The 56,302-nt window shown below is 68.1% G+C and carries 60 protein-coding genes and 1 tRNA gene (2 of these 61 cut by a window edge); 24 read left to right on the top strand and 37 right to left on the bottom strand.

All coding sequences use genetic code 11. From position 1 onward, the window contains the following. On the bottom strand, positions 1-362 hold the 5' portion of the coding sequence (locus tag BJQ94_RS16065) for a PTS glucose/sucrose transporter subunit IIB (RefSeq protein ID WP_345893452.1). It extends 205 nt beyond the left edge of the window; the window shows 362 of its 567 coding nt (coding positions 1-362); its start codon is at positions 360-362; its stop codon lies off the left edge, out of view. Here BJQ94_RS16065 and BJQ94_RS16070 point away from each other — a divergent pair. The 3 genes from BJQ94_RS16070 (at position 252) to BJQ94_RS16080 (ending at position 3,289) form a co-directional block, all read left to right on the top strand. Next, entirely contained in the window at positions 252-1,001 is a 750-nt protein-coding gene (locus BJQ94_RS16070) for a GntR family transcriptional regulator (RefSeq protein WP_265397897.1), read from the top strand. The genes BJQ94_RS16065 and BJQ94_RS16070 overlap by 111 nt on opposite strands. Before the next feature lie 151 nt (positions 1,002-1,152). Continuing rightward, positions 1,153-2,397, top strand: a complete 1,245-nt coding sequence (locus BJQ94_RS16075; protein WP_265397896.1) for a PTS transporter subunit EIIC — start codon at positions 1,153-1,155, stop codon at positions 2,395-2,397. Positions 2,398-2,503: 106 nt separating this feature from the next. Further along, a complete protein-coding gene (locus tag BJQ94_RS16080) occupies positions 2,504-3,289 on the top strand; it encodes a glucosamine-6-phosphate deaminase (protein ID WP_265397895.1) in 786 nt (261 codons plus the stop codon). A gap of 24 nt (positions 3,290-3,313) precedes the next feature. Here BJQ94_RS16080 and BJQ94_RS16085 read toward each other — a convergent pair whose 3' ends face one another. After that, positions 3,314-3,943, bottom strand: a complete 630-nt coding sequence (locus BJQ94_RS16085) for a hypothetical protein (protein WP_265397894.1) — start codon at positions 3,941-3,943, stop codon at positions 3,314-3,316. Between the two features lie 68 nt (positions 3,944-4,011). On the opposite strand from BJQ94_RS16085, the gene BJQ94_RS16090 reads away from it, so the two are divergent. The 14 genes from BJQ94_RS16090 to BJQ94_RS16155 all read left to right on the top strand — a co-directional run bounded on the left by BJQ94_RS16090 (position 4,012) and on the right by BJQ94_RS16155 (position 17,624). Then, on the top strand, positions 4,012-4,452 hold the full coding sequence (locus BJQ94_RS16090; RefSeq protein ID WP_265397893.1) for an Lrp/AsnC family transcriptional regulator: 441 nt from the start codon (positions 4,012-4,014) through the stop codon (positions 4,450-4,452). Positions 4,453-4,508: 56 nt separating this feature from the next. Continuing rightward, positions 4,509-5,258 carry an ABC transporter permease gene (locus tag BJQ94_RS16095; RefSeq protein ID WP_265397892.1) on the top strand — a complete coding sequence of 250 codons (750 nt, stop codon included), beginning with the start codon at positions 4,509-4,511 and terminating at the stop codon, positions 5,256-5,258. 9 nt (positions 5,259-5,267) lie between these two features. After that, entirely contained in the window at positions 5,268-6,017 is a 750-nt protein-coding gene (locus BJQ94_RS16100; RefSeq protein ID WP_265397891.1) for an AzlC family ABC transporter permease, read from the top strand. After that, entirely contained in the window at positions 6,014-6,325 is a 312-nt protein-coding gene (locus BJQ94_RS16105) for an AzlD domain-containing protein (protein WP_265397890.1), read from the top strand. The genes BJQ94_RS16100 and BJQ94_RS16105 overlap by 4 nt, the downstream gene beginning before the upstream one ends. Before the next feature lie 166 nt (positions 6,326-6,491). Then, complete coding sequence (locus BJQ94_RS16110) at positions 6,492-7,373, top strand: transketolase (RefSeq protein WP_265397889.1); 882 nt, start codon at positions 6,492-6,494, stop codon at positions 7,371-7,373. After that, positions 7,370-8,338, top strand: a complete 969-nt coding sequence (locus tag BJQ94_RS16115) for a transketolase C-terminal domain-containing protein (RefSeq protein ID WP_265397888.1) — start codon at positions 7,370-7,372, stop codon at positions 8,336-8,338. Before BJQ94_RS16110 ends, BJQ94_RS16115 begins: the two co-directional genes overlap by 4 nt. Next, positions 8,331-9,851 (top strand): FGGY family carbohydrate kinase, encoded by a 1,521-nt coding sequence (locus tag BJQ94_RS16120; RefSeq protein WP_265397887.1) that lies wholly within the window; start codon positions 8,331-8,333, stop codon positions 9,849-9,851. The genes BJQ94_RS16115 and BJQ94_RS16120 overlap by 8 nt, the downstream gene beginning before the upstream one ends. Positions 9,852-9,959: 108 nt before the next feature. Further along, a complete protein-coding gene (locus tag BJQ94_RS16125; protein WP_265397886.1) occupies positions 9,960-10,607 on the top strand; it encodes a DUF2291 domain-containing protein in 648 nt (215 codons plus the stop codon). Then, positions 10,604-12,172: a sugar ABC transporter ATP-binding protein gene (locus tag BJQ94_RS16130; RefSeq protein WP_265397885.1), complete on the top strand. Its 1,569-nt coding sequence runs from the start codon at positions 10,604-10,606 to the stop codon at positions 12,170-12,172. The genes BJQ94_RS16125 and BJQ94_RS16130 overlap by 4 nt, the downstream gene beginning before the upstream one ends. Then, a complete protein-coding gene (locus BJQ94_RS16135; RefSeq protein ID WP_265397884.1) occupies positions 12,169-13,299 on the top strand; it encodes an ABC transporter permease in 1,131 nt (376 codons plus the stop codon). The genes BJQ94_RS16130 and BJQ94_RS16135 overlap by 4 nt, the downstream gene beginning before the upstream one ends. Positions 13,300-13,366: 67 nt before the next feature. After that, a complete protein-coding gene (locus BJQ94_RS16140) occupies positions 13,367-14,350 on the top strand; it encodes a D-ribose ABC transporter substrate-binding protein (RefSeq protein ID WP_265397883.1) in 984 nt (327 codons plus the stop codon). A 112-nt stretch (positions 14,351-14,462) separates the two neighbouring features. Then, complete coding sequence (locus tag BJQ94_RS16145; protein ID WP_265397882.1) at positions 14,463-15,446, top strand: TIM barrel protein; 984 nt, start codon at positions 14,463-14,465, stop codon at positions 15,444-15,446. 28 nt (positions 15,447-15,474) lie between these two features. After that, complete coding sequence (locus BJQ94_RS16150; RefSeq protein WP_265397881.1) at positions 15,475-16,461, top strand: sugar-binding transcriptional regulator; 987 nt, start codon at positions 15,475-15,477, stop codon at positions 16,459-16,461. 119 nt (positions 16,462-16,580) lie between these two features. After that, positions 16,581-17,624, top strand: a complete 1,044-nt coding sequence (locus BJQ94_RS16155) for an NAD(P)-dependent alcohol dehydrogenase (protein WP_265397880.1) — start codon at positions 16,581-16,583, stop codon at positions 17,622-17,624. 55 nt (positions 17,625-17,679) lie between these two features. Here BJQ94_RS16155 and BJQ94_RS16160 read toward each other — a convergent pair whose 3' ends face one another. Continuing rightward, positions 17,680-18,108 (bottom strand): RbsD/FucU domain-containing protein, encoded by a 429-nt coding sequence (locus tag BJQ94_RS16160; RefSeq protein WP_265397879.1) that lies wholly within the window; start codon positions 18,106-18,108, stop codon positions 17,680-17,682. A 317-nt stretch (positions 18,109-18,425) separates the two neighbouring features. On the opposite strand from BJQ94_RS16160, the gene BJQ94_RS16165 reads away from it, so the two are divergent. Further along, positions 18,426-18,635 (top strand): sigma factor-like helix-turn-helix DNA-binding protein, encoded by a 210-nt coding sequence (locus tag BJQ94_RS16165; protein WP_265397878.1) that lies wholly within the window; start codon positions 18,426-18,428, stop codon positions 18,633-18,635. A 34-nt stretch (positions 18,636-18,669) separates the two neighbouring features. Here the strand turns inward: BJQ94_RS16165 and BJQ94_RS16170 are convergent, their stop codons facing one another. From BJQ94_RS16170 to BJQ94_RS16220, 11 genes are all read right to left on the bottom strand, one after another. Beyond that, complete coding sequence (locus BJQ94_RS16170; protein ID WP_265397877.1) at positions 18,670-19,365, bottom strand: GntR family transcriptional regulator; 696 nt, start codon at positions 19,363-19,365, stop codon at positions 18,670-18,672. After that, positions 19,365-20,453 (bottom strand): mannonate dehydratase, encoded by a 1,089-nt coding sequence (gene uxuA, locus BJQ94_RS16175; protein WP_265397876.1) that lies wholly within the window; start codon positions 20,451-20,453, stop codon positions 19,365-19,367. The genes BJQ94_RS16170 and uxuA overlap by 1 nt, the downstream gene beginning before the upstream one ends. Before the next feature lie 5 nt (positions 20,454-20,458). Further along, positions 20,459-22,117 carry a mannitol dehydrogenase family protein gene (locus tag BJQ94_RS16180; RefSeq protein ID WP_265397875.1) on the bottom strand — a complete coding sequence of 553 codons (1,659 nt, stop codon included), beginning with the start codon at positions 22,115-22,117 and terminating at the stop codon, positions 20,459-20,461. Between the two features lie 152 nt (positions 22,118-22,269). Continuing rightward, complete coding sequence (locus BJQ94_RS16185) at positions 22,270-23,382, bottom strand: tocopherol cyclase family protein (protein WP_265397874.1); 1,113 nt, start codon at positions 23,380-23,382, stop codon at positions 22,270-22,272. A gap of 12 nt (positions 23,383-23,394) precedes the next feature. Beyond that, positions 23,395-23,964, bottom strand: coding sequence for an MBL fold metallo-hydrolase (locus tag BJQ94_RS16190; protein WP_265397873.1), 570 nt, complete (start codon positions 23,962-23,964; stop codon positions 23,395-23,397). 39 nt (positions 23,965-24,003) lie between these two features. Beyond that, on the bottom strand, positions 24,004-25,566 hold the full coding sequence (locus BJQ94_RS16195; protein WP_265397872.1) for a glycoside hydrolase family 1 protein: 1,563 nt from the start codon (positions 25,564-25,566) through the stop codon (positions 24,004-24,006). Next, positions 25,563-27,491: a beta-glucoside-specific PTS transporter subunit IIABC gene (locus BJQ94_RS16200; RefSeq protein ID WP_265397871.1), complete on the bottom strand. Its 1,929-nt coding sequence runs from the start codon at positions 27,489-27,491 to the stop codon at positions 25,563-25,565. Before BJQ94_RS16200 ends, BJQ94_RS16195 begins: the two co-directional genes overlap by 4 nt. Before the next feature lie 114 nt (positions 27,492-27,605). After that, positions 27,606-28,430, bottom strand: coding sequence for a PRD domain-containing protein (locus tag BJQ94_RS16205; RefSeq protein ID WP_265397870.1), 825 nt, complete (start codon positions 28,428-28,430; stop codon positions 27,606-27,608). Between the two features lie 163 nt (positions 28,431-28,593). Next, positions 28,594-28,956 carry a hypothetical protein gene (locus BJQ94_RS16210; RefSeq protein ID WP_265397869.1) on the bottom strand — a complete coding sequence of 121 codons (363 nt, stop codon included), beginning with the start codon at positions 28,954-28,956 and terminating at the stop codon, positions 28,594-28,596. 40 nt (positions 28,957-28,996) lie between these two features. Further along, positions 28,997-29,608, bottom strand: coding sequence for a class I SAM-dependent methyltransferase (locus BJQ94_RS16215; protein WP_265397868.1), 612 nt, complete (start codon positions 29,606-29,608; stop codon positions 28,997-28,999). 38 nt (positions 29,609-29,646) lie between these two features. Then, on the bottom strand, positions 29,647-30,195 hold the full coding sequence (locus tag BJQ94_RS16220; protein ID WP_265397867.1) for a TetR/AcrR family transcriptional regulator: 549 nt from the start codon (positions 30,193-30,195) through the stop codon (positions 29,647-29,649). 84 nt (positions 30,196-30,279) lie between these two features. Between BJQ94_RS16220 and BJQ94_RS16225 the strand changes: the two genes are divergently transcribed. After that, entirely contained in the window at positions 30,280-31,203 is a 924-nt protein-coding gene (locus BJQ94_RS16225) for a 2-dehydropantoate 2-reductase N-terminal domain-containing protein (RefSeq protein ID WP_265397866.1), read from the top strand. A gap of 15 nt (positions 31,204-31,218) precedes the next feature. On the opposite strand, the gene BJQ94_RS16230 is transcribed toward BJQ94_RS16225, so the two are convergent. Together BJQ94_RS16230 and BJQ94_RS16235 are read right to left on the bottom strand one after the other, a co-directional pair. Further along, positions 31,219-31,680: an SRPBCC domain-containing protein gene (locus BJQ94_RS16230; RefSeq protein ID WP_265397865.1), complete on the bottom strand. Its 462-nt coding sequence runs from the start codon at positions 31,678-31,680 to the stop codon at positions 31,219-31,221. Between the two features lie 311 nt (positions 31,681-31,991). Then, positions 31,992-32,081: transfer RNA gene (locus BJQ94_RS16235), tRNA-Ser, on the bottom strand. Between the two features lie 143 nt (positions 32,082-32,224). On the opposite strand from BJQ94_RS16235, the gene BJQ94_RS16240 reads away from it, so the two are divergent. Together BJQ94_RS16240 and radA are read left to right on the top strand one after the other, a co-directional pair. Beyond that, on the top strand, positions 32,225-33,007 hold the full coding sequence (locus BJQ94_RS16240) for an SGNH/GDSL hydrolase family protein (RefSeq protein ID WP_265397864.1): 783 nt from the start codon (positions 32,225-32,227) through the stop codon (positions 33,005-33,007). A gap of 33 nt (positions 33,008-33,040) precedes the next feature. Further along, entirely contained in the window at positions 33,041-34,405 is a 1,365-nt protein-coding gene (gene radA / locus BJQ94_RS16245; RefSeq protein WP_265397863.1) for a DNA repair protein RadA, read from the top strand. Positions 34,406-34,448: 43 nt separating this feature from the next. Here radA and BJQ94_RS16250 read toward each other — a convergent pair whose 3' ends face one another. The 4 genes from BJQ94_RS16250 to BJQ94_RS16265 form a co-directional block, all read right to left on the bottom strand. Then, positions 34,449-34,868, bottom strand: coding sequence for a dehydrogenase (locus BJQ94_RS16250; RefSeq protein WP_265397862.1), 420 nt, complete (start codon positions 34,866-34,868; stop codon positions 34,449-34,451). 61 nt (positions 34,869-34,929) lie between these two features. After that, on the bottom strand, positions 34,930-35,547 hold the full coding sequence (locus BJQ94_RS16255; RefSeq protein ID WP_265397861.1) for a hypothetical protein: 618 nt from the start codon (positions 35,545-35,547) through the stop codon (positions 34,930-34,932). 108 nt (positions 35,548-35,655) lie between these two features. After that, the gene (locus tag BJQ94_RS16260; RefSeq protein WP_265397860.1) at positions 35,656-36,168 is read right to left on the bottom strand and encodes an amino-acid N-acetyltransferase; all 513 of its coding nucleotides are present in this window, start codon (positions 36,166-36,168) and stop codon (positions 35,656-35,658) included. A gap of 123 nt (positions 36,169-36,291) precedes the next feature. After that, positions 36,292-38,817, bottom strand: a complete 2,526-nt coding sequence (locus BJQ94_RS16265; RefSeq protein WP_265397859.1) for an ATP-dependent Clp protease ATP-binding subunit — start codon at positions 38,815-38,817, stop codon at positions 36,292-36,294. A 331-nt stretch (positions 38,818-39,148) separates the two neighbouring features. Here BJQ94_RS16265 and BJQ94_RS16270 point away from each other — a divergent pair, with 331 nt between their 5' ends. Next, a complete protein-coding gene (locus BJQ94_RS16270; RefSeq protein ID WP_265397858.1) occupies positions 39,149-40,711 on the top strand; it encodes a hypothetical protein in 1,563 nt (520 codons plus the stop codon). A gap of 24 nt (positions 40,712-40,735) precedes the next feature. Further along, a complete protein-coding gene (locus BJQ94_RS16275) occupies positions 40,736-41,719 on the top strand; it encodes a pirin family protein (RefSeq protein WP_265397857.1) in 984 nt (327 codons plus the stop codon). Positions 41,720-41,764: 45 nt separating this feature from the next. On the opposite strand, the gene cls is transcribed toward BJQ94_RS16275, so the two are convergent. The 16 genes from cls to tilS form a co-directional block, all read right to left on the bottom strand. After that, positions 41,765-43,234 (bottom strand): cardiolipin synthase, encoded by a 1,470-nt coding sequence (cls, locus tag BJQ94_RS16280; protein WP_265397905.1) that lies wholly within the window; start codon positions 43,232-43,234, stop codon positions 41,765-41,767. Beyond that, entirely contained in the window at positions 43,231-43,407 is a 177-nt protein-coding gene (locus tag BJQ94_RS16285) for a hypothetical protein (protein ID WP_265397856.1), read from the bottom strand. Before BJQ94_RS16285 ends, cls begins: the two co-directional genes overlap by 4 nt. Positions 43,408-43,518: 111 nt before the next feature. Further along, entirely contained in the window at positions 43,519-43,668 is a 150-nt protein-coding gene (locus BJQ94_RS16290; protein WP_265397855.1) for a hypothetical protein, read from the bottom strand. Between the two features lie 5 nt (positions 43,669-43,673). Continuing rightward, complete coding sequence (lysS, locus tag BJQ94_RS16295) at positions 43,674-45,212, bottom strand: lysine--tRNA ligase (RefSeq protein WP_265397854.1); 1,539 nt, start codon at positions 45,210-45,212, stop codon at positions 43,674-43,676. A 58-nt stretch (positions 45,213-45,270) separates the two neighbouring features. Next, entirely contained in the window at positions 45,271-46,152 is an 882-nt protein-coding gene (panC, locus tag BJQ94_RS16300) for a pantoate--beta-alanine ligase (RefSeq protein ID WP_265397853.1), read from the bottom strand. After that, complete coding sequence (locus tag BJQ94_RS16305) at positions 46,149-46,943, bottom strand: DUF2520 domain-containing protein (RefSeq protein WP_275875514.1); 795 nt, start codon at positions 46,941-46,943, stop codon at positions 46,149-46,151. Before BJQ94_RS16305 ends, panC begins: the two co-directional genes overlap by 4 nt. Continuing rightward, a complete protein-coding gene (locus tag BJQ94_RS16310; RefSeq protein ID WP_265398555.1) occupies positions 46,940-48,592 on the bottom strand; it encodes a PH domain-containing protein in 1,653 nt (550 codons plus the stop codon). Before BJQ94_RS16310 ends, BJQ94_RS16305 begins: the two co-directional genes overlap by 4 nt. Next, positions 48,589-49,146 (bottom strand): PH domain-containing protein, encoded by a 558-nt coding sequence (locus BJQ94_RS16315; protein WP_265398554.1) that lies wholly within the window; start codon positions 49,144-49,146, stop codon positions 48,589-48,591. The genes BJQ94_RS16310 and BJQ94_RS16315 overlap by 4 nt, the downstream gene beginning before the upstream one ends. Continuing rightward, positions 49,139-49,630: a DUF3180 domain-containing protein gene (locus BJQ94_RS16320; RefSeq protein WP_265398553.1), complete on the bottom strand. Its 492-nt coding sequence runs from the start codon at positions 49,628-49,630 to the stop codon at positions 49,139-49,141. Before BJQ94_RS16320 ends, BJQ94_RS16315 begins: the two co-directional genes overlap by 8 nt. Then, positions 49,627-50,154 (bottom strand): 2-amino-4-hydroxy-6-hydroxymethyldihydropteridine diphosphokinase, encoded by a 528-nt coding sequence (gene folK / locus BJQ94_RS16325; protein WP_265398552.1) that lies wholly within the window; start codon positions 50,152-50,154, stop codon positions 49,627-49,629. Before folK ends, BJQ94_RS16320 begins: the two co-directional genes overlap by 4 nt. Further along, a complete protein-coding gene (gene folB, locus BJQ94_RS16330; protein WP_265398551.1) occupies positions 50,151-50,531 on the bottom strand; it encodes a dihydroneopterin aldolase in 381 nt (126 codons plus the stop codon). Before folB ends, folK begins: the two co-directional genes overlap by 4 nt. Continuing rightward, complete coding sequence (gene folP, locus BJQ94_RS16335) at positions 50,528-51,352, bottom strand: dihydropteroate synthase (RefSeq protein ID WP_345893453.1); 825 nt, start codon at positions 51,350-51,352, stop codon at positions 50,528-50,530. The genes folB and folP overlap by 4 nt, the downstream gene beginning before the upstream one ends. Next, complete coding sequence (folE, locus tag BJQ94_RS16340; protein ID WP_265398550.1) at positions 51,349-51,918, bottom strand: GTP cyclohydrolase I FolE; 570 nt, start codon at positions 51,916-51,918, stop codon at positions 51,349-51,351. The genes folP and folE overlap by 4 nt, the downstream gene beginning before the upstream one ends. Before the next feature lie 10 nt (positions 51,919-51,928). After that, entirely contained in the window at positions 51,929-53,935 is a 2,007-nt protein-coding gene (gene ftsH / locus BJQ94_RS16345; RefSeq protein ID WP_265398549.1) for an ATP-dependent zinc metalloprotease FtsH, read from the bottom strand. Positions 53,936-54,021: 86 nt separating this feature from the next. Continuing rightward, positions 54,022-54,582 carry a hypoxanthine phosphoribosyltransferase gene (gene hpt / locus BJQ94_RS16350; protein WP_265398548.1) on the bottom strand — a complete coding sequence of 187 codons (561 nt, stop codon included), beginning with the start codon at positions 54,580-54,582 and terminating at the stop codon, positions 54,022-54,024. Continuing rightward, a complete protein-coding gene (gene tilS, locus BJQ94_RS16355; RefSeq protein ID WP_265398547.1) occupies positions 54,569-55,600 on the bottom strand; it encodes a tRNA lysidine(34) synthetase TilS in 1,032 nt (343 codons plus the stop codon). Before tilS ends, hpt begins: the two co-directional genes overlap by 14 nt. A 45-nt stretch (positions 55,601-55,645) precedes the next feature. On the opposite strand from tilS, the gene BJQ94_RS16360 reads away from it, so the two are divergent. Then, a complete protein-coding gene (locus BJQ94_RS16360) occupies positions 55,646-56,137 on the top strand; it encodes an inorganic diphosphatase (protein WP_265398546.1) in 492 nt (163 codons plus the stop codon). Positions 56,138-56,216: 79 nt separating this feature from the next. Here the strand turns inward: BJQ94_RS16360 and BJQ94_RS16365 are convergent, their stop codons facing one another. Beyond that, on the bottom strand, positions 56,217-56,302 hold the 3' portion of the coding sequence (locus BJQ94_RS16365) for an NlpC/P60 family protein (RefSeq protein WP_265398545.1). 1,306 nt of this gene lie beyond the right edge of the window; only the last 86 of its 1,392 coding nucleotides appear in the window; its start codon lies off the right edge, out of view; the stop codon is at positions 56,217-56,219.

The raw sequence follows: 56,302 nt of genomic DNA on the forward strand, positions 1-56,302 counted from the left end.
GCCAGGATCTGTTCTGCCTTGCTTGCCATCGTCTTCTCCTCGTGTGGTGCGTGGCGCCGCGGCGCCGGGAACGGTCGGGAAGGAGCATCTCGTGGACCGAGAAGCCCGTGCGATGCGACTCTTGACAAACGAACCGCCGCACCTTCATTATCGAAGTAATTGGACCGTACCAGTACGGACCACAAAGCGGAAGTGGTCTGGTTGCCCCGCAATCGGATCGTCGCTGACAGGCCAACACGGAAGGTGGCGGAGTGGTGACACAGCTTGACGACAACCCGGTTCTCGCCGGCGGCGCCGTGCCCAAGCACGCCCAGTTGCGCTCCATCCTGCTCGAGCGCGTGGAAACCACACTGGCCCCGCACGCCGCGATCCCGCCGGAGCGGAAGCTCATGACGAAGTACGGCGTGAGCCGCTCGACGGTGCGCGAGGCGATCCGCCAACTCGTCGAGGAGGGGGTGCTGTACCGCATCCAGGGCAAGGGCACCTTCGTCGCCGGTGAGCGGGTGCAGAGCGATCTGCACCTGGCCTCGTTCACCGAAGACATGCGCCGGCGCGGCCTCGTTCCGGCCACCATCGTGATGGGGTCGGTCTTGATCGAGGCGCCCCTGGAGGTGCGCGCCGCGCTGGGCCTGAAATCCGGCGCCCTGGTTCAGCGAGTCGAAAGGCTGCGTCTCGCCGGCGGCATCCCGATGGCATTCGAACGCGGCTACTATCCCGCGGCGCTCCTTCCCGACCTCGGCAGCCAGGATCTGACCCGGTCGCTCTACGCCACGCTCGCCACCGAATACGGCCTGCGCATCGACCACGCCGAACAGACGGCCTGGGCCGAAGGCGCCGATGCCGCGCTCGCCGAGCCTCTGGGTATCGATGCGGGCGTTCCCCTTATGGTTTTCCGCCGCACGTCGTCGGCGGGGTCCACCCCCGTCGAGCACATCACCTCGTGGTACAGAGGCGATCGTTACCAGATTCACATGACCCTCGACCTGCACCACGAACTGTAATGCCGGTCAGCGGATGCCCCGCTGATCACGCCGTTCTCCCACCCCGCCAGGGTTCGCCCGCCGGCACGGCCGGCAGCGCCAGCGTGCCCTGACGGTCTTTCGCGCTCCACACAGCAGTCCACCCATCGCGCACCAACACCAGGAGGAATCTATGTCCAGCACAACCGTAGATGCCGGGACGGGACGCAAGATCCCGGGCCTCGCCCAGCTCCAACGCATCGGGCGCAGCCTCATGCTGCCCATTGCCGCACTGCCTGCCGCCGGCCTGCTCCTGCGTCTGGGCCAACCCGATCTGCTCGGCGCCATCCCCGGATTCGAGACCGGCGCAGCCGTGATCGCCTCGGCCGGCGGTGCCCTGTTCGACAACCTGCCCCTGCTCTTCGCCCTCGGCGTCGCGATCGGTTTCGCTAAGAAGGCCGACGGCTCGACAGCGCTGGCCGCCGTGGTGGGTTATCTCGTTTTCAGCAATGTCGGCAAGGCGATGTCCCCGCTGGTGCTGGGCCTGCCCGCCGAGGGCGCCGACCAGGTGCTCGTCAACTACAACGTGCTCGGCGGCGTGCTCATGGGCGTCGTCTCCGCCGTGCTCTGGCAGAAGTACCACCGCATCAAACTGCCCAGCTACCTGGCATTCTTCGGCGGCCGCCGGTTCGTGCCGATCATCACCGCCGTGGTCGCCCTCCTCCTCGGCGTGCTGCTCAGCTTCATCTATCCCGCGTTCAGCAGCGGCCTCACCTCGTTCGGCGAATTCGTCAGCTCCAACGACATCTGGGGCGGGTTCCTCTACGGCACGGCCAACCGGCTGCTCATCCCCGTCGGCCTGCACCACATTCTCAACTCGATGATGTGGTTCGTGATCGGCGACTACAACGGCGCCACCGGCGACCTGCACAGGTTCTTCGCCGGCGACCCGACCGCCGGCTCGTTCATGACCGGGTTCTTCCCCATCATGATGTTCGCCCTCCCCGCCGGAGCCCTGGCCATCTGGCACGAGGCCAAGCCATCGCAGAAGAAGATCGTCGGCGGCATCATGCTCACCGGCGCCCTCACCGCGATGCTCACCGGAGTCACCGAACCTCTCGAGTTCTCCTTCATGTTCGTCGCATTCCCGCTCTATGCGATCCACGCGGTGCTCACCGGTTCGTCGCTCGCCCTGGTCAACGCTCTCGGCATCAGGGACGGCTTCAGCTTCAGCGCCGGCGCGTTCGACTACGTGCTCAACTTCGGCCTCGCCGAGAAACCACTGCTGCTCATCCCCATCGGCCTGGCCTACGCGGCGATCTACTACTTCCTGTTCCGGTTCGTCATCCGCCGGTGGAACCTGAGGACCCCCGGCCGCGGCGACGACGAGGTCACGGAGGCGTCCGCCCCCGACTCCGCCTCGGCGACCACGGTCTGACCCTTCGGCCGGTGGCCGGGGGCTCACTCCCCGGCCACCGGCCTCCCCCAACGACCATCCATATCCATCCGCAACCCCGCACCACCGATCGCACCTGGAGTACCCCGTGGCTGAAGTCATCGTCGTCAACACCGAGACCGAGGCCGGTCTCATCGCCGCCGCATCGATTCGAGCGTTGATCAGCCACAAGCCGGATGCTGTGCTCGGGCTGGCCACCGGATCCACCCCGCTCGGGGTCTACCGGGCCCTCGCCGCGTCTCTGGCCGCCGACCCACTCGACGTCTCCCGGGTGCGCGGCTTCGCGCTCGACGAATACGTCGGCCTGCCCAGCGGCCACCCGGAGAGTTACCGTTCGGTGATCACCCGGGATGTCGTCGTCCCGCTCGGCCTCACGGCCGCCAACATCCGGGTACCGGGCGGCGATCCTGAGACCCTGCCCACCGCGGGCACCGACTACGAGGCCGCCATCCGTGCCGCGGGCGGCGTCGATGTGCAGATCCTCGGCATCGGCCGCACCGGCCACGTCGGCTTCAATGAGCCGGGCTCCTCGTTCGGTTCGCTCACCAGGGTCAAGACCCTCACCGAGAAGACCCGCGCCGACAACGCCCGGTTCTTCTCCTCTCCAGACCAGGTACCGATCCACTGCATCACGCAGGGGCTGGGCACCATCCGCAGGGCGAAGCACCTGCTACTGCTCGCGTTCGGCGCCCAGAAGGCCGACGCCATCGCGGCGGCCGTCGAAGGGCCGGTCACGGCCAGCAGCCCGGGGTCCGTCATTCAGTTGCACCCGCATGTCACCGTGCTCGTCGACGAAGCCGCTGCCGCCGGCCTCGGCAACCTCGACTACTACCGGTACGCCTGGGCCCACAAGCCGTCCTGGCAGGGGCTCTGAGGCCGCCGCCCAACGTGAGGCCAACTACCCCAGGGCCGTGCCCACGGCAGCGACCCCGAGAAGCGCCACCAGGCCGAACCCGCACCCGCTGAGCACGGCCTGGCCGCGGTCGCTGATCCGGCCGCCCCAGAAGGCGCCCACCGCCACCAGGGCGAGCTGCCAGACCAGGGAGGCCGCCACCGCACCGGCCACGAACACCGCCGGCCACCGCTGCACGCCCACCGCCGACGGGATCGCGGCGGTCAAGACCAGGAAGTAGGCCAGGGTCGTCGGGTTGATCGCGGTGAGCCCGACGAAGGTGACGAACACCCGGCCCGCCGGACGCCGCCGAAGTGCGGCACCCGGCCTGCCCGGCGTCGCCAGGCGCATCAGCCCGGCTCCGCCCATCACCATCAGCACGACCCCCGCCAGAACCTGCGACGCCGCGCCCCACGTCGCCAGAAGCGGCGCAGCGACCGCGCCGAGAACCAGCGCCATGGTGCAGTACACGCCGTCCACCGCCGCCACCGCGGCGGCGGCGACAGCACCGGTGCGCAGGCCAGCGGTCAGTCCTTCGCGCACCAGGAGCAACCCGATCGCTCCGAGGGGCACGGCCACGCCCCAGCCGGCGAGCAAGCCCGCTCCGAGTACCGTGCCGACCGCTCCCACATCCATGGCTCCGATGCTGCACCCCGCGGTTGCAGAGCCCTCGCTTTTCTCGGCAACGCGGCTACAATCGCGGCATGGACGATCTGGACAGCGAAATCATCGGCATCCTGCGGGAAAATGGCCGTATTTCATTCAGTGCGCTCGGCGCCGCCGTCGGCCTCTCCACCAACGCCGCCTCCGCCAGGGTGCGCAAGCTGGAGACCTCCGGCGTGATCGTCGGCTACCGGGCCATCCTCGCCGACGACACCCCGCTCGGACCCCTCGGACTCGAAGCGTTCATCGACGTGCGGCTGCGCGCCGACGCCGATTCCGACACCTTCCTGCACGCGGCCCTGGCCGAGCCCGAGGTGCGTGACGCCGTGCACGTGACCGGCCCGTACGACTACCTCGTGCACGTCTCGGTCGCCGACAGCACCCACCTCAACGGGCTGCTGCACAGGCTGAAGCACCGGGCCGGCGCCGGCCAGACGCAGACCCGCCTCGCGCTGCGCGCGCCCACGACGTCCAGGGACTGAACCAGCGGGTCGCTTCGGGTCGCCGCGCCCCCTCGGCGCTGTCGTACGCTGAAGCAATGACCGGCCTCAGCGACCTCGCCCCCACCCTCGTCGGGGTCGGCGCGCTCGTGGTCCTCACCATCGCCATGCTGTGGAGCTCCCGCACCCCGCACCGGTTCGCGCCCGCATTCGCCATTCTGCGCGGCACCGCTCAGCTGGCCGTGATCAGCGTCATCCTGGGCGGCGTCATCACGAGCCCGCTCTGGGTGAGCGTGGCGCTCCTGGTGATGTTCACGGTGGCCGCGGCCACCGCCGCCCGCCGCCTGGGCTGGAGCTGGGGCCACTTCGCCCTGACCGCCGCGGCCATGGGAGCGGGCATCCTGGCCACACTGCTCATAGTCTTCAGCACCGGTGCCATCGAGTTCAGTCCGCGCTACGCCCTGGCCATCGGCGGCATCGTGATCGGCAATGCCATGTCGATCGCCACCCTTGCCGGACGCCGCCTCACCGAGTCGATCAATGAGCACTGGGAGGAGGTCGAGGGCTGGACCGCGCTGGGAGCAACACCACGGCAGTCCACGCTCGAACTCGCCAGGACCGCCGTCTACTCAGCGCTCATCCCCTCGACGGACCAGACCAAGACCACCGGTCTGGTCACCCTGCCCGGCGCCTTCGTCGGCGCAATCTTCGGCGGGGTGTCCCCGCTGGAGGCCGGCCGGTTCCAGGTGGTGGTGCTCGCCTCGATCATGGCCGCCGGCTCCATCACGGCCGTCGTCGTCGTGCGGATGCTCGCCCCCGTTCGGCAGCGTCCGGCAGCGCTCCGTTAGGCTCACTCGGTGCCCACGTCACTGCAGGAGTCCCCCGGCGCGAGGGTCGGGTTGTCGATCGCCGTCGCCACCGGCCTCTACGGCGTGTCCTTCGGCGCCCTGTCCGTCTCCTCCGGCCTCGACGTGTGGCAGACCCAGGCGCTGAGCCTGCTGCTCTTCTCCGGCGGCTCCCAATTCGCGTTCATCGGCGTGATCGCCGGCGGCGGCACCCCGGTGGCGGCGGCGAGCGCGGCGGCCCTGCTCGGCATCCGCAATGCCGTCTACGGCATGCAGATGAACATGCTGCTGCAGCCGCGACGGTGGCGTCGCCTGGCCGCCGCCCACGTCACCATCGACGAATCGCTCGCCACCAGCACCGGCCAGACCGACCCGCTCGAACAACGACGCGGCTTCTGGGTGGCCGGCGTCGGCATCTTCGTGCTCTGGAACCTGTTCACCCTGGTCGGCGCGCTGGCCGGGGACGCGATCGGGGACCCCAAGCAGTGGGGCCTCGACGGCGCCGCCGTCGCCGCATTCCTGGCCCTGCTCTGGCCGCGGCTGCGCTCGCGTGAAGCTGGAGCGATCGCCGCGGTCTGCGCGCTCGCCACCGTGCTCGCCGTGCCGTTCGTGCCGCCGGGCGTTCCGATCCTCGTCGCCGCCGTCGTCGCCGCCCTGATCGGCTGGTTCGGGTATCGCAGCGGGCCGTCCGGAGAGGGTCTGGAGCCCGATATCGATCCGTACCCGCAGCCGGACGACCCGAGCCGGACGGCGACCTCATGAGTCTCTGGTTCTGGATCGTGGTGGCCTGCGCCGTGGGGTTCCTCACCAAGCTCGTCGGCTACCTCCTGCCGAGAAAGTGGCTCACGAACCCCCGGGTGGCCCGCGTGGCCGGCACCCTCACCATCGGCCTGCTGGCCTCGCTCACCGTGGCCAACACCGTGGCCACCGGGGCCGCCCTCGCCGTGGATGCCAGGCTCGGCGCCCTCGCCGCGGCCGCCGTGGCGCTTTGGCTGAAGGCCCCCTTCCTCGTGGTGGTCATCGTCGGCGCGCTGGCCGCCGCGGGCCTGCGCCTCCTCGGCCTGCCCTAGTCCCGCGAGCCGTGAGAAAAGCCCCAGAATCTCCGGATTTCTGGGGCTTTTCTCACGGCTCGAAAGGGTTTTGGGCTCGAATCCATTGACACATCCGTCGTTGGCATGTCATGCTGGTGCTCGTTCAAGCAAGCGTGAATAGATATGCAAAGGATGTACGGCGACGATGCTGTTAGACACTGATCTCACCCAGGTTGAGACCTGGCGCTTGCTGCAGGCACACCTGGCCACAGCATCCGCCCCCGACCGGAACGCCCTGCTGCACCGGCGCGCGAACGACACCCGGAGCGATGTCGTGCGCATGATCGACCACGCCGGCCAGGGCCACATCGGCGGCGACTTCTCGGTCACCGACATCCTCACCGTGCTCTTCAACGGCGTGCTGCGGATCGACCCGGCCCACCCCGACAAGGCCGGCCGCGACCGCTTCGTGCTGAGCAAGGGCCACTGCGCCGCCGCGCTCTATGCCACGCTGGCCAGCTGCGGCTACTTCTCGCCGGGCGAACTCCTCACCTTCATGGGCCCGCTCTCCGCCCTCAACGGCCACCCCAACCGCAACAAGGTCCCCGGCGTCGAGACCAACACCGGCCCGCTCGGCCATGGCCTGCCCGTGGCCGTCGGCCAGGCGATGGCCGCCAAGCTGGCCGGCACCGGCGCCCGTGTCTTCGCCGTCATGGGCGACGGCGAAATGCAGGAGGGCAGCAACTGGGAGGCCCTGATGGCCGGCGCCCACTACGAACTCGACAACCTCACCGCGATCGTCGACCGCAACCGCCTGCAGCAGGGCGCGCGCACCGAAGACACGTCGTCCCTCGACCCGCTCGACGAGAAACTCCTCGCCTTCGGCTGGGAGCTGCGGATGATCGACGGCCACGACTACGAGCAGCTCGCGGCGGCCTTCGAACCGTCCCACACCGGCAAGCCCGTCGCCGTGATCGCCAACACCACCAAGGGCAAAGGCGTGTCGTTCATCGAAGACCGGGTGGAATGGCACCATAAGGTGCCATCCAAAGAACAGGTACTGCTGGCACTGGAGGAATTGGCATGAGCACCACAACGACCGCACCGGCCGTTCCCGTCTTCGACAACCGGACCGCGTTCGCGGACGAACTCATCCAGCTCGCCCGGGCCGACAACCGCATCGTCGCCGTCTGCAACGACTCCGTCGGGTCGAGCAACCTGGTCGCCTTCCGCGACGAGTTCCCCGACCGCCTGATCAACGTCGGCATCGCCGAACAGAACATGGTGGGCGTGGGCGCCGGACTCGCCAGCGCCGGCTACATCCCGTTCGTCTGCGCCGCCGGACCGTTCCTCACCGGCCGTTCCCTCGAGCAGGTCAAGGCCGACGTGGCCTACAGCCAGCACCCCGTCATCCTCTGCGGGATGAGCCCCGGCATGGCCTACGGGGAACTCGGCCCGACGCACCACTCGGTGGAGGACTTCTCCTGGCTGCGCGCGCTGCCGGGCCTGGACATCGTCGTGCCCGCCGATCGGCTGCAGACCAGGCAGGCCGTGCAGCAGGCCGTCGCCAGTCCCCGCCCGATGTACATCAGGGTGGGCCGGCACAAGGTACCCGACGTCTCCCCCGCCGACTCCGTGCTCGAACGGGGTCGGTTCCAGACCATCCGCGAGGGCACCGACGTGACCCTGATCGGCACCGGCACCCTGGTCTCCCGCGCCCTCGAGGCCGCGGAGCTCCTGGCCCAGGACGGCCTGTCGGTGCGGGTGCTCAACGCCGCGTACATCGCGCCATTGGATGTGCCGGCGATCGTCGCCGCCGCCGAGCAGACCGGTGCGATCATCACGGCCGAAGAAGGCAACGTGGCCGGCGGGCTCGGTGCCGCTGTCGCCTCCGTGGTCTCCCAGCTGGGCCGGGATGCCCGGGTGCCGGTGCGGATCCTCGGGCTCACCGAGTTCGCCCCGACGGGCAGCACCGACTTCCTGCTGGACTACTTCGGTCTCACGGCCGCCCACCTCGCCACCGCCGCCAGGGACGCGAGGACGAATGGCTGACTCTCCCGCCGGGGCGCACTCGACCGCGCCGGTCCTCGTCGCGATCGACCAGGGCACCAGCTCCACCAAGGTGCTCGTGATCGACGCGTCCGGTGCCATCGTGTCGTCGGCCGTGGTGCCGATCGGCCAGGCGCACCCGCAGCCGGGCTGGGTCGAGCAGGACGCCGAGGAGATCGCGCAGAGCGTGTTCACCGGCATCCGCGACGCCGCGACAGGTTTCGGCGAGCGCATCGCCGGGCTCGGGCTGTCCAGCCAGCGGGAATCCGCCCTGGTCTGGGATCGCGCCACCGGGCAGGCGCTGGGCCCCGTGCTCGGCTGGCAGGACCGGCGCACAACCGCGAGCGCCGCCGCGCTGACCCAGGCCGGCCACGCTCCGCTCGTGCGTGAGATCACCGGGCTGCCCATCGACCCGATGTTCTCGGCGCTCAAGCTCGGCTGGCTCCTCGACCAGGTCGACCCGGATCGGGTCCGCAGCGCCGCCGGCGAGATCTGCGTGGGCACCATTGACTCCTGGCTGCTCTTCCGCCTCACCGGCGAGCACCGCATCGAGTCCGGCAACGCCAGCCGCACCCAACTGCTCAACCTGCACACCGTCGACTGGGACGAGCGACTGCTCGAGCTCTTCAGGGTGCCACGCGCCACCCTGCCGCTCGTGACCGCATCCTCCACCCCGAGCGCCGTCGTGCACGGCGTTGCCGGCCTGCCCGCCGGCACACGGGTGCGCGCCGTGATGGGCGACTCCCACTCCGCCCTCTACGCGCACGGCGTGCGGCAGGCCGGCGCGGTCAAGGTCACCTACGGCACCGGCTCGTCCATCATGGGGCTCCTTCCCGCCGGCGAGACCGGCAGCGCCGGCGCAGCCGCCGACGGGCTCGTGACCACCCTGGCTTGGCAGACCGACACCGCGCACCACGCCTTCGAGGGCAACATCCTCTCCACCGGATCCACGATGGTGTGGCTCGCCGAGCTACTCGGGCGCTCCCCCGGCGCCCTGTTCGAGCTGGCGCAGGCCGCGCCCGCCGACCACGGCCTCGACCTCGTGCCGGCGTTCTCCGGTCTCGGCGCCCCGTGGTGGGACGAGAACGCCCGCGCCCTGGTCATCGGTCTCACCCTCGGCACCACCCCGGCCGCGCTGGCCAGGGCGGCGGCGGAGTCGATCGCACTGCAGATCGAAGACGTTCTCGCGGCGGCGGATGCCCGCGGCGGCCCGCGAATCGACCGGATCCTCGTCGACGGCGGCCCCTCGGCCAACGACTGGCTCATGCAGCTGCAGGCCGACCTCAGCCAGCGCGAGGTCATCCGACCGGAGGTCGGCGCCCTCTCTGCCCTGGGCGTGGCCTACCTGGCCGGCATCGGCGCCGGCGTCTGGACGGACGCCCAGGTGTTGGCACTGCCGCGGCGGAGTACCTCCTTCAGCCCCTCGCTCGACCCCGCCGCCTGGCGGGCGCGGCGACACGGCTGGTTGGCGGCCGTTGCGGCCGCCCGCGGCGCGCCGCCGGGCACCGGTTCCTGACCGTCCCCCAGCAGCCACCCACCGACACCCACCCCGTCAGCACCGACTCGCACCACCTCGCACCACCTCGCACCGACACACAGCAGATCTGCAAAGGAGCAGTACCTCATGGCCAGACCCACCGTCCCACCCCGTCGGGTGAAACCCTGGATGTTCGGAGCCGTCGCGATCGTGATCGTCGTGGTCGCGGCCGCCCTGAGCGTCAAGGTCGTCAGCCTCGAGGATGCCGCGGCGAGCGCGGCCGGCGGCTTCGACCCGGCCAGCTACGCCGCCGACAGGTTCGAGTCTGAGGTCGTGCCGCAGATCGAGGACGAGGCCATCGACCTGGCCACCCTGCTCGGCGACCTCAACGGCGGCGGCGACGAAGCCGACTTCGGCAACACCTCGGGCTCCAGCAGCGCCTACAGCTTCCCCGTCACCTTCACCGGCGTCGCCGGCACACCCGTCGGTGCAATCCTGCCGGTGACCGTCGACGGAGTGCCGGCCGACGTGACCGTGCAGGTGCAGATCGGCCCGGCACTGAACGGCGCCGCCATCCGCGACGTCACCGGCACCGTGAGCTTCAACGAGTTCACCAACCAGCTCGAGTACCAGACCGTCGCCACCGAGTTCAACAACCTCGTCCGCGAGACCGTGCTCAGCGGAGTGGACCCGGCAGCGTTGGCCGGCACGACGGTCACGGTCACCGGCGCGTTCACGCGGGTCAACCCCGCGCTCGTCTCGGTCGTTCCGGTGAGCCTCGAGGTGGCACCGTGACCGCCGCGGCAACACTGGCCCCCGCCACCGCGACGGATGTCGTGATGCGGGCCATCGGGATCAGCAAGACCTACGGCGCCACCCACGCCCTCAAGGGCGTCGACTTCGAGATCCGCCGCGGCACCGTCACGGTGCTGTTCGGCGAGAACGGCGCGGGCAAGTCCACCCTGATGAAGATCCTCTCCGGTGTCGAATCGCCCACCAGCGGGGTGCTCGAGCTCGACGGCGAGGCGCTGACACTGCGCAACACCGTCGACGCGAGCGAACGCGGCATCGCGATCATCCACCAGGAGCTCAGCCTGTGCCCCAACCTCAGTGTGCGGGAGAACATCTTCATGGGTCGCGAGCGCCTGCGCGGCGGCGTCGTCATCGACGACAAGGAAGAGGCGGCGGAGACCGTGGCGCTGCTGGAGCGGCTCGAAGAGAAGATCAACCCCAAGACCCTGGTCTCCGACCTCCGCCTCGGTCAGCAGCAGGTGGTCGAAATCGCCCGGGCCCTCGCCGGCGAGGCCCGCGTGCTCATCATGGACGAACCGACCTCGGCGCTCAGCGGCACCGAAGTGGAGGTGTTGTTCCGCGTCATCGCCGAACTGACCGCGGCGGGCGTTGCCATCGTCTACATCTCGCACCACCTCGAGGAGGCCCTGGAGATCGCCGACTATGCCGTCGTGTTCCGTGACGGCGCCCTCGTCGCCACCGGCGGCCGGGCCGACATCGACCTCAACTGGGTCATCTCCAACATGGTCGGCCGCAGCGCCGACGACCTCGCGGCGGACCTGCTCACCGAGTTCGGCGACGTGGTGCTGGAGCTCCGCGACATCACCGTGGCCGACCCCACCAACCCGGCCCGGCTGTCGGTCGACGGCTTCAACCTCGACGTGCGCGCCGGCGAACTCGTCTGCCTGTACGGGCTGATGGGTGCCGGCCGCACCGAGCTGCTCGAGGCGTTGGCCGGCCGGGTGCCCGTGCAGTCCGGCACGATCACGGTCAAGGGCACCCAGGTCGACAAACAGAACATCGCCCAGCGCATCGAACTGGGCATGGCTCTCGTGCCAGAGGACCGCCAGCGCGACGGCTTGGTGCAGACGATGTCGGTGGGCGAGAACATCTCGCTGGCCGGGCTGCTCTCCTTCGCGAAGGGGGCCTGGATCTCGGCCACCGGCGAACGCACGGCCGTGGAGAAAGAGATCGCCGACGTCCGGGTGAAGACCGCCGGCCCGGCCGCGGCGATCACCTCACTCTCCGGCGGCAACCAGCAGAAGGTCGTCATCGGCAAGGTCCTCCTGACCGAACCGGATGTGCTGCTGCTGGACGAACCCACCCGGGGCATCGACGTCGGCGCGAAGGCGGAGATCTTCGCCCTCATGTCGCGGGAGGCCCGGCGGGGACTCGCCATCCTCTTCGCCACCTCAGAGGTCGGTGAGGCCCTCAACGCCGCCAACCGGGTCGTCGTCATGTCCAAGGGCCGCATCGTGCGGGAGTTCGATCCCCGCACCACCACACGTGAAGAACTGATGGTCGCCTCCGGCGAGTCCACCGACGAAGAAAGAGGAACTCCCGCATGACCGTCACCGCATCCCGACCGGCACCGGCCGGCCGCCCGCCCCGCGCCCCGAAGACCATGCGCTTCCGCGGCAACGACGTCGACCTGGGCTCGATGCTCCTCGAGGGGCGCGCGTTCATCGCCCTGATCGTGCTCATCATCATCTTCGCGATGCTGTCCGACTCCTTCCTGTCGGTCAACAACATGATCACCATGACCAAGCACGTCGCCTACAACGCGATCCTCGCCCTCGGCATGCTCTTCGTGATCCTCAAGGGCGGAATCGACCTGTCCATCGGGTCGACCGTCGGGCTCTCCGGCGTGATTGCCGGAGTGCTGCTGCAGGGCCTCCAGATCGACTCGCTCGACGTGGTGCTCTACCCGCAGGTCTGGGTGGTCGTGCTCTGCTCCCTCACCGTCGGCACCCTGGTCGGGTTCATCAACGGCCTGCTCGTCACCCGGTTCAACGTCGCCCCGTTCATCGCCACCCTCGGAATGCTCTACGTGGCGCGCGGCGCCGCCCTGCTGATCAGCAACGGCTCGACCTACCCCAAGCTCGGCGGCAAGCCGGAGCTCGGTAACACGGGTTTCGCCCTCATCGGCGGCGGCCGCATCCTGGGGGTGCCGACGGCCATCTGGATCATGATCGTCTTCGCCATCGTGGCCGTGTTCGTGCTGCGGAAGACCCCGTTCGGCCGGTGGGTCTACGCCACCGGCGGCAACGAACGGGCCGCAGAGCTGGCCGGCGTGCCGGTGCGCAAGGTGAAGCTGCGCGTCTACATGATCAGCGGCTTCTGCGCGGCGACGACGGGTCTGATCATCTCCTCCGAGCTGACCAGCGCCGCCCCGCAGCTGGGCGAGAGTTTCGAGCTGAATGCCATCGCCGCCGTCGTCATCGGCGGTGCCGCCCTCACCGGCGGCCGCGGCAACGTGCGGGGCGTGCTCGTCGGCGCCTTCGTGATCGGCTTCCTCAGCGACGGCCTGGTCATCGTGGGAGTCTCCACGTTCTGGCAGATCCTGATCAAGGGCGCCGTCATCATCCTGGCCGTGATGCTCGACCAGGCCCAGCAACGGATCAAACGCTCCAAGAACGCGGCCCTGGCCGCATCCAACAAGTCTTCCGACCGGGTCGGCACTCCCGCGCCCTGACCGGATACCGCGCCTCGGCACTGACGCCGAGAACGCACCAAGAGAAACCCAGAGAGGTAGCGAACACATGCGAAAGAAAGTAATCCTCGCGGCCGCAGCCGCGTTCACCGCCATTGCGCTCGTCGGCTGCTCCAACGGAGCGTCGACCGACGCCCCGGCCGCAGGCGGCGCAACAGCCGACACCGCCGGTGGACTGATCGCCATCATCACCCCCGCCCAGGAAAACCCGTTCTTCAAGGCCGAAGCGGACGCAGCCAAGGCCGAAGCCGAAAGCCTCGGCTACGAAACCTCGGTGTCGTCACACGACGACGACCCGAACAAGCAGAGCGAGCTCATCGACGCGGCCATCAACGGCGGCGCCAAGGCGATCATCCTCGACAACGCCGGCGCCGACGCATCCATCGGCCCGATCCAGAAGGCGGTGGATGCCGGCGTGCCGGTGTTCCTCATCGACCGGGAGATCAACGAGACGGGCATCGCCAGCGCCCAGATCGTGGCCAACAACGCCCAGGGCGCCGCCGCGGTGGCCGAGGAGTTCGTGGCCGCGCTGCCGGACGGCGGCAAGTACATCGAGCTGACCGGCAAGGAGTCCGACACCAATGCCGGTGTTCGCTCCGAGGCGTACGCCAGCGTCATCTCGCAGTACCCGAACCTCGTGCAGTCCGCCAAGGAGACCGCCAACTGGAGCCAGGACGAAGCCTTCACCAAGGTGGAGACCCTCCTGCAGCGCGATCCGGACATCCAGGGCATCATCGCCGGAAATGACACCATGGCGCTCGGCGCCGTCGCCGCGGTCGAGGCTGCCGGTCTGCTCGACACCATCAAGATCGTCGGCTTCGACGGCAGCCCGGATGCCGTGCAGGCGATCACGGACGGCAAGCTGGTGGCCACCGGCCTGCAGCCCGCCGTACTGATCTCGCAGCTGGCCGTTCAGCAGGCCGACGCGTTCATCACCACCGGCGAGACGGGCGAAGACGAGAAGCAGTCCATCGACTGCATCGTGATCAACGCCGCCAACGCACCGAGCTACACGCTCTTCGCTGTCGAATAGACCGCACCGTCACACCCCGCCGGGTCGGACGCGGCCCCACCGCATCCGGCCCGGCACTCCGCACGACCGCACCATACCGAGTACCACCACGATGAAATGGAAAGCAGAAGTCATGTCCCACGAACAGGTCTACGGCGCCGGAATCTGGCACTTCGCAACCTACGTCGACCGTTACGCCACCGACGGCTACGGCGACCCGCGCACCATCCTCGACGCGATCGACCTCGCGGGGAAGGTGCGCGACCTCTCCGTGGTCGACCTCAACTACCCGTTCTTCGGCGGCGACATCAGCAACGCCCAGGTCGGCGAGGCGCTGGAGCGCAACAAGCTCAGCGTGATCGGCATCACTCCGGAGATCTACACCAAGGACTTCATGAAGGGCTCGTTCACCAACCCCGACCCGGGCGTGCGCGAACTCGCCCACGACCTGATCACCGAGTCCGTCGGCGTCGTGCGGCACTTCGGGGCCGACTACGTCAAGCTCTGGCCGGGCCAGGACGGCTGGGACTACCCGTTCCAGGTCGATCACGGCGCGCTCTGGAAGGCGTCCCTGGACGGGGTCGGCCGCCTCGCCAGCGAGAACCCCGATGTGAAGTTCGTCATCGAATACAAGCCCCGCGAGCCCCGCGTGCACATGAGCTTCGACTCCATGCCCCGTACCCTGCTCGGCATCGAGAAGATCGGCCTGCCGAACGTGGGCATCCTGCTCGACTTCGGCCACGCCCTGTTCGGCGGCGAATCACCGGCGGACTCCGCCCAGCTCGCCATCGACTACAACCGGCTGTTCGGCATGGACGTGAACGACAACTTCCGGCAGTGGGACGACGACCTCGTCGCCGGCACCGTGCACCCGATCGAACTGTTCGAATTCTTCTACACGCTGGAGAAGAACAACTGGCACGGTGTCTGGCAGCTCGACCAGTTCCCGTTCCGGGAGGACAGCGTCGATGCCGCGAACATGGCCATCGACTTCCTCAAGACCGTGCAGCGCGGACTCGGCAAGCTGGACTTCACGGCCATGCAGGAAGCCCAGGCGAACCATGACGCTATGGGTGCCCTGCGGCTCGCGCAGCAGGCCCTGTTCACGTCCTACTAGACAAGTCGCACTGGATAAACTGACCGGTATGCCCAGCGAATCCTCAGCAGCGTCGAGCCGGTTGCCCGCCGACCGGCTCGGCCTGCTCACCAAGATCGCCCGGATGTACCACGAGCAGGGCCTGCGCCAACCGGAGATCGCCGAACGGTTGAACATCTCGCAGTCGAGGGTCTCCCGTTTTCTCAAGGAAGCGGTCAACCTCGGGGTGGTGCGCACCATCGTGGTGCCGCCACCCGGCGTGCACCCCGACCTCGAGGACCGGGTGCGCGACCGGTACGGCCTGAGCGACGTCGTGGTCGCCGACCAGCTCGGGGACGACGACAACGCCATCCTGCGCGCCCTCGGCGGCGCCGGGGCGGCCTACCTGGAGACCTCACTGACCGGGCAGGACCGGATCGGCATCTCGTCCTGGTCGTCCACCCTGCTCGCCACCGTCGACGCGATGATGCCGCGCACCGTGCGCTCGGCCGAGTCCGTCGTGCAGGTGATCGGCGGCGTCGGCAACCCAACCGTGCAGGTGCAGGCCACGCACCTCACCGACCGTCTCGCGCGCATCACGGGTGCGTCGCCACGCTTCGTCGCCGCGCCGGGCGTCGTGGCCAGTGCCGAGCTGCGCCAGGCGCTGCTGCAGGACGAATACATCGGCCAGGTCGCCGCCGCCTGGAGCACCCTCACGGTGCTGCTCGTCGGCATCGGCAGCCTGCAGCCGTCCCCGCTACTCAAGGACTCCGGCAACGTCGTCTCCCAGGGCGAGATGGAACTGCTGCGCACGAGCGGCGCCGTCGGCGACGTGTGCCTGCGCTTCTTCGACGCCCACGGGGCGCTCGTGGAATCGTCCTTGAACGACAGGGTGCTCGGCATCAGCGTCGACGACCTGCGCCAGGTGCCCCGCAAGGTGGGCATCGCGGGCGGCACCCGCAAGCACGAGGCCATCCGCGCCGCCGCTGAAGGCGGTTGGGTCGACGTGCTGATCACGGATGTGGCCACCGCCGAGTACCTGGTCCGCGCGGACTGATTCCGCGACACCGCCCGATATTCCGCACCAAGGGTGCCCTGTCTGTACACGTTTCGTCGCTCTGGGCAGCGCCGCCGCATGCTTGGATTGGTCAACCCATCCAAGATCCCGGGAGAACTATGCTCACCATCAACGCTTACGCGGCGCCCTCTGCCACCGAGCCCCTCGTCAAGACCACCATCCAGCGCCGAGACCTCGGCCCCACCGATGTGCTGATCGACATCAAGTACTCCGGCATCTGCCACTCGGACATCCACACCGTACGCGGCGAGTGGGGTCCGATCCAGTATCCGCAGGTCGTCGGCCACGAGATCGTCGGTGTCGTCTCCGAGGTCGGCTCCGCCGTCAGCCTGCACAAGGTCGGCGATCGGGTCGGAGTCGGCTGCATGGTCAACTCCTGCCGCGAGTGCGAGAACTGCCTCGCCGGCGAAGAACAGTATTGCCTCAAGGGCAACACCGGCACCTACGCCGCCGTCGACCTGGACGGCACCATCACCCAAGGCGGCTACTCGACGCACATCGTCGTGGTGGAGGACTTCGTGCTGAAGGTGCCCGAGAGCATCCCGTTCGAGGCCGCCGCCCCACTGCTCTGCGCCGGCATCACCACCTATTCGCCGCTCGCCCACTGGAAGGCCGGGCCCGGCACGAAGGTCGCCGTCGTCGGCATGGGCGGCCTCGGCCACATGGCCGTGAAGATCGCCCACGCCATGGGCGCCGAGGTCACCGTGCTCTCCCAGAGTCTGAGCAAGGAAGAGGACGGCCGCCGCTTCGGCGCCGACCACTACTACGCCACCAGCGACCCCGCCACGTTCGAGAAGCTCGCCAACACCTTCGACCTCATCATCAACTCGGTCAGCGCGTTGATCGACATCAACGCCTACCTCTCACTGCTGCGCCTCGACGGCACCCTCGTGAGCGTCGGCGCCCCCGCCGAGCCCCTGCCTGTGCAGGTCTTCAGCCTGTTCGGCAACCGCCGTTCCTTCGCCGGCTCCGGAATCGGCAGCATCCGGGAGACCCAGGAGATGCTCGACTTCTGCGCCGAGCACGGCATCGCCCCCGAGACCGAACTCGTGTCGGCCGAGTACATCAACGAGGCCTACGAGCGCGTCCTGGCCTCGGATGTGCGCTACCGCTTCGTGATCGACGCCGCCACCCTGGCCTGACCCTCCGGCCAGATCACCGACCCCGGCCGGCCCGCGTCACGCGGGCCGGTCGGGGTCAGTCGTTGACCACGCCCTTGCGCAGGATGAAACAGCCGTATGGGCGGGCATCGAGGGTGTGCACGACCCCGTAGACGGTCTGCGCGCGTCGGTAGAAGTCGAGCCGTGGAACAACACCGAACTCCAGTTCGGGCCACCCGGCCCTGGCCACCTCGAGCACCTCGGCCTGCGAGTCGCCCACGATGGCCGGGTTGTCGTCGACCTCCATCCGTTCCACCGGGCGCTCGACGAACGTGTCGAGCGGGAAGACGCTCAGGATGGCGGTCGCCGCGTCGGTCACGTTCACCGGGCCGAGCCGGATGACCGGCCGCCCGGACGACGCGGCCGGATAGTTGCGGTCCACCAGGAGGAGTTCGTCCCCGTGGCCCATCTCGTCGAGCATCTTGAGCAGGTCGCCGCTGAGCAGCGGATCAATTCCGATGAGCATGTGCCCAGCCTGTCAGCAGCGCACACGACCCGCAAGAGCATCCACTGCTGAATGGAAATGCATCCGCTGTGAACCGCGGGACTGGTGACGGGCAACCGGCGAATGTGTTAGTGTTCGAAGTTGCGCGTCGATCCTTATCACGATCTGACCCCTCCGCTGCCCCAATCCATGGCCGGAGCCGCACACCGCTCGATCGGGTATCCACTCGGTCGGGGCTCCCGTTCGGTTATCTCCGTTCGGACATCCACGCTGCCGAATTCCGGCGCACGCAATGCTGCGCGCCGCCTTCCCACGTATCAACGAAAAGTTTGCTTCACATGTTTACTCCCACCATCAACCTCGACAACGCCACGGAAGCCATCGACACCCTGTCGCCGGAGCACCGCCAGGCCATCCACCTCGCCTACTACGCGGGTTTCAGCAACAACCAGGTCGCCGACCTGCTCGGCGTGAGCGTCGACGTGGCCGACGATCGCCTCAGCGAGGGCCTCACGCACCTGCGTGAAGCCCTCAGCGTCGCCGCCTGACCTGCCCAGGGCCCGCCCGGCTCCCGCTGCCGAATCAGGTGGTGAAGAGCTCCGGCGACGTCGCTCTGACGGCCGCGACGTCGTCGAACACGCGCCGCAGGTGGCCGCGGAGCGCACCCAGCGCCGCCTCCCCGTTTCCGGCGGCCAGCCCGTCGACGATGAGCTGATGCTCCTCGATGAGCGGCGTCATCCCCGTGAAAGACAGGGAGAGGTGCCGTGCCCGGTCAAGGTGCGATTTGGCCTGGGCCACCGTGCGCCAGGCCGAACCATGACCGCTGACCGCCATCAGGGTCGCGTGGAACTCCTCGTCCAACGTGAAGAATCCAGATAGCGACCGCCGGCTGTCGGCAATGCGCTGAGCATCCACGATGGCAGTGAGGTTCGCCAGATCCTGCGGCGCCGCCCGCGTGAGCGACTCGGTGAGAGCTGCGAGCTCAAGAGACTCCCGCACGAACTGCGCGGTCTCGATCTCGGCCAGCAGGATCGGGGCCACCACGGTGCCGACCTGCGGCACCACGTAGACCAGCTGTTCCTCGGCGAGCAGGATCAGGCTCTCCCGGATCGGCGTGCGCGAGAGCCCGAGCTGCTCGGCGAGTTCGTTCTCCGACAGCCGGGTTCCCGGCAGGATCTCCAGGGTGATGATCTTCTCCCGGATCGTCTCCAACGCGAGCGTGCGGGAATTACGGCGCGCTGCCGCGGGGGTCGGCCGGTAGGCTCGCGTGTTGTTCATCACCCTTCATTATGAACGATTGCCCGGGAGCCCTTGTCGATGGCCTCCCACAGTCCGTTCAGGTAGGTGATGCCGAGCGCACGGTCGAAGAGCCCGTAGCCGGGCCGGCCCGTCTCGCCCCAGATCATCCGGCCGTGGTCGGGGCGCACATAGCCGTCGAAGCCCACATCATGGAAGGCCTTCATGATCTCGTACAGATCGAGGGACCCCATCTCGGAGAGGTGCGCGGACTCCTCGAAGTTGCCGTCGCCGAGGTGCTTGATGTTGCGGACGTGGGCGAATGGCACCCGGTCGCGGCCGGCGAAGTAACGGATCAGGGCCGGAACGTCGTTCTCCGGGTTCTCGCCGAGGCTGCCCGTGCAGAGCGTCAGTGCGTTGTACGGGCTGTCGACCATCTCGATGACGTTCTTGAGGTCGGCGAAGTTCGTCACGATGCGGGGCAGGCCGAAGATGCTGCGGGGCGGGTCGTCCGGGTGCAACGCCATCTTCACGTCGTTCTCCTGGCACACCGGGATGATGCGCTCGAGGAAGTAGCGCAGGTTGTCGGAGAGCTTCTGCTCGTCGACGCCCCGGTACTTCTCGAACAGGTCGGTCAGCTGCGCCATCCGCTCGGGCTCCCAGCCGGGCATCACATAGCCGTTGGAGTCCCCCGCCACCGATTTGGCCATGCTGACCGGGTCGATGCCGTCAACAATGGACTGGTCGTAGGCCATGGTGGTCGAGCCGTCGGGCAGCTCCCGGGCCAGTTCGGTGCGCACCCAGTCGAAGATCGGCATGAAGTTGTAGCAGATCACCTTGATGCCGAAGCCGGCGAGGTTGCGGATCGTCTGCTGGTAATTTTCGATGTACCGGTCACGGCTCGGCAGGCCGATCTTGATGTCGTCATGGATGTTGACGCTCTCGATCACCTCGAGCGTCATGCCGGCCGCCTCAACCTGGTCCTTCAGCCGGGCGATCTTGTCGATCGGCCAAACCTCGCCCACCGGGATGTCGTACAGCGCGCCCACGATGCCCTTTACACCGGGGATCTGGCGGACCTGGGCGAGGGTGACCTTGTCGTCGTCTTCGCCGAACCAGCGGAATGTCATTTGCATTATGCGACCTTCGAGTTTGAGGTGGAGGTACTGGTGATCTGGGGAGCGTCGGCCAGGTGCCGGCGCAGGGTGTTGCGTACGGCCCCGGGGCCGGCGAGAAGTTCGGCGACGTAGCCTTCGACCGCGAGGCCCAGACCGGCCGCGTAGAGATCCACGCCGAAGATGCCCTGGTTGGCCAGGATCGGCCGCAGCTTCTCGCCGATGCTCGCCGGGTCACCGAGGGTGATGCCGGCCATCGCGGCCTGCAGGTAGTCAGTCATCGGGTCGGGGCTGAGGTCGAACCGCTCGCCGCGGTCGTCAACACCGAGGATGTACCGCAGCCAGCCGGCGAGGGCGAGCGGAATGAAGCGGAGTTCACCGGTGCGATTCTCCAGCTGGTACTGCTTGATGGTCTCGCCGAAGCGGATGCCCACCTTCTGCGAAGTGTCGGCGGCGATGCGCTGCGGGGTGTCGGGGATACGTGGGTTGGGCAGGCGTTCCTGCACGACCTGGTCGAGGAACGTGCGCGGATCGATGATCCCGGGGTTCGTCACCACGGGCAGTCCCTCGACATAGCCGATCTGGTGCACAAGACCGATGATCTCGGCATCGGCTGTCTCGTCGGAGATGGCGGTGTAGCCGAGCAGGCATCCGTACACGGCCATGGCCGTGTGCAGCGGGTTGAGGCAGGTGCAGACCTTCATCCGTTCGACCCGGTTGACGGTGTCCCGGTCGGTGAAATACACCCCGGCCTTCTCCAGCGGCGGCCGGCCGTTGGGGAAGTCGTCCTCGATGACCAGGTAGTGCACCTCTTCCGTGTTGACGAAAGGCGCCGTGGTCGTGTGCTTGACGGTCGTGTGGATGCCGGTGTCACCGAAACCGGCCGCCTCGAGTTCGCTGGCGACGGCTGCGGAGGGGCTCGGGGTGATCCGGTCGATCATGCTCCACGGAAAGGAGACCCGGCTGCGATCGCGCAGGTACACGATGAAGTCGTCGTCGACGAAACCGCCGGTGCGCCAGCGCGACGCGATCAGGAGGATCGCAGCGGCCAGCGTGTCGCCGTTGTGGGAGAAGTTGTCGGTGCTGACCATCGCGATCGGCTGGCCGCCGTGCTCGTACCGCTCCAGCAGCAGGGCTGCGAGGTGGGACATGGCATGGCGTGCGTGGGCCGGGCCGTCGGCGATGTCGCGCAGCACCAGTGCGGAGAGCTCGCCGTCGGGATTCTTAAGGTTGTAGCCCTTTTCCGTGATCGTGACTGTCACCAGCTGCAGCGACGGGTTGGCGAAGATGGCCCGCACGCGTTGCCCGGCTTCCGGGTTCTCTGCAGCGAGGTAGTGGCTCTCGGTGACGCTGGCGATCAGTTCCCGCTCGATGTCGCCGTTGGCCTTCATCACGACCTTGAGCGAGAGATTGTCCCGGTCGCGGAAGATCGTCTCGATGACCTCGTCGTCCCAGGTGTCGACGACGACGATTCCGGTGTCGGCCAGCCCGGCAGTGAGCAGGTCCTGTTGCAACGACGCGTGGAAGCAGCGGAACAGGTTGCCGGCTCCGAAGTGGACCCAGGTGGGACTCTCCGTGGTTCGTGCGGCCACGGCCACGCGGTCGAAGGCCGGAACGGCGATTCCCGCTGCGGCGAACGCATCCAGATCGGTCAGGCTTTGATCGTTGAGGTACAGCATGGGAGTGCACACAACCTTCTGCGTCGAGAGCGGTCCGATCTGGATCGATGCGACATGTTTACTACCATACTAGTAACCCAGTTCACTTGGCTACCCGCGGATCGCATCCCCGCGCTGGTCGAGCCAGTCGACACCCGTGACCCGGCCCGCGGTCAGTAAGCTCCGTACTCGCAGCCGATGTTGCGCATGTCGAGGTCGTCGACGAGAGTCCGGGCGCCGCGCTTCTCGTAGAGGCGGATCCGGCCGGTCCCCGTGCCGCCGTTCCACAGTTTGGTGTGGCGTTTGCCCCCGTCCGGCGCCTCGTAGTTCACCAGCAACATCTCCTCCTTGGCGCAGCGCACGTCCACCGTCAGGGCATGGCTCGGGTTCTCCGCCGTGACGTGCCACACGATCTCGGTCTCCGTCTCCGTGCACCGGTACGCCGTCTTGCTGCGGGTCCAGAAGCGCGAGAAGTTGAAGTCATAGTCGACGCCCTCGTGGTGGAACCCCACGATGAGCTTGCCGCCGATCGGCACGCCGAACACCTCCGGAGTACCGCCGCCGATGTCGATCGCGGAATCCGCAAGCAGCTCGCCGGTCGACCGGCGGGTCAGGTTGCTGCTGGCCAGCCAGACCCACGGGTTGGTAAAGTCGGTTCCCCAGTTCTTGTCCGCGTAGCCGAAAGAGGTCTCCGGCGTCACCCGGTACTCCTCACCGTCGATCGTGACCGTGCCCCGGTAGAGGGTCTTCATCCCCTCGGCGTGCCAGAACATCGTGAAGGCGTTGAGCCTGCGGAAGAACGCCGATGCGCCGTATCCCACGTTCAGCGCCAGCTTCTTGTCGATCTCGAGGTCCCAGCGCATCCGTCCGCTGTCGCTCATGTATTCCGGATGCTGAGCCACCTCCTCCTGGCTGTGGCTTACCTCACCGGTTATGTGGGTCTCGGTCAGCCGGGCCGTGCCCACGCTGAGTTCGAGCCGATCCGTGGCGATCGTCGCGTTCGCTACCGGGTGGAAGGCGTGCAGCTGCTTCTTGAGGGAGCCGGCACCCCAGGAGCCCGCCTTGAGCATCACATAGGACGGGATCTGCCCCACCGGGGGCTGGCCGAATGCGACGACGGCGGGTGATACCGCCGGGTTGATCACGAAGTACTCAACGAAGAACGCCCGCGCCTCACCGGTCACGGCGTGGTGCCCGGTGAACGAATGCCACCACCAGTCGTATCCTCGACGGCCGAGTCGCCCGGTGAGCATGTAGTGGTTGCGTTCGAGATCAGAGCGGTTCACCGGGCCAGTCTCTCAGCCCAACTGGGCGAAGCCCCGCGCAAACGCCGATTCGAGCATGGCCGGCGGCCAGAGTGTGAAGAGCTCGTGGTCCGGCGGGAGGTCCTCGAACGCGGTGCCGTGCGCCCGGCACGAACGGATGGCGTCGGCCACCTTCTGCAGGGATCCTGCCTGCCGCTGCACGAAGTCCCGGTCCACCACCGACCCGTGGCCGGGCACGATGAGGTCGGACTCGGGCTCACGGGTCGGGTCGGCCTGTTGGGCGGCGAGCCGGGGAGCTCCGTACTCGGCGAAGTGCCGGGGAATCAGGTGGTGGCCGTAGACCACGGCCGACGGCAGGGCGGCGAAGGACTGGTTGCCGAAGGTGTGGTCGTAGTGGGCGTGGGTGTTCACCACCGCCACGATCGGGAGCCCGAACCGGAGGGCGACGTCTCGGATGAGCTCGTCGCCCTCGGCCGGATTGTTGCGCGTGTCGATGACCGTGAGACCGGTGGGCCCGGCCGCCACGACCACGGAGACGTCGAGCGGGTCGTAGCGCCGCTGGAAGACGCCACGCCCCACCTCGAGCCAGCCTGATTCGGTCATGGCTCGAGGCTAGTCCCCTGTGTTAACTGGAGCCTTGTCTCAGCTGGACGCGTCGAGCACGGCGCCGTTGGTGGCCACGAGCTGCTGGTACCAGAAGAAACTGTCCTTCCGCACCCGGTCGTAGCTGCCCTGCGCCAGGTCGTCGGCGTCGACGTAGATCACGCCGTACCGCTTGGTCATCTGCGAGGTGGAGGCGCTGATGATGTCCAGGCCGCCCCACGCCGTGTAGCCCAGCAGGTTCACGCCGTCGGCGATGGCCTCGCGCACCTGGCGCAGGTGCTGCACGAAGTAGTCGATCCGGTAGGCGTCGTGCACCTGGCGGGTGTCGGTGCCGTCAGCGGATGCGTCCGGCGCCGACCCCTCGAGAACGTCGGTTGCGCCCAGGCCGTTCTCCACGATGAACAGCGGCACCTGGTAGCGGTCCCACAGGTCGTTGAGCACGTAACGGAGGCCCTCCGGGTCGAAGTGCCAGCCCCACTCGGTGACGCCCAGGTGCGGGTTCTTGATCGTGGAGAACAGGTTGCCGCCGGTGGCGCCGTACTTCTCGGGCGACACCGAAGAGACCAGGCTCATGTAGTAGCTGAACGAGAGGAAGTCGACGGTGTTCGCCGCCAGCAGGTCCTCGTCGCCGGGCGCCATTTCCACGGTGATGCCCTGGTCGCGCCAGAACCGGCGCACGGTGCCGGAGTAGCGGCCGCGCACCTGCACATCGGTGTGGAACAGGTTCATGTTGTTGTCGAACTGGGCCTTGACGATGTCGGCCGGGTCGCTGGACGCCGGGTAGTGCGACATCCGGGCGAGCATGCAGCCCACCTGCGCGGCGGGGTCGAGCTCGTGCACGATCTTGGTGGCGAGGGCGCTGGCCACGAACTGGTGGTGCAGCGCCTGGTAGCCAGCCTGGCGCGGATCGATGCCCGCCGCAGGCTCCCGCTCGATGATTCCGCCACCGGTGTACGACTCGATGATGGTGGTGTTGATCTCGTTGAAGGTGAGCCAGTAGCGCACCAGGCCGGTGTAGCGGCTCACGATGGTGCGCGCGTAGCGCTGGAAGAAGCCCACCACCTCACGGCTGGTCCAGCCGCCGTACTCGGTAACGAGGTGCAGCGGCATCTCGTAGTGCGACATCGTCACGACAGGTTCGATGCCCTTCTCCCGCAACCGGGTGAACAGGCGCTCGTAGAACAGCAGCCCCTCTTCGTTCGGTTCCGCCTCGATGCCGGTCGGGAAGATGCGCGTCCAGGCGATCGACATCCGCAGCGCCTTCAGGCCCATCTCGGCGAAGAGGTCGACGTCTTCCTCCCAGTGGCCGAAGAAGTCGCTGCCGCTGCGCTTGGGGTAGCCGGCCGTGCCCGGGCTGGCGATGGCTTCGGCGATAGTCGCATCCGACGCCTTCATCAGCGCGCTGATGTCGACGTAGTCGCCCGCGGTGCGATACGGGATGACGTCGGCCTGGGACAGGCCCTTGCCGCCCTGGTCGAAGCCGCCCTCCACCTGGTTGGCCGCGAACGCGACCCCCCAGAGGAAGCCGTCGGGGAAGGCGCCGGTGGTGCCGGCGGGGCTCGGGTCGGTGCCGGTCAGCGGGGTTGCGGTGGTGTCGGTCATACGGTGGCCTCCTGTGTGGCTGCGACGACGGGCGTGACGCGGATGAGCGCATCACCCGCGCGCACCGGCCCGGTGGTGCCGGGGTCGACGGTGTACTTGGCGGAATTGGTGATCACGATGACGCTGAGCGTGTCGTGGGTGGCGCCGACGGCGGCCAGGTCGACCTCGAGCAGCAGATCGCCGACCGACACCCGGTCGCCGACGGCGACGTGGGCGGCGAAGCCGGCACCCTTGAGGTTCACGGTGTCCAGGCCCACGTGGATGAGCACCTCGACGCCGGAGTCACCACGCACGGCGACGGCGTGCTTGGTGGGGAACAGCGTGGCCACGACGCCGTCGACCGGGGAGGTGACGGTGCCGCTGGTGGGGCGGATGGCGGTGCCGTCGCCGACGAGGCGCTTGGAGAAGGTGGTGTCGGGCACGTCATCGAGCGAGACGAGCTCACCCGTCATCGGGGCGGAGACGATCTCGCCGATGTCGGACGCCGAGTGGCGGGGCGCGGTCACTGCATCCGCGCGCATCGCGGCCGGGGTCGCCGCGGCGGACTTCTCTGCGGTACCGGCCAGGATGGACTCGTCGATGCCGAGGATCGTGGAGACGACAGCGGCGACGATGAAGGCGATCACGATGCCCACGATCGCCCAGACGAAGGTCTCACCGACGAGGCCGGGCAGGCCAGGCAGGCCGCCGTTACCGGCGAGCACATAGGCCTTCACGCCGAAGCCGAGCGAGATGGCGCCACCCACGCCGGCGCCGGCCATCGTGGCGATCAGCGGGCGGCGAAGCGGCAGGGCCAGGCCGTACAGGGCCGGTTCGGTGACGCCCATCAGCGAGGTGAAGGTCGTGGAGAGCGAGAGCGCCTTGATCTGCTTGTTCTTCGCGCGCAGGAATACACCGAAGACGGCGCCGGCGGTGGCGAAGGTCTGGATGTAGGTGAGGGGCAGGAACTTGTCGTAACCGAGGGTGGCGAGGTTCTGCAGGATGAACGGCACGAGCGTGTAGTGCATGCCGGTCATGATGATCAGCGGCAGCAGGGCGCCGATGACGAATCCGGCCGGAACGCCACCGTTGTCGAGGGCCCAGTTGATGCCGCCGGCGATGCCGGAACCCACGAAGGTGCCGAGCGGACCAAGCAGGGTGAGGGTGATCGGCACGACGACGACGAGCGAGAGCATCGGCACGAAGGTGAGCTTGAGGAACGACGGGATGATCTTGGTGAAGCCGCGCTCAACCCAGGACAGCAGGTAGACGCCGAGCAGCACCGGGATGACCGAGTAGGAATAGGTGGCCGCCGTGACCGTGATGCCCAGCAGGTGCACGGCCTCGCCGGCGCCGAGCAGCGCGCCGAGCGCCGGGTAGACCAGCGTGCCACCGAGCGACGCCGCCACATACGGGTTGGCGCCGAGCTTGCGGGCCGCCGAGACCGCCACGACGATCGGCAGGAAGAAGAACACCGCGTCGGCGATGGCCGAGAAGATCAGGAACGTCTGCGAGGCCGGGTCGACCCAGCCGAACGAGTTGCTGAGTGCCAGGATGCCCTTGAGCAAGCCGGCGCCGGCGATGGCGGGCAGGATCGGCGCGAAGGTGCCGGAGATGAAATCGAGGAAGCGGGTGTGCAGTTTCTGCTTCCCACCGGTCCTCGCAGCGGCGGCGCCGTCGACGGAATCACCCGTCGCCAGTCGGGGCAGCTCGGCCACGATCGCGCGGTAGACGTCGGGGACGTCATTGCCGATGATCACCTGGTACTGCGAGCCGGCCTCGTTGACGCCCATCACCGGCGTGATCGCGGTGAGGGCGGCCTGGTCGGCCTTGGCGTTGTCCTTCAGGCCGAAACGCAGCCGGGTTACGCAGTGGTACAGCGAGGCAATGTTCTCCTCGCCGCCGACCGCGGCGATGATCGCCGCGGCATCTTTGTCGTACTTCAAGGGGTTCTCCTTCATTGAAGAATCCCGGCTTCACGCGGTTGCCCTGACGCGGCTTCGGATTCGGTTCTGTTCTTTTGTGGGCGAGAGCGGATGCTCCCGGGTTCGGGATTCCTGTTACAGGAAACTGTTGATGTGCAGGCCGATGTAGACCTTCTCGGAGGCGCTCATGGCGTGGCCGTGGCTGCGCATCACGAAGGCGTCGACCTTGTCGACGCAGGCGAAGGCCGGTTCCTTCTGCTCGCGCAGGATGCGCAGCAGCTCCGCGTCGTCGCGCTGCACGGTCTCCCCGAGCAGCACCCGCTGCGCGAAGAAGCGCAGGTGGGTGACGAAGCGGAGATAGGCGGGGCTGTCGTCGTCGTAGGCGAGGCCGAAGTGCAGCCGCACGATGTCGAGGATCGAGTGGGTGAGCTCCATCAACCTGGAGGCGCTGTCGGCGGCGCCGCCCACCTGCGCGTTGATGACGTGCAGCGCAATGCTGATCGCCTCATCCGCGGGCAGCTCAATGCCGAGCTTGGCATTCAATTCGGCCACCGCGCTCTTCGCGAAGGCGTATTCGGTGGGGTAGAACCGGCGCACCTCCACGGCCAGCGGGATCGTGAAGTCGCCGCCATCCTTGGCTCGTGCGACGGCGAAGGAGAGGTGGTCGGCGAGCGAGGCGTAGAGGCTGTCGCTGATCTTCACCCGCAGCTCCTCGCGGGCCCGGGTGACCAGGTCTGCCGTGGCGGAGAGGATGTCTGCGGGGATAGACCCCACGATGGACGCGAAGTGCCGGCTGGCCGCGGCGTCGTCGAGCCGGAAGATCTTCTCGATCATCGTCTCGTCGATCAGCTCACCGGGCTTGGAATTGAAACCCAGGCCCTTGCCGAAGACGATGACTTCCTGCAAGGAGTCGTCGAGACCGTCGACAACGTTGTTATTCAGTACTCGCCTGACGATCACTGCTTATCCACATCTGCTCTGGAAACACTCTTGCTGTCGTCGTCTTCGAGAACAGCCATGGTGTTGCCTGCGAAAGCAGTGACAAGCCACGAAGATCGTAACATACCAACCAGAGGTGGGTTAGCTCGAGTTCCGGGTGCGGACGCACCCCGGCACAATCGGCCTACTTACCGCACGAACCCGCTTCAAGAATCATCCATCCCCCTGGGAGATGAGTGGCTTCGGCATAATCTTGTTCTCCTCCTTCGAAGCGGACACTGTCGTCCAGCGACGAGTCCGTCTCGACCCAGTCAGAGGCGGGGAGATCGGTCGCGAGCCCTTCGGCCCCCTCCACCCATTTCCGCAGCGCCTCGCGGGCAGTCGACTCGCCTACCGCCCCTTCGGCAATCGCACCTGACATGGTCCAGCATTCGCTGTCCTGAGGGATCGGAGCAGCGCTTCCAGGGGCATCCGCGCAACCGCAGAGCCCCACGAGCACCATACTGAGTGCCACAAGCGTGCTGGCTACTTTGAACTTCATGTTCACCCCCAGAATCAAGAGAACAGTACCGCCGAACTGCAATGCGTTAGGCGGCGGCATCCCGGCGGCGGGCGGTGACCGCCGCTTGAGGACGCTGGCCCGCAGTTTTCCGCACATGCGATTCGAGCACGTCGAAGCCGGCGCGGCCCAGCTCCGCGGTGATCGCGTCCACGGGCCACCGATAAGCCGGTGTCACCGCGTGTGCGAACTTCTCGACCGCCGGGCCCTCGAAAAACCCGACGAGCAGTGCGCCGCCGGGCTTGAGCACGCGGCTGAACTCGCGCAAGGGAACCTGGATCGCGCCGGGCTCGTAGTGGATGAGTGAGTACCACGACAGAATCCCGCCGACCGAATCGGTGCCGCCGTGGATGGAATCGAGACCGTCGATTGCGAAGTCCACGGTGGGGAACGTGTGTGTGGCGTGCGTTATGAACTCAGGCACCTGATCGATACCCCGAACGGTCAAGCCCTGCTCGGTCAAGAAGTTCGTCCAATGACCAGGGCCACAACCCGCATCGATGAGGTCGCCTTCAACGCCGCTGGCCCATGTCGACACGATCTGCAGATCCGACGGATGAACGGAACTCATCGAGCCCAATAGGTCGATGTACTCCTTCGCCCGGCCGGCATATGCGGCGCGACTTGCTTCCTGAGACATGCCACCGAGTCTAAGCAGATCGCACTCAACGAGGGCGGTCAGGCCGCTCTGAGCCCGGCCAGCAGTAGCTCCACAGCCGCACGCGCCTCCGACGCCCAGAGCGGTCGGTCGGTTGCAGATCCGATGCCGTGCAGCACGATCATTACGGCCCCGACCGCCACGTCGCTGCGGATGGCACCGTCGACGGCCGCCCGGCTCATCAAGTCGGCGACGGTTCCCTCGAGTTCGATGCCGCCGCTGGCCAGCACTGACGGGTCTGCGACTGCTGCGAGCGCGCGGGCGAGGCCCGTGTGAGCCAGCACGTATTCGACGAACCCGCGCAGGAAGGCGTCGAGGTTCTCGCCGGCGGACCGCGTCGGGTCGCGGGCCTGATCGCAGAGCGCGGCCACCTCGCCTTCGTACACTGCCGCGGCCAGCGCCTCGCGGGTGGGGAAGTGCCGATAGAGCGTGCCTACTCCCACGCCGGCACGCGCCGCGAAGTCATCGAAGCGCAGCTGCTCATCGTGGTCGAATACCTCGCGCGCGGCCGCCACGATCGCGTCTCGGTTGCGGCGCGCATCCGCTCGCAGTGCTCGTGCCTCGGCCACGGTGAGACCCTTCGTTGACAAATGGAGACTGCCTCCATATTCTCATAACTGGAGACAAGCTCCATCTTACGGAGGGAACCCGTCATGCGCATTCTGATGTTTGGTCGCGGGGTGATCGCGACGATCTATGGCCGCGTGCTTCACGCCGCCGGGCACGACGTCGAGTACTACGTGCGTCCGGGCCGCGCTGCGGAGTACGGGGACGAGGTTCAGCTGGACTGGATCGACGGGCGCCGCAAGCCGTTCGGCCGGCGGGTTCGTGAGCCGTTCCGAACGACGTTGCGGGAATCCATCGACCCGGGCGACGGCTTCGATCTCATCGTGCTCAGCGTCGGGCACCATCGTCTCGCCGAGGCAGCCGCGTTCCTCGCTCCCCGATTGGGCGCGGCGACGGTGTTGGTGTTCGGCAATCTGTGGGAGGAGCCGCTCACCGCAGTCGCGCCGCTTCCGGCCGATCGACTCGTGTTCGGGTTCCCGCAAGCGGGCGGAGGCTTCGGGGACGACGGCGTGCTGTGGGGCGCGATGTTGCCATCCGTCATCATCGGCAGGACGCACGCCTCCCCGACGCGACGGGAGCAGGAGGTGCTCACGGCCTTCCAGCAGGCAGGCCTGGCCGTTCGGCAGGAGAGGGACATGCGAGGGTGGTTGTGGCTCCACTTCATAGCCGACGCCGGCATGTTCGCCCAGGGGATGCGGAGCGGGTCGCTGGCGAACATGATCGGAGACCGTCGAGCGTTCCGCAACGCGTTCCTGACGACTCGCGAGCTACTGCCCGTTCTCGAGGCCCGGGGTATCGACCTCCGCCAGCACCGCGGTGCGATGCTGCCGTACCGGCTGCCCCTTCTGGTCGCTGCCGCGTCTGGATGGGCAACTGCGCTGATCCCGATCGCTCAGAGGAGCCTCGCGGGGCACACGGATCCGCACGCCCCAGAGGCCCGCGCCGTGCTCGAGGACACGCTGCGAACAGCGCGCGAGCTCAGCATCCCCACCCCGCGCCTCGAGCGGTGAATGGCAGTGCTAAAACTACTCGGAGTCATCCTCGACCAGGATCGCGAGTTCGTCGAGTTCGACGTCCCAGCCCTCTCGGTTCTGCTCAAGACGGGCGCGACGGTAGCGGGTGCCGCCGGGGAGGGTGTCGAAGCCTGATTCGATCACCGTGACATCCGTCCCGGTTTCAGCATCGGCGATGGTGAAGCGCACGTGGGTCGAGTACTCGTCGAGCTCGTCGGCGGGGATTCCCGACCAACGGAAGCCAAACGCGTCGCCGGGCACGACCTCGGTGATCTCGATCGGGAAGCTGCCGTAGTCATCCCAGTCGATGCTGCCCGTAGCCCCGGGCTCGAGCGCAGCAAACTCCACCACGTCGCCGAACCATTTGGCCATTACCGCGGGATCGGTCAGCGCCTCCCAGACGGTCGCGGGTGAGGCCTCGATGTGCACGGTGCGGGTCACGGTGTGGCCCTTGATTCTTGCGTGGTCAGACACGGTGTTTCCTTCAGGTTCGAGCTGAGCACGACGGGACATCGCCCGCCGTGCGGCACGGGAACTAAAACGCGCCGCATCGAGCGTACCCATGATTGCGAATCTCGTCACGGGTGGGAGAACTCCGTGAACGCACCTAATCACGCATCAGCGGTGGGTCCGTGAGGATGTCCGGAGCCTCACAACTGGTTCCCGTTCGGACATTTGCGCCCGGCGCACCGGGCGCAAATGTCCGTTGCGGCAACAGTTACGGGGTTTGACCGCATCTGGGGAGCAAAAAACCCCGCAATCGCTGGGATTGACGGGGTTTTTCGTGGCGGTACCGGTGGGATTTGAACCCACGGTGGAGTCTCCCCCACACAACTTTTCGAGAGTTGCACCTTCGGCCGCTCGGACACGGTACCGAGAGCGATTGTAGTTGAGAGAAGGGGTGTCACGCGAATCCGCACTGACATCCAGCCGGTGCGTCTGCGGCCGGGCGGTGCACACCCGTTCCGAAGGATCGAATTGCGGGTAACTGTCAGAGCCCGGCGGTACTCTCTCTGGCGTGACGAACGACACTTCAACTTCCCGCACCCTCGCCTTCGCCGCCGGAGCCGTGGCCACCACCGCCGGGCTCGGCGCCGCCGGCGCTGTCGCCTACCGACGCTTCCGGCGCACGCTGGCCGCCAACGCCGCGGAACTCAACGAGACCCTGCCGATCAACTCGCTGTGGTGGCGCACCCACGCGAAGGAGAAGGGCGACCTGCTCTACGTCGCCATCGGCGACAGTGCCGCGCAGGGCATCGGCGCCAGCGTTCCGAACCGCGGCTACGTCGGCATCCTGGCCGACCACATCCGCCTCGCCACCGGCCAGACCCTCCGAGTGATCAACCTCAGCGTCTCCGGTGCCACCGTGGAGCTGGCGGTGCGCGACCAGCTGCCGAGGTTCAAGAAGCTGCAGCCCGACATCGTCACGGTCGCCATCGGCGCCAACGACATCGCCCAGTGGGATGCCGCCCGGTTCGAGGCCGGCATCCGGGAGGTGTTCGCTGCCCTGCCGCCGCATGCCCTGGTGGCCGACCTGCCCTGCTTCCACCTGCCGCACAACGAGCGCAAGGTGGCCGTGGCGAACCGAATCGTGCGCGACGTGGCCGCGGAGCACGGCCTTACCGTGGTGCCGTTGCACGCGACCACCCACCGTGAGGGCTGGCGCAGCGTGTTCACCCAGGTCGCCAACGACATGTTCCACCCCAACGATCGCGGTTACCGCATCTGGGCGGAGGCATTCCTGCCGGAGATCAGCGCCGTGGTGGCCCACCGGATTCCACAGAAGACCCTCGCCGACTGATGGGTGTCGGCAGCCGCAGCTAGGCTCGCAGACATGGCTAAACCCGTCTCGAATTTCCGTTGCACCGAGTGTGGCTGGACCACGCTGAAATGGGCGGGCCGCTGCGGTGAATGCCAGCAGTGGGGCACTGTGGTGGAAACCGCGGAAAAGACCGGCATCGTCCGGTCTGTCACACCGTCGTTCGTGAGCGGGCCCGGCGTGGCCCGGCCGATCACCCACGTCGACACCACGGCGGTGGCGCACTGGCCCACCGGTATCAGCGAGTTCGACCGGGTGCTCGGCGGCGGCATCGTGCCCGGCTCGGTGATCCTGCTCAGTGGCGAGCCCGGCGTCGGCAAGTCCACCCTGCTGCTCGAGGTGGCGTCGAAGGCGGCCGTGGCCAAGTCGAGGGTGCTCTACGTGAGCGCCGAGGAGTCGGTGGCGCAGGTGCGCCTCCGCGCCGAACGCACCGGCGCCCTGCAGCCCGAGCTCTACATCGCCGCCGAGACCGACCTGGCCACCATCCTCGGTCAGATCGACGCGGTCAAACCCGACCTCGTCATCATCGACTCGGTGCAGACGGTGTCCAGTTCCCTCAACGACGGTCAGGCCGGGCAGCCCGGCCAGGTGCGCGAGGTGGCGTCCACGCTGATCCGGCTCGCCAAGGACCGCAACTTGCCCGTACTGCTGGTGGGTCACGTCACCAAGGACGGCAGCATCGCCGGCCCCCGCCTGCTCGAGCATCTGGTGGATGTGGTCTGCCAGTTCGAGGGCGACCGGCACACCTCGCTGCGTTTCGTGCGCGCGTTGAAGAACCGATTCGGCTCCACCGACGAAGTGGGATGTTTCGAAATGACCGGTGACGGCATCAACGAGGTCTCCGACCCGAGCGGCCTGTTCCTCAGCCGCGGCACCACGGCCGTGTCCGGCACCTGCGTGACCGTGTCGTTAGAGGGCCGGCGCGCACTGCCGGTGGAGGTGCAGGCCCTGGTGATCGACACCGTGATGCCCAACCCGCGCCGGGTGACCAACGGGGTGGACGGATCCCGGGTGGCGATGCTGCTGGCGGTGCTGGAGAAGCGGGTCGGCTATCCGCTGTCGAAGAAAGATGTCTACGTGTCGACAGTAGGCGGCGTGCGCCTGGTGGAACCGGCGGCGGACTTGGCCATCGCGATCGCGGTCGCCTCGGCGCTCCTGGACGAGCCCATCGCGCACAACGTGGTCGCGTTCGGCGAGATCAGCCTGGCCGGAGAGATCCGGCCGGTCAGTGCCGCGAACCAGCGCGCCACCGAGGCGGCCCGGCTGGGCTTCACCACCCGCATCGACGCGTCCAGCAGCACGGTGCACACCGCGGTGACCCGGGCGCTCGGCACGGGGAGCTCCCGGCGCGACGCTGAACTCGACGACGCGTTCCGGTAGACCGGTCCCCCGGGTTCAGACCGTCGGCGTCAGTCCGCCAGAGTCAGTCCGTCGGAGCGGCGTCATCACCGATCGGTCCGAGGGCTCGCAACAGGTCGTCGGGCGCGGCCTGCATCACGTGTGGACCGGCGATGTCGAAGAAGACCATCTCGAGGGTGTTCTTGTGCACGGTGAGGAACTCGCGGAGCCACTGGGCGTCACCCACCATGACCTGCGGGTTCACTTCGTCGGGGATCATGCGAGCGTAGTTCTCGCCGGAGGAGAAGAGCAGCAGCATCCGCTTGTCGGTGCCTTCACGGCCGAAGACCCGCACCTGCTCCGCGTTGCCCTTCACCACGAGTTGCGGCACGATCACGACGTCGTTGCGCAGCGCGTACGCGACGGCGGCGACGTCTTGGTTGGCCAGCGCGGTGGCCAGGGCTTCTGAGCGGGTGTCCGGGGTCGCGTCTGTCACGTGTTCCATTCAATCATCCGTCGCCGGAGCGGGGCCACTCGAGGCCTCAGCCCGGAGCGAACGCGGCACGTCAGTTGAGCAGGAACTGGGTGGGAGTTGCGGATGCGACGCCGCCGACACTCACCGACAGGTAGTAAGACGCGCCCTCACCGGGCACGGCCTCGCGGTCGGTGATCTCGCAGGTCTCCGGGCTCGATCGGGTGCGGTCCCAGACCAGCGGGGTCTTGGTGGTCACCGCGACGCCGGGTTCGAGGGTGACCTCCGCGTCGAGGGGGTCGGTCTGGCAGTCCGTCGAGGTCCAGTAAACGTCGGCGCCGCTGGTGATGGTGAAGACCTGGGTGGAGGTGCCCGCGTTCAGGTCGCACGGCGTGGTGCCGGTGTTCGTCACACTGAGCGAGAGCTCGGGTTCGTCGCCTGCGTCGTAGGAACTCTGGTCGGTGATCGCCTCGACCAGAACGCTCGCCGGGTCGCAGACGGCGGCCGCGGTCTCGCCGGTGTCAGTGGTCGCGGCCGGGTTCGGGGTGGCCGCGGGAGACGTGGCCGTGGCCGGGTCGTCTCCGCCGCCGGGACGGAAGAAGATGAGCAGGATGATGACGAGCACGGCGAGAAAACCGAGCCCCACCACGAGGCGGCGGCGCCGGTAGACGCTGCTGGCCTGGGGGCCGACGGGATGTTTGGTCGTCGACATAATCCAAGGCTAGCGAGGTCCACCGGCGCCGCCGGTATCGCGCTGCGTGTCGGCTACGATTCCATGGAAATCCAGCGACGGTGCGGCCGACACCTGAGCACGCAATGGTCAGACGAGGCGCTTGAGCATCCGGGTGTTTCCGAGGGTGTTGGGCTTGACGCGGGCGAGGTCGAGGAATTCGGCGACACCCTCGTCGTGTGAGCGCACGAGTTCGGCGTAGACGGCCGGGTCCACGGTCTCGGTGCCCATGTCAACGAAGTCGTGCCGCAGGAAGAAGTCCACCTCGAAGGTGAGGCAGAAGAGGCGGCTCAGGCCGAGGTCCCGGGCATCCGCCTCGAGCCGGCCCAGGAGGGCGTGCCCGACGCCCTTGCCGAGCCAGTCCTCGGACACGGCCAGGGTGCGCACCTCGCCGAGGTCCTCCCACATGACGTGCAGAGCGCCGCAGCCCACGAGCTTGCCGTGGGCGTCTTCGACCACCCGGAACTCTTGCACGGCCTCGTAGAAGACCACCAGGTCCTTGCCGAGCAGGATGCGCTGCTGCACGAGGGGCTCGACGAGCTCCTGAATCAGCGGAACGTCGCTAGTGCGAGCCCGACGGACGATGAACTCCTGCTTGGTCACGCCCGCCCGCTCTCCCGGCCGCCGTAGCCGCCGATTCACTTCCACCGAAAGGTCAAGTCTATGGGCGCGCCAACGACCGAAGGCCCGGCGGAATCCGCCGGGCCTTCGAGTGTGCTGGTGTTCTTAGTCGCTGGTGATGGCCAGATCGGGCGTGCCCGGTCCGGTTCCGACTGCCGCGGCGGTGTTGATACCCACCGAGACGGCCTCGTTGCGGTTCGTCGTGGTGAACACGTACTCCCCGTCCACGAAGTCGACGTGCACGTGGTCGCCGGCGTTCAGCTCACCGTGCAGGATCTTCTCGCTCAGGCGGTCCTCCACCTCACGCTGGATCGCGCGACGCAGCGGCCGGGCACCCAGGGCGGGGTCGAAGCCGACCTCGATGAGGTGCTCCTTCACCGCGAGGGTGAGGTCGATAGTCATGTCGCGGTCGAGCAGCCGGTCGCCCAGGCGCTTGACGAACAGGTCCACGATCTGCAGCAGTTCGGGCTTGGACAGCTGCGGGAAGACGATGATCTCGTCGACGCGGTTGAGGAACTCGGGCTTGAAGTGCTTCTTCAGCTCCTCGTTCACCTTTCCGCGCATCCGGTCGTAGCTGGTGGCGGTGTCGCCCTCGAGCTGGAACCCGACGGGCGAACCGCTGATGTCCCTGGTGCCGAGGTTGGTGGTCATGATGATGACGGTGTTCTTGAAGTCGATCACGCGACCCTGGCCATCCGTCAACCGGCCCTCTTCCAGGATCTGGAGGAGCGAGTTGAAGATGTCGGGGTGCGCCTTCTCGATCTCGTCGAACAGCACCACGGAGAACGGCTTGCGACGCACCTTCTCGGTGAGCTGGCCGCCCTCTTCGAAGCCGACGAACCCGGGAGGAGCACCGAACAGGCGCGATACGGTGTGCTTCTCGCCGTACTCACTCATGTCCAGCGAGATCATGGCGGCCTCGTCGTCGAAGAGGAACTCGGCGAGCGCCTTGGCCAGCTCGGTCTTACCGACACCGGTGGGGCCGGCGAAGATGAACGAACCGCTCGGACGCTTCGGGTCCTTCAGGCCTGCACGGGTGCGGCGGATGGTCTTGGCGAGCGCCGAGATGGCCTCTTCCTGACCGATGACGCGCTGGTGCAGTGCCTTCTCCATGAAGACGAGCCGCGAGGACTCTTCCTCGGTGAGCTTGAACACGGGGATGCCGGTGGCCTGGGCCAGGACCTCGGCGATCAGGCCCTCGTCGACCACCGCGGTGGTCTTGACGTCGCCGGACTTCCACTTCTTCTCCAGGCGCAGACGCTCGCCGAGGAGGTTCTTCTCCTCGTCGCGCAGGCCCGCTGCCTTCTCGAAGTCCTGGTCCTCGATCGCGGTCTCCTTGGCGGCACGAACCACGGCGATCTTCTCGTCGAATTCGCGCAGCTCCGGCGGGCTCGACAGGATCGAGAGCCGCAGGCGTGCGCCGGCCTCGTCGATCAGGTCGATGGCCTTGTCGGGCAGGAACCGGTCGGAGACGTAGCGGTCGGCGAGGTTGGCCGCGGCCACGAGGGCGCCATCGGTGATGGAGACCTTGTGGTGCGCCTCGTAGCGGTCGCGCAGACCCTTGAGGATGTTGATGGTGTGCGGCAGCGACGGCTCGTTCACCTGGATGGGCTGGAAGCGGCGCTCGAGGGCGGCATCCTTCTCGAAGTGCTTGCGGTACTCGTCGAGCGTGGTCGCGCCGATGGTCTGCAGTTCACCGCGGGCGAGCAGCGGCTTGAGGATCGAGGCCGCGTCGATGGCGCCCTCGGCGGCACCGGCTCCGACGAGGGTGTGGATCTCGTCGATGAACACGATGATGTCGCCGCGGGTGCGGATCTCCTTGGTGACCTTCTTCAGGCGCTCTTCGAAGTCACCGCGGTAGCGGCTGCCGGCGATGAGCGAACCGAGGTCGAGCGAGTAGAGCTGCTTGTCCTTCAGCGTCTCGGGCACATCGCCCTTGACGATCGCCTGGGCGAGGCCCTCGACCACGGCGGTCTTGCCGACGCCGGGTTCACCGATGAGCACGGGGTTGTTCTTGGAGCGGCGGGAGAGGATCTGCATGACCCGCTCGATCTCCTTCTCGCGCCCGATGACCGGGTCGAGTTTGTTGTCGCGCGCCGCCTGCGTGAGGTTGCGCCCGAACTGGTCGAGGATCTGGCTGCCCGCGGGGTTCGCCGCGGTCTCGTTCGCGCCCACCTGGACCTGCTCCTTTCCCTGGTAGCCGGAAAGGAGCTGGATGACCTGCTGGCGCACCCGGTTGAGGTCGGCGCCGAGCTTGACCAGCACCTGGGCGGCCACGCCCTCGCCCTCGCGGATGAGCCCGAGCAGGATGTGCTCGGTTCCGATGTAGTTGTGGCCGAGCTGCAGGGCTTCCCGCAGGCTCAGCTCGAGCACCTTCTTGGCACGCGGCGTGAACGGGATGTGACCCGTGGGCTGCTGCTGGCCCTGGCCGATGATGTCCTGCACCTGTTCGCGCACGGCATCGAGGGAGATGCCGAGGCTCTCCAGGGCCTTGGCGGCCACGCCTTCACCCTCGTGGATGAGACCGAGCAGGATGTGCTCGGTTCCGATGTAGTTGTGGTTGAGCATCTTGGCCTCTTCCTGGGCCAGGACGACGACACGACGAGCTCGGTCGGTAAATCTCTCAAACATATGAACACTCCCTTGGCGCCAGGGCGGTTATGGCACCGATACAAAGAGAGTAACCAGCGCAAGGCCGGATACGTGCCTCTGTTCGCCGTGGGCGTGACGGATGCCGCAGCCCGGCGTCACCCCCGATCGCGCACGAACGCCCTGCGCCGCGGCCTTTCCCCTGATCTGATCCCGTTCGGACGAGTTACCCCCGCATAACGGGGCAACTCGTCCGCCGGCGGGCAACTCGACGGGACGCTGCCCTTGCGAGGGCACTGGAGTGCGCAAATACTGGCTGCATTCGGCTCCACGATTTCGCGACCTGCACCCGCAGGCGAAAGGCGGTGGCACCATGGACGGCTCTGCGAACCCCGCCGGTACCGGCAGCATCGGCCCGAACGGCTCCCGCACCGCCACCGACCCCGCCGACGAGATCGCCAGGCTCTCCGCCGAGAACGCCCGGTTGCGCGGGCAGCTCGGCCCGGCCGCCGAGCACCGCGCGGCCACCCGGTGGCGCGCGTTCTTCGCGGCGCTGCTGATAGCCATCGGCGTGCTGCTGGCGCCGGTGAGCGTGGTGGCGTACTGGACCAAGGGTTACATCAACGACACCGACAGGTTCGTGGCCTCACTCGCCCCGCTCGCGAAGGACCCGGCCGTGCAGGCGTACCTGGTCGACGAGATCGTCACCGTGGTCAACGACAACGTCGACATCGACGGCATCACCAAGAACCTGTTCGACGGGCTGGCCAACCTCGACCTCCCCCCGGCCGCCAAAGACGCCCTGTCGCTGCTCGAACAACCGGCGGCGCAGGGCGTGCAGAGCCTGATCCGGTCGGCCGCCACGAACATCGTCAGTTCGGATGCGTTCGCGCAACTCTGGGAACAGGCGCTGCGCACCAGCCAGACCCAGATCATCGCGGCGTTGGAGGGCGACACGTCGTCTGCCCTCGTGATCAGCGACACCGGCGAGATCGGCATCCAGCTCGGCCCGATCATCGAGGAGGTGAAGAAGGAACTGGTCAACAGGGGATTCTCCCTCGCGCAGAACATTCCCGAGGTCAATCGCACCATCGTCGTAGCCCAGTCGGATTCGCTCGTGCAGGCGCGCACGGGCTATCAGCTGCTGAACGTGCTCGGCTTTGTGCTGCCGCTGGTGAGCCTGGGCCTGATCGTGCTCGGCGTGCTGGTGGCCCGGCGCCGGGCGCGCACCATGATCTGGGCCGGTCTCACCCTGGCCCTGGCCATGGCCCTGCTCTCCGCCGGGATCGCGGTGGGTCGGATCCTCTTCGTCAGCGCGCTCTCACCCACCTACCTGCCCAACAACGTGGCCCAGGCTCTGAATGACGCCGTGGTGCCATTCATCAACACCACCGCGCTGTCGGTGGGACTGGTCGGCTTCACCGTTGCCGTCGTGGCGTACCTCGCCGGCCCGTTCCGGGGGTCGGCGATCGTTCGGCAGGCCACCATCAGAACCTCCGCCCGGCTGCGCGTCGCCGCCGAGAACGGCGGGGTCACCACGGGCGCCTTCGGCGACTTCGTCTTCCACTACCGCCGCCTCGCGCATGTGCTGATCGGGCTGGGCGCCGCGGCCGTCGCGATCTTCTGGCGCCCGCTCACGCCGGCCGTGATCATCTGGACCGCGGTGCTCGCCCTGCTCGCGGTGCTGCTCGTGGAACTGTTGCAGCGTCCGCCGGTCGAGCCGGTCGCCGGACCGCCCGGTTCGCAGCGGGCCGGCCCGGCACCCGAAGACCGCTCCGGCCCTGGCCCTGGCGCGTCCTCCGGCGGCGCCGCCGCAGACGCCGAGCCGCTCAACCCCACCCTGCCACTGCCGCCGGGAGACCCCGACGACCTGCGCGGCCAGACCGGGCCGACCGAACCTCTCGAACCCCTGCACGCGCCGAGCCGGCCGGATTAGCTCGCGCCGGATTAAGCTCGCAGAGTGAGCAACCTCGAAACCGAACCGGCCGAAATCGTCTGCGCCAACACCTCCGGCACCGAGGCGGATGCGGATGTCGTCATCCTGCAGCCGCGGGATGTGCCGCTCGGCGGTCCCCGTGCGATGGGCGTGCGCCGCACCCTCCCCCAGCGTGAACGCAGCCTGATCGGCGCCTGGTGCTTCATCGATCACTACGGCCCGGACGACGTCTCCGTCACGGGCGGGATGGTCGTGCCGCCGCACCCGCACACCGGGCTGGCGACGGCGAGTTGGCTGTTCGCCGGCGAGGTCGAGCACCGTGACAGTGTGGGCAGCCTCGCGCTGGTGCGGCCGGGCGAGTTGAACCTGATGACCGCCGGCGCCGGCATCAGCCACTCGGAGGTGTCCACCCCGAACACCACGGCGCTGCACGGCGTGCAGCTGTGGATCGCGCTGCCCGAGCTCACCCGGCATCAGGACCCGCACTTCGAGAACCACATCATCACTCCCGTGCGGCAGGACGGCGTCACCCTGCACGTCTTCATCGGTGCCCTCGCCGGGCACATCGCGGCCGCCGCCGGCGACACCCCGCTGCTCGGCGCGCAGATCGACCTGCCCGCGGGGTCGTCGATCAACCTGGCTGTCGAGCCGTCCTTCGAACACGGAATGCTCGTGGACACCGGCACGGTGACCCTCGCCGGCACCGCCCTGCGGAGCACAGAGTTGGGCTTCGCCGCGGCCGGGCGCACGAGCATTCGCCTGGAGAACGTCGGTGACGGCCCGGCCCGCGTGCTGCTGCTGGGCGGCGAGCCGCTCGGCGAGCAGATCGTGATGTGGTGGAACTTCATCGGGCGCAGCCACGACGAGGTCGTCGCGTGGCGGGCCCAGTGGCAGGCCGAAGTGATCGACGGGGCGGATGCCGCCGGCCGGTTCGGCCACGTGGCCTACCACGGCGCCGCACTGCCGGCGCCGGCGCTGCCCAACGTGCGGCTGAAGCCCCGCGGGTGACCGGCTGAGGCAGCGCGCCTGGTGAATGCGCCTGCTGAACGATGCCTATTGGACCGCGGAGGTGAGCCTGGCCAGGTTGTCGAGGATCGTCGAGCGCAACGGCTGCTTCATCCACTCGTCGAGGGTGAGCTCGCGGCTGTCGGCCCGGTAACCGTCCTCCACCTTTCGCAACGCCTCCACGAAGGAGTGCCCGCGCACCATCAGGGACACCTCGAAGTTGAGGCTGAACGATCGCATGTCCATGTTGCTGGAGCCGATCACGGCTACGTCGTCGTCGATGGTGAAGTGCTTGGCGTGCAGCACATACGGTGCCTTGTACATGTAGATCTTCACGCCGGCCCGCAGCAGTTCCTCGTAGTACGAACGCTGGGCGTGGTAGACGAGGGCCTGGTCGCCGATCTCGGAGACGAACAGCTCAACGTGCAGGCCGCGCTGCACGGCGGTGGTGACGGCGTACATGATCGACTCGTCCGGCACGAAGTAGGGGCTGGTGATCACGATGCGTTCTTGTGCGTAGTACAGCAGCGCGAGGAACAGGCGGAGGTTGTTCTCCCCCACGAAGCCGGGCCCGCTGGGCACGACCTGGCAGTCGAGGGCATCCGGCACGGCTTCGCGGTGCACGGGCTCGATGTCGCGGGTGAGCAGCTCGTTCGTTTCGCTGTACCAGTCGGTGATGAAGATGGCGTTCAAGCCGGCGACGATGGGGCCCTCGAGCCGCACCATCAGGTCTTTCCACTTGAGACCGCGGCGGATGTTGCTCTTCATGTTGTAGGTGCGGTCGATCACGTTCTGCGAACCCATGAAACCGACCCGGCCGTCCACGATGACGAGCTTGCGGTGGTTGCGCAGGTCCGGGCGCTGCCACTTGCCCTTGAACGGCTGCAGCGGAAGCATCAGCTGCCACTTCACACCGGAGGCGGTGAGGCGCTGCTTGGTCTCCTTGAAGCCGGGCTTCCGCATCGACTGGATGTGGTCCATCAGCACGCGCACCGTCACGCCGCGCTTGACGGCGTTCTCCATGGCGTCGAAGAACGGCCCGGTGGTGTGGTCGAGGGAGAGGATGTAGAACTCGACGTGCACGTACTTGGTGGCCTTGTCGATGTCGGCGGCCATCGCGGCAAGGGTTTCCTCGTAGTCGCCGTGCAGCCGGGCGCGGTTGTCGCCCACCAGCGGCATCGCGCCCAGATTGCGGTTGAGGGCCACGACCGACTCGAGCCAGCCCGGCCACGGGTGATCGCGTCGCACCCGTTCCATGCCGGCCGTGCTGTCCAGGATGAACTGGTTGATCTCGGCCTGCATGGCCACGCGCTTCTTCGGCAGGGTACGGAAGCCGATCAGCAGGAACAACAGGGCGCCGAAGTACGGGATCAGGAAGATGGCCAGCAGCCAGGCCATCCCGGAGGTGGGCCGGCGGTTGCGGGGGACGACGATGATGGCCACCACCCGGATGGCGAAGTCAACGAGGAACGCCACCACGAGGAGGATGGTGGACAGGTCGATTCCGACCACGGTCAGCTGGCCGGTTTGTCGAGGCCGAGCCGGGCTCGTTCCTCGGCTTCGATCCGCGCGTAGGCGTTCCGCTCGGTGCGGTCGGCGCGGATGATGGCGCGCATGATGATCCAGAAGATCACCCCGACCAGAACGGTGGGCGCGAGCGAGAACAAAGCGTTGGCCCAGAAGCTATCCATAGTCACTCCAGACTACGCGACCAAGCCCCGCCCCCATCCGCGAGCAGTGACTTAAGCCAAGGATTCGCGAGTTTCGAGTGCTTTTCTCTCGGTTCGCGAAGTGACCGGGGGTTACTTGACGAGGATGCCCCAGATACCGCTGCCGAGAAGATAAAGCCCGACCCCGCCGACCACGATCCAGATCATGATCCGGTTGTTCGAGGGACCCTTCTTGCCGTCGTCGTCAGGCTTCAGCTCGTCTTTGGGCAGAAAAGTCATCATGCGGGCTACTTTACCAACGGGAACAGAATGGTCTCGCGGATGCCGAGGCCGGTGAGGGCCATCAGCAGCCGGTCGATGCCCATGCCCATGCCGCCGGTGGGCGGCATGCCGTGCTCGAGGGCTCGCAGGAACTCCTCGTCCAGGCGCATGGCCTCCGGGTCGCCGCCGGCGGCGAGCCTGGCCTGTTCCACGAAACGCTCGCGCTGCACGACGGGGTCAACGAGCTCGGAGTAGCCGGTGGCAAGTTCGAAGCCGCGGATGTAGAGGTCCCACTTCTCCACGACGCCGTCGATGGAGCGGTGGCCGCGCACCAGCGGGCTGGTGTCCACCGGGAAGTCGAGCACGAAGGTGGGGCGCACGAGGTCGCCCTTCACGAAGTGCTCCCACAGTTCTTCCACGTACTTGCCGTGGATGGGGTGGTCGACCTCGACACCCTCTGCGGCGGCGAGGGCCTGCAGTTCGGCCAGCGGGGTGGCCGGGCTGATGGTGTGGCCGACGGCGGCCGAGAGGCTGTCGTACATGCTGATGCGGTCCCACTCGCCGCCGAGGTCGAACTCGGTGCCGTCGGCCCAGGTCACCACCTGCGAGCCGCCGGTGATGGCCCTGGCGGCGTCCTGGATGAGGGTCTGGGTGAGCTCGGCGATCGAGGTGTAGTCGCCGTAGGCCTCATAGGCCTCGAGCATCGCGAACTCGGGCGAGTGGGTGGAGTCTGCCCCCTCGTTGCGGAAGTTGCGGTTGATCTCGTAGACCCTGTCGATGCCGCCGACGACGGCGCGCTTGAGGAACAGCTCGGGGGCGATGCGCAGGAACAGTTCGGTGTCGAAGGCGTTGCTGTGGGTGGCGAACGGGCGGGCGGAGGCGCCGCCGTGCATGGTCTGCAACATCGGCGTCTCGATTTCGAGGAAGCCGCGAGCGGTGAAGGTGGCCCGGAGGCTCGCGACGGCCTGGGAGCGCTGCACGACGGTGCGGCGGGCCTGGTCGCGGGCGATCAGATCGAGGTAGCGGCTGCGCACGCGGGTCTCTTCGCTGAGCTCGGAGTGCAGGTTGGGCAGAGGCAGCAGCGCCTTCGCGGCGATCTGCCACTCGGAGACCATGATCGACAGTTCGCCGCGGCGGGAGGAGATGACCTCGCCAGAGACGAAGACGTGGTCGCCGAGGTCGACAAGGTCCTTCCAGGCCGCGAGCGAGTCCTCGCCCACCGCGGCGAGCGACACCATGGCCTGGATGCGGCTGCCGTCGCCGGACTGCAGGCTCGCGAAGCACAGCTTGCCGGTGTTGCGCAGGTGCACGATGCGGCCGGCCAGGCCCACCGTGACGCCGGTTGCGGCATCCGCCTCGAGCTCGCCGTACTCGGCGCGCACGGCGGGGATGGTGTGGGTGACGGGCACCGACACCGGGTAGGCGCCGCCGCCGGCGCTGGTCGCGGCCGCGTTCAGGCGGTCCCGCTTGGCCAGGCGCACGGCCTTCTGCTCGCTCAGCTCGGCCGCTGCGGCCTGTGCGTCCTGCTCGTCGGGGCTGGACGCGGCGTCGGGGGTGGTGCTCATGCGGTTCTCCGTTGGTGGGCGTGCGCGGGCCGGGCCAGCGCGTGCAGTTGACAAGCGGTTAGGGGATGTCCAGTGAAATGTTGTCGATCAGCCGGGTGCTGCCGACCACCGCGGCGACCAGCATTCTGGCCTGGCCTCGGTAGTCGTCGTCGACCGGCAGGTACGTGTGGGGGTGCACGACAACGAGATAGTCCAGTTTAACCAGAGGCTGGGCCCCGATCACCGCATGCGCGGCCACGATCGCGGCCGGCACGCCGCTGCTGGCGGCGGTCGCGGCGGCGTTCAGGCCCACCGAGAGCGACCTGGCGGCCGAGCGCGCGGGCTCGTCGAGGTTGCGGTTGCGGCTGGAGAGGGCCAACCCGCTGTCTTCCCGCACCGTGGGAACGACCTCGATCGTCGTGCGCAGGTTGAGGTCGGCGACCATCCGCTCCACCAGGAACACCTGCTGGGCGTCCTTCTGGCCGAAGACGGCGATGTCGGGTTCGACGATGTTGAGCAGCTTCGCCACGACCGTGAGCATGCCGTCGAAGTGGCCCGGCCTGGCGGCGCCTTCGTAGAGGCCGCCGACCGTGCCGGCGGTCAGCCGGGTCGACGACGCGCCGTCAGGGTACATCTCGCGGGCGTGCGGCGCGAAGACGAACGCGGCGCCCTCCTCCGCCAGCGCCGCCACGTCGGCGTCGAGGGTGCGCGGGTAGGTGTCGAGGTCTTCGTTCACGCCGAACTGCAGCGGGTTGACGAAAATCGACACCACCACGATGTCGCCCAGGGCGACGGCGCGGCGCACCAGGGCGCGGTGGCCGGCGTGCAGGGCGCCCATGGTCGGCACGAGCACAACGTGGGCGTCACCGCCTCTGGCGGCGGTGTTCTGCTTGGCGAGGCAGAGCCGGTTGCGCAGCTCGTCGATCGTGTCGATGACTTCTGGCTTGGTGAGCACGGTCACTGGTCCTCCGGGTCGAACGGGTCATACGGGTGGGTCGGGTGGGTCTGGCCGGGCGGGCCGTCGAGTTCGTCGAGTTCGTCGAGCGGATGCGGCGCGCCGAGCCTGTCGGCGCCGTTGCGGGTCAGGGCGTTCTCGATCGCCGAGCGCACGAGCGGGGCGAGAACGGCGCCGGGTTGCTCGATGCCGATGTCCCGCAGCAGCCGGGTGGACTGCTCGACGATCGAGGTGGAGAAGGCCGTCGCTGTCTCGATGGCTTCGGCGTATGCGGCCCTGTCGCCCTCGGCGACGATCACGGGTTCGCCGCCCATCTCCACAACCAGGGCCTGCCCGATGGGCAGCACCGGCCCCGGCGCGGTGACGGCGAAGTAACTGTCCGCGAGCCGGGCGATGTCCAGGCTTGTGCCGGTGAAGGTCATGGCCGGGTGGATCGCCAGCGGGATCGCGCCGGCGCGCAGAGCGGGCGCGAGCACGGCGGTGCCGAAGCGGGCAGAGGTGTGGAGCACGAGCTGGCCCGGCTGCCAGGTGCCCGTCGCGGCCAGCCCGGTGATGAGGCTGTCCAGTTGGTCGTCCGGAACGGCCAGAATGACCAGCTCGCTGCGTTCGACGACTTCGGGCACCGTGAGCACGGGCACCAGCGGCAGGATCGCCTCGGCGCGGTCCCGGCTCTCCTGCGAGATCGCCGAGATGCCGACGAGGGCGTGGCCGGCGCCCGCGAGGGCGGCGGCGAGGATCGGGCCGACATGGCCGGCCCCGATCACGCCGATGCCGAGCCGACCTGGACGCTGGTTCATGGGGTGACCTCGGTGACGGTGACGGCGGCAGGGCCGGTCACGGGGGTGACGATCGGGGCTGGGGTGGTGATGGTGCGGCTCCAGTGGTTGGTCGTGTCCGATGCGGAGGCCGCCGCGGCGCCGGCGGCGATGATTTCGAGCATCCGCGCCGCATCGCCGGTGTCGATCACGCTGAGGGTGGCGCTCACCGGGCCGGCCACGGTGTGCAGCCGGGCCTGGGCGAGCCCGAGCCGGCGCCGCACCGGTCCCTGGTTGATGCCGATGCTCTGCAGTCGGGCCAAAGGCACCACCACGAGCTCCCGGGAGAGCACTCCGTGACGCAACAGCGCGACCCCGGCGGAGACCGCGTAGCCGGTGCGCCGCCAGGAAAACGGACGTAACCAGGCGGCCCGGCGCGGCGCGGAGCGGAAGCCGTCATCGCCGCCGCGGGAGGTGAGCCCGCGCTCGATGAGGGCACGCTGTTCCTCCGCCTCGAAGCCGGGCAGAATCAGCTCGAGCACCTTCGCCACGTCGGCGAGCGATCCCACCGGGAGCATCGTGGTTGCGGCCTGCCCTGCCGCGCCGTCGTTGGTGGAGTGGCCGGCCTTGTTGATGCGGATCTGCCACCAGCCGAACGGGCGCCAGGCCAGCGGCTGGGACACCCCGATCGCGTGGATGCGGCCGGGCGGGAGGGTCTCGTTGCTCGTGGTGAGCAGGCCGAAGCCGACGCGCACGCCGTCCGGCGTGCCGGCGATGCTGTAGCGCAAGGACTTGGTGAACCTGGAGAAGTAGAAGCCGACGCTGGCGATCGCGCCGGGGAAGATCGCGATCAGGAGCCACTCACTTCCGCCGGCGACGACGCTGGCGATCAGCGCCACAGCGAGCAGTGCGACGAACACCGTGTAGCCGCTGAAGACTATCGAGCCGATCAGGCGGAGCGGCGGGATCCGCACGACGGACTGGGGCGGTGCCGCGTCCGGGTCGAGCTCCGGCGCGAGGAACTCGCCGACTCTGGCGGTCGCATAGTCGCCGAGGCCCGGCCTCGGAGCGGGTCCTGGCTGCCCCGGCCCGTACGGCGGGGCGGCGGCGGCATCGACGCCGGAATCCACGGTGTCATCGATGACCGGGAGCGAGGGTGCTGCGGAGCCGGACTGCCTGGCCCCCGAGGCCAGGTGCAGGATGTCGCGGCGAAGGCCGTCGGCCAGCGCTGAGCCCAGATAGGCCAGCTGCACGTTGGCGTCCTGGCCGGCAACGCTCACCTCGAGCTTGGCCGCGCCGAACAGCCGCGGGATCAGGGGCCGCACGATGTTGACACCCTGGATGCGGTCGAGTCTGGCCTGCCGATGGCTGCGGAACAGGATGCCGCTGCGCACCTCGACGGATTCGTCGGTGACCCTGAAGGTGTGCATCCGCCAGGACAGCGTGAACGCGATCAGGATGACCACGAGGATCACGGCGGCGACGAGGAGGGCCCAGCCGACGGCGCCGCGTTCGTAGATCTCGTCCAGCGGGTCGCCGGACTCCCGCGGGATACCGAAGACCAGATCCACGAGCCGCTCGCGGAGGTTGGCGATAACGAAGCCGAGCAGGGCGAAGACGAAGATCCCGCCGCGCAGCAGTGGGCTCGCTGGGTGCAGGCGGTGCCAGTCCCCATCGGCGAGGGAGGTCACAACCCGGCCCGCCGACTCTCGGCCAGTTCGACCAAGCGATCGCGGAGGGCGTCGGCGTCCGCTTCGGCGAGCCCGGGGATGGCGACGCCGGAGGATGCGGCGGCCGTGACGAATTTGAGGTCGGCGAGGCCGAGCAGGCGCGCGACCGGGCCGCGGGTGATGTCCACGAGCTGCATCCGGCCGTAGGGCACTGACACGAAGCGCTGGTACATGATGCCCCGGCGGAAGAGGAGGTCGTCGGCGCGCAGCTGGTAGCCGATTGAGCGCACCCGGCGCGGCTCGAACGCGAGCGAGATGACGGTGACCAGGGCCACGGCGCCGCCCACCCAGGCCGCCCAGACCTGATCGGCGAGCAGCCAGAGCGAGCCGGCCACCGCGCACACGATGACCAGGAAGATGACGGTGCCGATCACCTCGACCATGACGTACTTCGGTGAGACCCGCTGCCACAGACCGGCCTCCGGCAGGTCCAGCCGAGCGCCGACGGGCGGCACGGCGGCGGGTTCAGCGGCGGGCACGGCGCCAGGTTCGGGCGCTGTCCCGAGGTCAGGCACGTGCTGCTCCGCCATTATGAGGTCCCTCGTTCTCCTGGTCGTGGTCGTCGCCCGGCGGGAGTGTGCAGAAGTGCTCCGCCACGAGACCACCCGCGAGGAGGATCACGGCGCCGAGCGCCATCCCGATTGCGAGCCACAACGATGTTACCGCCGGCACCACGGAGCGGGTGAGGATGAAGGCCACGATTCCGAGGCCGACGCCAAGCAGCAGGGCTCCGCTCAGGCTGGACGCCTTGGCCAGCAGGGCCACCCGCATGGCCCGGAACGGGTCGACGCGTCTGGTGGAGCGTCCCCTGGTGGCCTGCCGGATCGGCCAGGCCAGGCCGACGAGGATGACGGCGATGAGCACGAGCGCGAGCGGCAGGGTGAACGGCGGAACGAGGATCGGTGAGCTCCAGGCCGTCGCGGCCAATTCCGCCAGGAAGCCGACGACGAGGCCGGCCAGGCCGAGGGCGACCAGCGGGGTGGGGTGGGTGCGCTTCATCGGGTGCTCCCGTCGCCTGTCGCAGGGATCCGCACCGTGCGCTCGGCCGCGTGCAGCAGGTCGCGCACACGGCCGTACCCCGGCAGGGTCGCGTCGGGGTCGATGTCGAGCCAGGGCGCAAGCACGAAGTCCCGTTCGGCCGCACGCGGGTGCGGCAGGGTGAGCCTGTCGTCGTCGATGTGGAGGTCTCCGACAGTGATCAGGTCGATGTCCAGGGTGCGGTCGCCCCAGTGTTCCTCGCGCACCCGGCCGTGGGCCGCTTCGATGGCGTTGACGGCGTCGAGCAGGGCGTGCGGCTCACCCTGGTACGTGGTCGTGACGACGAGGTTCAGGTAGGCAGGTGCGCTCAGGTCGATCCCGTCCGGTTTGACGGCAGCAGAGCCGTAGACGGGTGAGACGGCGATCAGGTCCACGCCGGGCAGGTCTGCGATGTCGCTCACCGCGGCGGCGAGAGTCGCCTCCCTGTCGCCGAGGTTGCTGCCGAGGGCCAGAACGGCCGTGCGGACGCCGGCCAGCGCGGTCATGCCCGGCTCCGTTCGGCCCGGGTGCGTTCGATCTGAACCGAGACATCCGCGAACGGGATCTCGATGGGGGCCTGCGGCTTGTGCACGGTCACCAGCACCCGTTCGGCGGCGTCGTGCGCCAGCACCACATCGGCGATGCGTTCGGCGAGGGTCTCGATCAGGTCGACAGGGTCCCGGCGCACGGCATCGGCCACCTCTACGGCGAGTTCGCCGTAGTGGATGGTGCGGGCCAGGTCGTCGCCGGACGCGGCCGCGCGGAAATCGAGCCACACGGTCACGTCGATGACGAACTCCTGGCCGTTTTCGCGTTCGAAGTCGAAGACGCCGTGGTGTGCGGTGATCCGCAACCCGGTGAGGGTGATCGAGTCGGTGCTCATGACCCTATTCTGGCCGAATCGACCCGGGCCAGCACATTGAGGGCGGTTCGGGTTCCCGCGACGTCGTGCACCCGCACGGCCCAGGCGCCGGCCTGCGCCGCGAGCACGCTGAGCACGGCCGTGGGCAAGTCCCGGTCGAGTATGGCGGCGGTCTCCGGGAGCACACCGGCCAGGAAGCGTTTGCGGGAGGCGCCGACCATAACGGGCAGGCCGAGCGGCGCGAAGGCATCCAGTCGGGCGAAGACCTGCCAGTTCTGGTCGGCGTCCTTGCTGAATCCGAGGCCGGGATCCAGGATGATCTGGCTGCGGCCCACTCCGGCGGCCTCGAGCACGGCGACCCGCTCGGTGAGTTCGGCCACGACAGTGCCGACGACGTCGTCGTAGGTCGCCAGGCTGTCCATGGTTCCGGCGTGTCCGCGCCAGTGCATGGCGATGTACGGCAGGCCGGTGCGGGCGACCACGTCCGCCATGCCGGGATCGGCGAGTCCGCCGGAGACGTCGTTGATGATGTCGACGCCGGCGTCGGCCGCGAGCAGGGCGGTCTCGGCGTTGAGGGTGTCGACGCTGGTCCTGATGCCCTGCCGCCGCAATTCGGCGATGACCGGCAACACCCGGTCCTGTTCCACCCGGGGCGGTACCCGGCCGGCGCCGGGCCGGGTGGACTCGCCGCCGACGTCGATGAGGTCGGCGCCGGAGTCGCGCAGGTCGATGGCGTGCCGTACCGCGGTCTCGGTGCTGGCCCACCGGCCGCCGTCGCTGAACGAGTCGGGGGTGACGTTGAGCACGCCCATCACGAGAGTGCCCTTGCCACCCTCGGTCACAGGGAACCGCCGATCAGGGCGATGATCTCCGACCGCGCCACCGGCTGGGCGAGTTCGCCGCGGGTGGCCATGGTGACGGTGCTGCTGTGCGCCTGGCGGGGACCACGGGTGGTGACGCAGCCGTGGCTGGCGTCGAGCACTACCAGGATGCCGCGGGGCGCGAGGCCGGTCTGCAGCGCGTCGGCGATCTCCTCCGTGAGCCGCTCCTGCAACTGCGGCCGTGCGGCGAGGGTCTCGACCACATTGGCCAGTTTGCCCAGTCCCACGATGCGCTCACCCGGCAGGTAGGCCAGGTGCGCCGTGCCGAGGAACGGCAGCAGGTGATGCTCGCAGACGGACCGGAATTCGATGTCGCGCACGAGCACGAGCTCTCCGGTGCGGTCGCCGACCGGCACGGTGTCGCGCAGGTGGTCGAGGGGGTCCTGGCCGAGGCCGGCGAAGAACTCGGCGTACGCCGACGCCACCCGCTGCGGGGTGCTCTCGAGGCCGGCCCGGCCGGGGTCCTCGCCGATGGCGGCGAGGATCTCGGCGACGGCCGCTTCGATGCGTGGCTGGTCGACTCCCACGAGCGCCGTTCTACGCTGTTGCGGGGCGCGGTTTGCGGACCGGGGTGCGCTTGGGCTTGTCCGTGTCGCCACTGGAGATCACGCCGTCCGCTGCGGCACCGTCGATGGGTGCCTTCGGTGTGGGCATGTTGATCGGGGGCAGGTCCGACACGGGTCGCTTGTCGCTGGAGAGCCACTGCGGGCGCGGCGGCAGCTTTTCGACGCCGGCGAAGATCTCCACCAGAGCGGTCTGGTCGAGTGTCTCGTGCTCGAGCAGCTTCGCGGCCAGGTCATCGAGGATCGCCCGGTTGGCGTTGATCACCGTGTAGGCCTCGTCGTGGGCGTTCTCGAGCAACTGGCGCACCTCGGTGTCCACCCGCTCGGCGAGCCGCTCGGAGTAGTCGCGCTGGTGGCCCACGTCACGGCCGAACATCATCTCGCCTGAGCCCGAACCGAGCTTGAGCGGTCCGACATCGGAGCTCATGCCGAACTCAGTGACCATCTTGCGGGCCGTGGCGGTGGCCTTCTCGATGTCGTTCGAGGCGCCGGTGGTGGGGTCGTGGAAGATGATCTCTTCGGCAACCCGGCCGCCCATGGCATAAGCGAGCTGGTCGAGCAGTTCGTTGCGGGTGACCGAGTAGCGGTCCTCGAGCGGCATGACCATGGTGTAACCCAGGGCACGGCCGCGCGGCAGGATGGTGATCTTGGTCACCGGGTCGGTGTTGCGCATGGCCGTGGCCACGAGCGCATGCCCGCCCTCGTGGTAGGCGGTGATCAGCTTCTCCTGGTCGCGCATCACCCGGGTGCGGCGCTGCGGGCCGGCCATGACGCGGTCCACGGCCTCATCGAGGGCGCGGTTGTCGATCAGCTGCGCGTTGGAGCGGGCCGTGAGCAGCGCGGCCTCGTTGAGCACGTTGGCCAGGTCGGCGCCGGTGAAGCCAGGCGTCTTGCGGGCGAGCACTTCGAGGTCGACACCGGCGGCCATCGGCTTGCCCTTGGCGTGCACCTCGAGGATGCGCTTGCGGCCGAGCATGTCCGGCGCATCCACGCCGATCTGCCGGTCGAAGCGCCCGGGGCGCAGAAGCGCGGGGTCGAGGATGTCGGGCCGGTTGGTGGCGGCGATGAGGATCACGTTGGTCTTGACGTCGAAGCCGTCCATCTCCACCAGGAGCTGGTTGAGGGTCTGCTCGCGCTCGTCGTGGCCGCCGCCCATGCCGGCGCCGCGGTGGCGTCCGACGGCGTCGATCTCGTCGACGAAGATGATGGCCGGGGAGTTCTCCTTGGCCTGCTGGAACAGGTCGCGCACGCGGCTGGCACCGACACCGACGAACATCTCGACGAAGTCTGAACCGGAGATCGCGTAGAACGGAACGCCGGCCTCGCCGGCGACGGCGCGGGCCAGCAGGGTCTTACCGGTTCCGGGAGGGCCGTACAGCAGTACACCCTTCGGGATACGGGCGCCGACGGCCTGGAACTTCGCGGGCTCCTTGAGGAAGTCCTTGATCTCCTGCAGCTCCTCGATGGCTTCGTCCGCTCCGGCGACATCGCTGAAGCTCACCTGCGGGGTCTCCTTGGAGACCAGCTTGGCCTTGGACTTGCCGAACTGCATGACCTTGTTGCCGCCGCCCTGCATGCCGGAGAGCATCAGCCAGAAGAAGGCACCGATCAGCAGCACGGGCAGCAGGATGCCGAGCAGCGACAGGAACCAGCTCGACTGGGGAACCTCGTCGGTGAAGCCGTCCTTCGGGTCGGCGGCCGTGACGGCGTTGACGACCTCTTCACCACGGGGAGCGACGTAGTAGAACTGCACCTGCTCGCCGTAGGTCGAATCCGCCTTGGTGAGGGTGAGGTCGACGCGTTGTTCGCCGTCGACGATCTTCGCCTCGGAGACCTTCCCGTCCTTCAGGAAATCCAGTCCCTGCTGGGTGGAGATCTCGCGGAAGCCCGACATGGTGAGGAGGCTCGACCCCACCCAGACGGCGATGACAGCCAGGATGATGTAGAGGAGCGGCCCGCGCAGAAGTTTCTTGACGTTCATGGTGGTCACAGGCTACCGCTCTCGTACTGGGGGAACACCGAGTGTTCGCCCAAAGGTGAACTGGAGGATGTCGTACGGCTGTGAACCTACTCGCCGGTGGAGTACACGTGCGGAGCGAGCACGCCGACCGACCGCAGGTTGCGGTACTTCTCGGCGTAGTCGAGGCCGTAGCCCACGACGAACTGGTTGGGGATGTCGAAGCCCAGGTACTTCACGTCGATCTCGACGCGGGCGGCATCGGGCTTGCGCAGCAGGGCACAGATCTCCAGCGACGCGGGCCCGCGGGACTTGAGGTTGGCCATCAGCCAGGACAGGGTCAGGCCGGAGTCGATGATGTCTTCGACGATGAGCACGTGGCGGCCGTGCAGGTCGGTGTCGAGGTCCTTGAGGATCCGCACGACGCCGCTGGACTGGGTGCCAGAACCGTAGGAGCTGACGGCCATCCAGTCCATCGTGACCGGGTGCACCAGTTCGCGGGCCAGGTCGGCCATCACCATGACCGCGCCCTTGAGCACGCCCACCAGCAGCAGGTCCTTGCCGGCGTAGTCCGCTTCGATCTGCCGCGACATCTCGGCCAGGCGAGTGCGGATCTCGGCCTCCTCGATCAGGATTTCGGTGAGGTCGCCGTCAATGTCACGAGGTTCCATGGGAGCGGAAGGGTCCTTTGTTTTGAGTGTGTCGAGGAGCTGAAAAAACGAGCATCCCCCCCTGCCGTTCCACTCTAACGCCTGGCAGGTCGAGCGCATTCTGCCCGTGCCAGTGCGTCACGAGCCGCGAGACGGCCAGCGTGTGGCTGCGTTCGAGGGACACACCGAACTCGCTGGCGACCACGTGGCGGATCATCCGCTGCCGGATGGCGGCCGGATTTGCGGCCAACGCTGCGACGGACACGCCGATGCCGGCCTCCGCCGGTTCGCAGATTTCCGGGGCGAGTTCGCGCACCAGGGCCTCGAGGGCGTCGGCGTCTTCGCGCAGGATCTCGGCCGTGCGGGCGAGTGCCTCGGCGATGCCGGGGCCGAGCTCGTCCTCGAGCACGGGGAGCACCCGTTCGCGCACCCGCACCCTGGCATACCGGGCATCGAGGTTCTGGGGGTCAGACCAGGCGTCCAGGCCGGCGTCCAGGCAGGCCTGCCTGGTCTGGGCGCGGCGGATGCCCAGCAGCGGCCGCCGATACGGCCCGCTGACCGCGGCCATGCCCTGCAGACTCGTGGCACCGGAGCCACGGGCCATGCCCAGCAGCACGGTCTCGGCCTGGTCGTCGAGGGTGTGCCCGAGGAACACGGCCACGGCCCCCGTGCCGGAGAGCGCGTGTTCGAACGCGGCGTAGCGCGCCGTGCGGGCGGCCGCCTCCGGTCCGTCGCCGCCGGCATCCGTCACGGTCACCGGAACGATCACAACCGGATCGAGGCCGAGTCGCCTGGCCTGGTCGGCCGCGGCGGCGGCGACGGCGGCCGACCCGGCCTGCAGCCCGTGGTCGACGATCACGGCGCCGGCGGTGAGCCCCGCCCGCGGCGCCTCGAACGCCGTCGCCGCGGCCAGCGCCAGCGAGTCCGCTCCCCCGCTCAGGCCCACCAGCACCAGGCCCGCCTCCGGCAGGAGCTCACGCACGGCGCGGCGCATGTCGGCGATGGCCGGCGACAGGCGCGGGCGGCGAATGGACTCCATCCAGTAACGTTATCCGCAGACTTCGAATAAGGGAGAGAGACGGCCATGGCCGAATACGACGCAGTCATTGAAATCCCACGCGGTAGCCGCAACAAGTACGAGGTGGACCACGAAACCGGTCGGGTCTACCTCGACCGGGTGCTGTACACGAGCTTCGTGTACCCCACCGACTACGGGTTCTTCGAGAACACCCTCGGGCTCGACGGCGACCCCGTCGACGTCCTGGTGCTCCTGGACTTCCCGCTGTTCCCCGGCGTCGGCGTGTCCGTGCGCCCCGTCGGCGTGTTCAACATGACGGATGACGGCGGTTCAGACGCCAAGGTCATCGCTGTTCCCGCCGGCGACCCGCGCTGGGACCACATCCAGGATGTCACCGACATCCCGGAGTACACCCGCAAGGAGATCGAGCACTTCTTCGAGCACTACAAGGACCTCGAACCCAACAAGTGGGTCAAGACCGAGGGCTGGGGCGACGCCGCTGAGGCCGACCAGATCGTGCGAGACGGGCTCAAGAAGCTCGTCGAAGAGGGTCACTGACCCGCACAGCACCGCTGAAACGACCGAAGCCGCGTCCCCTAGGGGACGCGGCTTCCGTCATTCTGCCGAACGGCGTCCGTCAGGACGGCCGGCCCACATACGGTGCCACCTGGCCGGGCGACCAGATGCTGTGCACCCGCACCGGCGCGGTGGGGTTGGGCGCTT

The sequence above is a fragment of the Cryobacterium sp. SO2 genome (genome assembly GCF_026151165.2).
In the GTDB taxonomy this organism is placed as follows: domain Bacteria; phylum Actinomycetota; class Actinomycetes; order Actinomycetales; family Microbacteriaceae; genus Cryobacterium.

Bases quoted from the DNA above. Each gene is read 5' to 3' on its own strand.
- tilS (WP_265398547.1), bottom strand. From the start codon at position 55,600: ATGGAGTCCATTCGCCGCCCGCGCCTGTCGCCGGCCATCGCCGACATG.
- BJQ94_RS16290 (WP_265397855.1), bottom strand. From the start codon at position 43,668: ATGATGACTTTTCTGCCCAAAGACGAGCTGAAGCCTGACGACGACGGC.
- ftsH (WP_265398549.1), bottom strand. From the start codon at position 53,935: ATGAACGTCAAGAAACTTCTGCGCGGGCCGCTCCTCTACATCATCCTG.
- BJQ94_RS16160 (WP_265397879.1), bottom strand. From the start codon at position 18,108: ATGCTCATCGGAATTGATCCGCTGCTCAGCGGCGACCTGCTCAAGATG.
- BJQ94_RS16090 (WP_265397893.1), top strand. From the start codon at position 4,012: ATGGACGATCTGGACAGCGAAATCATCGGCATCCTGCGGGAAAATGGC.
- BJQ94_RS16170 (WP_265397877.1), bottom strand. From the start codon at position 19,365: ATGAACAACACGCGAGCCTACCGGCCGACCCCCGCGGCAGCGCGCCGT.
- BJQ94_RS16125 (WP_265397886.1), top strand. From the start codon at position 9,960: ATGGCCAGACCCACCGTCCCACCCCGTCGGGTGAAACCCTGGATGTTC.
- BJQ94_RS16140 (WP_265397883.1), top strand. From the start codon at position 13,367: ATGCGAAAGAAAGTAATCCTCGCGGCCGCAGCCGCGTTCACCGCCATT.
- BJQ94_RS16190 (WP_265397873.1), bottom strand. From the start codon at position 23,964: ATGACCGAATCAGGCTGGCTCGAGGTGGGGCGTGGCGTCTTCCAGCGG.
- BJQ94_RS16265 (WP_265397859.1), bottom strand. From the start codon at position 38,817: ATGTTTGAGAGATTTACCGACCGAGCTCGTCGTGTCGTCGTCCTGGCC.
- hpt (WP_265398548.1), bottom strand. From the start codon at position 54,582: ATGGAACCTCGTGACATTGACGGCGACCTCACCGAAATCCTGATCGAG.
- BJQ94_RS16155 (WP_265397880.1), top strand. From the start codon at position 16,581: ATGCTCACCATCAACGCTTACGCGGCGCCCTCTGCCACCGAGCCCCTC.
- radA (WP_265397863.1), top strand. From the start codon at position 33,041: ATGGCTAAACCCGTCTCGAATTTCCGTTGCACCGAGTGTGGCTGGACC.
- folB (WP_265398551.1), bottom strand. From the start codon at position 50,531: ATGAGCACCGACTCGATCACCCTCACCGGGTTGCGGATCACCGCACAC.
- BJQ94_RS16075 (WP_265397896.1), top strand. From the start codon at position 1,153: ATGTCCAGCACAACCGTAGATGCCGGGACGGGACGCAAGATCCCGGGC.
- BJQ94_RS16120 (WP_265397887.1), top strand. From the start codon at position 8,331: ATGGCTGACTCTCCCGCCGGGGCGCACTCGACCGCGCCGGTCCTCGTC.
- uxuA (WP_265397876.1), bottom strand. From the start codon at position 20,453: ATGACATTCCGCTGGTTCGGCGAAGACGACGACAAGGTCACCCTCGCC.
- BJQ94_RS16180 (WP_265397875.1), bottom strand. From the start codon at position 22,117: ATGCTGTACCTCAACGATCAAAGCCTGACCGATCTGGATGCGTTCGCC.
- BJQ94_RS16255 (WP_265397861.1), bottom strand. From the start codon at position 35,547: ATGTCGACGACCAAACATCCCGTCGGCCCCCAGGCCAGCAGCGTCTAC.
- BJQ94_RS16225 (WP_265397866.1), top strand. From the start codon at position 30,280: ATGCGCATTCTGATGTTTGGTCGCGGGGTGATCGCGACGATCTATGGC.
- BJQ94_RS16195 (WP_265397872.1), bottom strand. From the start codon at position 25,566: ATGACCGACACCACCGCAACCCCGCTGACCGGCACCGACCCGAGCCCC.
- BJQ94_RS16110 (WP_265397889.1), top strand. From the start codon at position 6,492: ATGCTGTTAGACACTGATCTCACCCAGGTTGAGACCTGGCGCTTGCTG.
- lysS (WP_265397854.1), bottom strand. From the start codon at position 45,212: ATGAGCACCACCCCCGACGCCGCGTCCAGCCCCGACGAGCAGGACGCA.
- BJQ94_RS16250 (WP_265397862.1), bottom strand. From the start codon at position 34,868: ATGGAACACGTGACAGACGCGACCCCGGACACCCGCTCAGAAGCCCTG.
- BJQ94_RS16270 (WP_265397858.1), top strand. From the start codon at position 39,149: ATGGACGGCTCTGCGAACCCCGCCGGTACCGGCAGCATCGGCCCGAAC.
- folK (WP_265398552.1), bottom strand. From the start codon at position 50,154: ATGACCGCGCTGGCCGGCGTCCGCACGGCCGTTCTGGCCCTCGGCAGC.
- BJQ94_RS16320 (WP_265398553.1), bottom strand. From the start codon at position 49,630: ATGAAGCGCACCCACCCCACCCCGCTGGTCGCCCTCGGCCTGGCCGGC.
- BJQ94_RS16095 (WP_265397892.1), top strand. From the start codon at position 4,509: ATGACCGGCCTCAGCGACCTCGCCCCCACCCTCGTCGGGGTCGGCGCG.
- BJQ94_RS16285 (WP_265397856.1), bottom strand. From the start codon at position 43,407: ATGGATAGCTTCTGGGCCAACGCTTTGTTCTCGCTCGCGCCCACCGTT.
- BJQ94_RS16085 (WP_265397894.1), bottom strand. From the start codon at position 3,943: ATGGATGTGGGAGCGGTCGGCACGGTACTCGGAGCGGGCTTGCTCGCC.
- BJQ94_RS16105 (WP_265397890.1), top strand. From the start codon at position 6,014: ATGAGTCTCTGGTTCTGGATCGTGGTGGCCTGCGCCGTGGGGTTCCTC.
- BJQ94_RS16215 (WP_265397868.1), bottom strand. From the start codon at position 29,608: ATGTCTCAGGAAGCAAGTCGCGCCGCATATGCCGGCCGGGCGAAGGAG.
- BJQ94_RS16145 (WP_265397882.1), top strand. From the start codon at position 14,463: ATGTCCCACGAACAGGTCTACGGCGCCGGAATCTGGCACTTCGCAACC.
- BJQ94_RS16150 (WP_265397881.1), top strand. From the start codon at position 15,475: ATGCCCAGCGAATCCTCAGCAGCGTCGAGCCGGTTGCCCGCCGACCGG.
- BJQ94_RS16135 (WP_265397884.1), top strand. From the start codon at position 12,169: ATGACCGTCACCGCATCCCGACCGGCACCGGCCGGCCGCCCGCCCCGC.
- BJQ94_RS16305 (WP_275875514.1), bottom strand. From the start codon at position 46,943: ATGAACCAGCGTCCAGGTCGGCTCGGCATCGGCGTGATCGGGGCCGGC.
- BJQ94_RS16165 (WP_265397878.1), top strand. From the start codon at position 18,426: ATGTTTACTCCCACCATCAACCTCGACAACGCCACGGAAGCCATCGAC.
- BJQ94_RS16115 (WP_265397888.1), top strand. From the start codon at position 7,370: ATGAGCACCACAACGACCGCACCGGCCGTTCCCGTCTTCGACAACCGG.
- BJQ94_RS16360 (WP_265398546.1), top strand. From the start codon at position 55,646: ATGGCCGAATACGACGCAGTCATTGAAATCCCACGCGGTAGCCGCAAC.